Source organism: Streptococcus ilei, assembly GCF_000479335.1.
In the GTDB taxonomy this organism is placed as follows: Bacteria; Bacillota; Bacilli; order Lactobacillales; family Streptococcaceae; genus Streptococcus; species Streptococcus ilei.
Genome location: NC_022584.1, coordinates 1 through 56,504, shown reverse-complemented (window position 1 = coordinate 56,504; position 56,504 = coordinate 1). Strand labels below are relative to the sequence as shown.

At 42.8% G+C, this 56,504-nt stretch carries 59 protein-coding genes, 10 tRNA genes, 1 pseudogene and 2 other annotated features (1 of these 72 running past the window's edge); of the genes and pseudogenes, 14 read left to right on the top strand and 56 right to left on the bottom strand.

Annotated features, from left to right (window positions below; translation table 11 throughout):
• The 4 genes from N596_RS00365 to N596_RS00350 form a co-directional block, all read right to left on the bottom strand.
• Positions 1-264: the start of a LacI family DNA-binding transcriptional regulator gene (locus N596_RS00365; RefSeq protein ID WP_023026458.1), read on the bottom strand. The gene continues 729 nt to the left of window position 1, outside the view; the window shows 264 of its 993 coding nt (coding positions 1-264); it begins with the start codon at positions 262-264; the stop codon falls past the left edge of the window.
• Between the two features lie 27 nt (positions 265-291).
• On the bottom strand, positions 292-1,173 hold the full coding sequence (locus tag N596_RS00360; protein WP_023026456.1) for an NAD(P)H-hydrate dehydratase: 882 nt from the start codon (positions 1,171-1,173) through the stop codon (positions 292-294).
• 132 nt (positions 1,174-1,305) lie between these two features.
• Positions 1,306-2,160 carry a bifunctional methylenetetrahydrofolate dehydrogenase/methenyltetrahydrofolate cyclohydrolase gene (locus tag N596_RS00355; protein WP_023022489.1) on the bottom strand — a complete coding sequence of 285 codons (855 nt, stop codon included), beginning with the start codon at positions 2,158-2,160 and terminating at the stop codon, positions 1,306-1,308.
• Positions 2,161-2,470: 310 nt separating this feature from the next.
• Positions 2,471-2,701, bottom strand: a complete 231-nt coding sequence (locus N596_RS00350; protein ID WP_023026455.1) for a DUF1797 family protein — start codon at positions 2,699-2,701, stop codon at positions 2,471-2,473.
• A 229-nt stretch (positions 2,702-2,930) separates the two neighbouring features.
• Here N596_RS00350 and N596_RS00345 point away from each other — a divergent pair, with 229 nt between their 5' ends.
• The 3 genes from N596_RS00345 (at position 2,931) to N596_RS00335 (ending at position 6,278) form a co-directional block, all read left to right on the top strand.
• Positions 2,931-5,198: an ATP-dependent Clp protease ATP-binding subunit gene (locus N596_RS00345; protein ID WP_023022487.1), complete on the top strand. Its 2,268-nt coding sequence runs from the start codon at positions 2,931-2,933 to the stop codon at positions 5,196-5,198.
• 260 nt (positions 5,199-5,458) lie between these two features.
• Complete coding sequence (locus N596_RS00340; RefSeq protein WP_023022485.1) at positions 5,459-5,908, top strand: NUDIX hydrolase; 450 nt, start codon at positions 5,459-5,461, stop codon at positions 5,906-5,908.
• 67 nt (positions 5,909-5,975) lie between these two features.
• On the top strand, positions 5,976-6,278 hold the full coding sequence (locus tag N596_RS00335) for a DUF1827 family protein (protein WP_006596776.1): 303 nt from the start codon (positions 5,976-5,978) through the stop codon (positions 6,276-6,278).
• A gap of 84 nt (positions 6,279-6,362) precedes the next feature.
• Here N596_RS00335 and N596_RS00330 read toward each other — a convergent pair whose 3' ends face one another.
• From N596_RS00330 to typA, 14 genes are all read right to left on the bottom strand, one after another.
• Positions 6,363-6,797, bottom strand: coding sequence for a GNAT family N-acetyltransferase (locus N596_RS00330; protein ID WP_023022484.1), 435 nt, complete (start codon positions 6,795-6,797; stop codon positions 6,363-6,365).
• 215 nt (positions 6,798-7,012) lie between these two features.
• Entirely contained in the window at positions 7,013-9,805 is a 2,793-nt protein-coding gene (gene ileS, locus N596_RS00325; protein ID WP_023026454.1) for an isoleucine--tRNA ligase, read from the bottom strand.
• A 51-nt stretch (positions 9,806-9,856) separates the two neighbouring features.
• Positions 9,857-10,073: a binding site (T-box leader), on the bottom strand.
• Entirely contained in the window at positions 10,064-10,909 is an 846-nt protein-coding gene (locus N596_RS00320) for a DivIVA domain-containing protein (protein ID WP_023026453.1), read from the bottom strand. Its footprint overlaps the feature before it by 10 nt.
• A 9-nt stretch (positions 10,910-10,918) precedes the next feature.
• Complete coding sequence (locus tag N596_RS00315; protein ID WP_023026452.1) at positions 10,919-11,707, bottom strand: YlmH family RNA-binding protein; 789 nt, start codon at positions 11,705-11,707, stop codon at positions 10,919-10,921.
• The gene (locus tag N596_RS00310) at positions 11,704-11,964 is read right to left on the bottom strand and encodes a YggT family protein (RefSeq protein WP_006596781.1); all 261 of its coding nucleotides are present in this window, start codon (positions 11,962-11,964) and stop codon (positions 11,704-11,706) included. The genes N596_RS00315 and N596_RS00310 overlap by 4 nt, the downstream gene beginning before the upstream one ends.
• 1 nt (position 11,965) lies before the next feature.
• Positions 11,966-12,595 carry a cell division protein SepF gene (gene sepF, locus N596_RS00305; RefSeq protein ID WP_023026451.1) on the bottom strand — a complete coding sequence of 210 codons (630 nt, stop codon included), beginning with the start codon at positions 12,593-12,595 and terminating at the stop codon, positions 11,966-11,968.
• Between the two features lie 9 nt (positions 12,596-12,604).
• The gene (locus N596_RS00300; RefSeq protein ID WP_023026450.1) at positions 12,605-13,273 is read right to left on the bottom strand and encodes a YggS family pyridoxal phosphate-dependent enzyme; all 669 of its coding nucleotides are present in this window, start codon (positions 13,271-13,273) and stop codon (positions 12,605-12,607) included.
• A gap of 2 nt (positions 13,274-13,275) precedes the next feature.
• On the bottom strand, positions 13,276-14,553 hold the full coding sequence (gene ftsZ, locus N596_RS00295; protein WP_023022471.1) for a cell division protein FtsZ: 1,278 nt from the start codon (positions 14,551-14,553) through the stop codon (positions 13,276-13,278).
• A 15-nt stretch (positions 14,554-14,568) separates the two neighbouring features.
• A complete protein-coding gene (gene ftsA, locus N596_RS00290; protein ID WP_023026449.1) occupies positions 14,569-15,921 on the bottom strand; it encodes a cell division protein FtsA in 1,353 nt (450 codons plus the stop codon).
• A gap of 140 nt (positions 15,922-16,061) precedes the next feature.
• Positions 16,062-17,279, bottom strand: a complete 1,218-nt coding sequence (locus N596_RS00285; RefSeq protein WP_023026448.1) for a cell division protein FtsQ/DivIB — start codon at positions 17,277-17,279, stop codon at positions 16,062-16,064.
• On the bottom strand, positions 17,276-18,346 hold the full coding sequence (locus N596_RS00280) for a UDP-N-acetylglucosamine--N-acetylmuramyl-(pentapeptide) pyrophosphoryl-undecaprenol N-acetylglucosamine transferase (RefSeq protein WP_023022463.1): 1,071 nt from the start codon (positions 18,344-18,346) through the stop codon (positions 17,276-17,278). The genes N596_RS00285 and N596_RS00280 overlap by 4 nt, the downstream gene beginning before the upstream one ends.
• Position 18,347: 1 nt before the next feature.
• Entirely contained in the window at positions 18,348-19,700 is a 1,353-nt protein-coding gene (murD, locus tag N596_RS00275; RefSeq protein WP_023022461.1) for a UDP-N-acetylmuramoyl-L-alanine--D-glutamate ligase, read from the bottom strand.
• A gap of 178 nt (positions 19,701-19,878) precedes the next feature.
• A complete protein-coding gene (locus N596_RS00265) occupies positions 19,879-20,145 on the bottom strand; it encodes a DUF3165 family protein (protein WP_023026447.1) in 267 nt (88 codons plus the stop codon).
• A gap of 22 nt (positions 20,146-20,167) precedes the next feature.
• The gene (typA, locus tag N596_RS00260; RefSeq protein WP_023022455.1) at positions 20,168-22,015 is read right to left on the bottom strand and encodes a translational GTPase TypA; all 1,848 of its coding nucleotides are present in this window, start codon (positions 22,013-22,015) and stop codon (positions 20,168-20,170) included.
• Between the two features lie 238 nt (positions 22,016-22,253).
• Between typA and N596_RS00255 the strand changes: the two genes are divergently transcribed.
• The gene (locus N596_RS00255; RefSeq protein ID WP_023022453.1) at positions 22,254-22,979 is read left to right on the top strand and encodes a 16S rRNA pseudouridine(516) synthase; all 726 of its coding nucleotides are present in this window, start codon (positions 22,254-22,256) and stop codon (positions 22,977-22,979) included.
• 192 nt (positions 22,980-23,171) lie between these two features.
• On the opposite strand, the gene N596_RS00250 is transcribed toward N596_RS00255, so the two are convergent.
• The 4 genes from N596_RS00250 to N596_RS00235 form a co-directional block, all read right to left on the bottom strand.
• Positions 23,172-23,405: a hypothetical protein gene (locus N596_RS00250; RefSeq protein ID WP_023022451.1), complete on the bottom strand. Its 234-nt coding sequence runs from the start codon at positions 23,403-23,405 to the stop codon at positions 23,172-23,174.
• 75 nt (positions 23,406-23,480) lie between these two features.
• Positions 23,481-23,825, bottom strand: a complete 345-nt coding sequence (locus N596_RS00245) for a rhodanese-like domain-containing protein (RefSeq protein ID WP_042361384.1) — start codon at positions 23,823-23,825, stop codon at positions 23,481-23,483.
• Between the two features lie 38 nt (positions 23,826-23,863).
• Positions 23,864-24,082 (bottom strand): YqgQ family protein, encoded by a 219-nt coding sequence (locus N596_RS00240; protein ID WP_006596794.1) that lies wholly within the window; start codon positions 24,080-24,082, stop codon positions 23,864-23,866.
• A 123-nt stretch (positions 24,083-24,205) separates the two neighbouring features.
• On the bottom strand, positions 24,206-24,733 hold the full coding sequence (locus tag N596_RS00235) for a Dps family protein (RefSeq protein WP_006596795.1): 528 nt from the start codon (positions 24,731-24,733) through the stop codon (positions 24,206-24,208).
• Positions 24,734-24,886: 153 nt separating this feature from the next.
• Here N596_RS00235 and N596_RS00230 point away from each other — a divergent pair, with 153 nt between their 5' ends.
• Positions 24,887-25,546, top strand: coding sequence for a prepilin peptidase (locus N596_RS00230; RefSeq protein WP_023026445.1), 660 nt, complete (start codon positions 24,887-24,889; stop codon positions 25,544-25,546).
• A 6-nt stretch (positions 25,547-25,552) separates the two neighbouring features.
• On the opposite strand, the gene trpB is transcribed toward N596_RS00230, so the two are convergent.
• From trpB to rsmD, 13 genes are all read right to left on the bottom strand, one after another.
• Positions 25,553-26,740, bottom strand: a complete 1,188-nt coding sequence (trpB, locus tag N596_RS00225) for a tryptophan synthase subunit beta (RefSeq protein WP_023026444.1) — start codon at positions 26,738-26,740, stop codon at positions 25,553-25,555.
• A gap of 121 nt (positions 26,741-26,861) precedes the next feature.
• Positions 26,862-27,097 (bottom strand) — a binding site (T-box leader).
• Between the two features lie 77 nt (positions 27,098-27,174).
• Positions 27,175-27,708 (bottom strand): VanZ family protein, encoded by a 534-nt coding sequence (locus N596_RS00220; RefSeq protein ID WP_023026443.1) that lies wholly within the window; start codon positions 27,706-27,708, stop codon positions 27,175-27,177.
• The gene (gene rlmN / locus N596_RS00215; RefSeq protein ID WP_023022438.1) at positions 27,686-28,774 is read right to left on the bottom strand and encodes a dual-specificity RNA methyltransferase RlmN; all 1,089 of its coding nucleotides are present in this window, start codon (positions 28,772-28,774) and stop codon (positions 27,686-27,688) included. The genes N596_RS00220 and rlmN overlap by 23 nt, the downstream gene beginning before the upstream one ends.
• Positions 28,775-28,792: 18 nt before the next feature.
• Positions 28,793-29,371, bottom strand: coding sequence for a YutD family protein (locus tag N596_RS00210; protein WP_023026442.1), 579 nt, complete (start codon positions 29,369-29,371; stop codon positions 28,793-28,795).
• A gap of 208 nt (positions 29,372-29,579) precedes the next feature.
• Entirely contained in the window at positions 29,580-31,292 is a 1,713-nt protein-coding gene (locus N596_RS00205; RefSeq protein ID WP_023026441.1) for a cache domain-containing sensor histidine kinase, read from the bottom strand.
• Positions 31,289-32,023: a response regulator transcription factor gene (locus tag N596_RS00200; RefSeq protein WP_023026440.1), complete on the bottom strand. Its 735-nt coding sequence runs from the start codon at positions 32,021-32,023 to the stop codon at positions 31,289-31,291. The genes N596_RS00205 and N596_RS00200 overlap by 4 nt, the downstream gene beginning before the upstream one ends.
• 58 nt (positions 32,024-32,081) lie before the next feature.
• On the bottom strand, positions 32,082-33,203 hold the full coding sequence (gene msrB, locus N596_RS00195; protein WP_023026439.1) for a peptide-methionine (R)-S-oxide reductase MsrB: 1,122 nt from the start codon (positions 33,201-33,203) through the stop codon (positions 32,082-32,084).
• Positions 33,204-33,215: 12 nt separating this feature from the next.
• Positions 33,216-33,776, bottom strand: a complete 561-nt coding sequence (locus N596_RS00190; RefSeq protein WP_023026437.1) for a TlpA family protein disulfide reductase — start codon at positions 33,774-33,776, stop codon at positions 33,216-33,218.
• A gap of 65 nt (positions 33,777-33,841) precedes the next feature.
• Positions 33,842-34,147: a hypothetical protein gene (locus tag N596_RS00185; protein WP_023026435.1), complete on the bottom strand. Its 306-nt coding sequence runs from the start codon at positions 34,145-34,147 to the stop codon at positions 33,842-33,844.
• Between the two features lie 26 nt (positions 34,148-34,173).
• Positions 34,174-34,884: a thiol-disulfide oxidoreductase-associated membrane protein CcdA2 gene (gene ccdA2 / locus N596_RS00180; RefSeq protein WP_023026433.1), complete on the bottom strand. Its 711-nt coding sequence runs from the start codon at positions 34,882-34,884 to the stop codon at positions 34,174-34,176.
• Between the two features lie 313 nt (positions 34,885-35,197).
• Positions 35,198-36,304 (bottom strand): SepM family pheromone-processing serine protease, encoded by a 1,107-nt coding sequence (locus N596_RS00170; RefSeq protein ID WP_023026431.1) that lies wholly within the window; start codon positions 36,302-36,304, stop codon positions 35,198-35,200.
• A 5-nt stretch (positions 36,305-36,309) separates the two neighbouring features.
• Positions 36,310-36,783 (bottom strand): pantetheine-phosphate adenylyltransferase, encoded by a 474-nt coding sequence (coaD, locus tag N596_RS00165; RefSeq protein ID WP_023026429.1) that lies wholly within the window; start codon positions 36,781-36,783, stop codon positions 36,310-36,312.
• A complete protein-coding gene (rsmD, locus tag N596_RS00160; protein ID WP_042360992.1) occupies positions 36,773-37,312 on the bottom strand; it encodes a 16S rRNA (guanine(966)-N(2))-methyltransferase RsmD in 540 nt (179 codons plus the stop codon). Before rsmD ends, coaD begins: the two co-directional genes overlap by 11 nt.
• 182 nt (positions 37,313-37,494) lie before the next feature.
• Between rsmD and N596_RS00155 the strand changes: the two genes are divergently transcribed.
• The 6 genes from N596_RS00155 (at position 37,495) to N596_RS00130 (ending at position 41,206) form a co-directional block, all read left to right on the top strand.
• Positions 37,495-38,172 (top strand): helix-turn-helix domain-containing protein, encoded by a 678-nt coding sequence (locus tag N596_RS00155; protein WP_042360991.1) that lies wholly within the window; start codon positions 37,495-37,497, stop codon positions 38,170-38,172.
• Positions 38,173-38,174: 2 nt separating this feature from the next.
• Positions 38,175-39,587 carry a Y-family DNA polymerase gene (locus N596_RS00150; RefSeq protein WP_023026424.1) on the top strand — a complete coding sequence of 471 codons (1,413 nt, stop codon included), beginning with the start codon at positions 38,175-38,177 and terminating at the stop codon, positions 39,585-39,587.
• On the top strand, positions 39,584-39,955 hold the full coding sequence (locus N596_RS00145) for a hypothetical protein (RefSeq protein ID WP_023026422.1): 372 nt from the start codon (positions 39,584-39,586) through the stop codon (positions 39,953-39,955). The genes N596_RS00150 and N596_RS00145 overlap by 4 nt, the downstream gene beginning before the upstream one ends.
• Positions 39,936-40,241 carry a DUF5960 family protein gene (locus N596_RS00140; RefSeq protein ID WP_023026420.1) on the top strand — a complete coding sequence of 102 codons (306 nt, stop codon included), beginning with the start codon at positions 39,936-39,938 and terminating at the stop codon, positions 40,239-40,241. The genes N596_RS00145 and N596_RS00140 overlap by 20 nt, the downstream gene beginning before the upstream one ends.
• Positions 40,242-40,428: 187 nt before the next feature.
• Positions 40,429-40,821, top strand: coding sequence for a (deoxy)nucleoside triphosphate pyrophosphohydrolase (locus tag N596_RS00135; protein WP_023026418.1), 393 nt, complete (start codon positions 40,429-40,431; stop codon positions 40,819-40,821).
• Between the two features lie 79 nt (positions 40,822-40,900).
• A complete protein-coding gene (locus N596_RS00130) occupies positions 40,901-41,206 on the top strand; it encodes a (deoxy)nucleoside triphosphate pyrophosphohydrolase (RefSeq protein WP_023026416.1) in 306 nt (101 codons plus the stop codon).
• A 12-nt stretch (positions 41,207-41,218) separates the two neighbouring features.
• Here N596_RS00130 and N596_RS00125 read toward each other — a convergent pair whose 3' ends face one another.
• From N596_RS00125 to rlmD, 11 genes and pseudogenes are all read right to left on the bottom strand, one after another.
• Positions 41,219-44,083 carry a DEAD/DEAH box helicase gene (locus N596_RS00125; protein WP_023026414.1) on the bottom strand — a complete coding sequence of 955 codons (2,865 nt, stop codon included), beginning with the start codon at positions 44,081-44,083 and terminating at the stop codon, positions 41,219-41,221.
• Between the two features lie 76 nt (positions 44,084-44,159).
• Positions 44,160-46,811 carry a valine--tRNA ligase gene (locus N596_RS00120; RefSeq protein ID WP_023026412.1) on the bottom strand — a complete coding sequence of 884 codons (2,652 nt, stop codon included), beginning with the start codon at positions 46,809-46,811 and terminating at the stop codon, positions 44,160-44,162.
• Positions 46,804-47,637, bottom strand: a complete 834-nt coding sequence (locus N596_RS00115; protein ID WP_023026411.1) for a hypothetical protein — start codon at positions 47,635-47,637, stop codon at positions 46,804-46,806. The genes N596_RS00120 and N596_RS00115 overlap by 8 nt, the downstream gene beginning before the upstream one ends.
• Positions 47,638-47,760: 123 nt before the next feature.
• Entirely contained in the window at positions 47,761-48,330 is a 570-nt protein-coding gene (locus N596_RS10220; protein WP_042361381.1) for a GNAT family N-acetyltransferase, read from the bottom strand.
• Positions 48,331-48,894 (bottom strand): annotated as a pseudogene (locus N596_RS10215) (flavin reductase family protein); the annotation flags it as partial.
• Between the two features lie 267 nt (positions 48,895-49,161).
• Positions 49,162-49,509 (bottom strand): helix-hairpin-helix domain-containing protein, encoded by a 348-nt coding sequence (locus N596_RS00100; protein ID WP_023026407.1) that lies wholly within the window; start codon positions 49,507-49,509, stop codon positions 49,162-49,164.
• A 181-nt stretch (positions 49,510-49,690) separates the two neighbouring features.
• On the bottom strand, positions 49,691-49,945 hold the full coding sequence (locus N596_RS00095; protein ID WP_006596820.1) for a DUF1912 family protein: 255 nt from the start codon (positions 49,943-49,945) through the stop codon (positions 49,691-49,693).
• A gap of 2 nt (positions 49,946-49,947) precedes the next feature.
• Complete coding sequence (locus tag N596_RS00090; RefSeq protein WP_023026405.1) at positions 49,948-51,294, bottom strand: DUF438 domain-containing protein; 1,347 nt, start codon at positions 51,292-51,294, stop codon at positions 49,948-49,950.
• Positions 51,294-51,527, bottom strand: a complete 234-nt coding sequence (locus N596_RS00085) for a DUF1858 domain-containing protein (RefSeq protein WP_006596822.1) — start codon at positions 51,525-51,527, stop codon at positions 51,294-51,296. Before N596_RS00085 ends, N596_RS00090 begins: the two co-directional genes overlap by 1 nt.
• A gap of 43 nt (positions 51,528-51,570) precedes the next feature.
• Entirely contained in the window at positions 51,571-52,023 is a 453-nt protein-coding gene (locus N596_RS00080; protein ID WP_023026403.1) for a cytidine deaminase family protein, read from the bottom strand.
• Positions 52,024-52,040: 17 nt separating this feature from the next.
• Entirely contained in the window at positions 52,041-53,396 is a 1,356-nt protein-coding gene (gene rlmD / locus N596_RS00075) for a 23S rRNA (uracil(1939)-C(5))-methyltransferase RlmD (protein ID WP_023026401.1), read from the bottom strand.
• Positions 53,397-53,554: 158 nt separating this feature from the next.
• On the opposite strand from rlmD, the gene recX reads away from it, so the two are divergent.
• From recX to N596_RS00060, 3 genes are all read left to right on the top strand, one after another.
• The gene (recX, locus tag N596_RS00070) at positions 53,555-54,331 is read left to right on the top strand and encodes a recombination regulator RecX (RefSeq protein WP_023026399.1); all 777 of its coding nucleotides are present in this window, start codon (positions 53,555-53,557) and stop codon (positions 54,329-54,331) included.
• Positions 54,332-54,418: 87 nt separating this feature from the next.
• Positions 54,419-54,952, top strand: coding sequence for a nucleoside tri-diphosphate phosphatase (ntdP, locus tag N596_RS00065; RefSeq protein ID WP_006596828.1), 534 nt, complete (start codon positions 54,419-54,421; stop codon positions 54,950-54,952).
• A gap of 99 nt (positions 54,953-55,051) precedes the next feature.
• On the top strand, positions 55,052-55,369 hold the full coding sequence (locus N596_RS00060; RefSeq protein WP_023022377.1) for a DUF960 domain-containing protein: 318 nt from the start codon (positions 55,052-55,054) through the stop codon (positions 55,367-55,369).
• A gap of 68 nt (positions 55,370-55,437) precedes the next feature.
• Here the strand turns inward: N596_RS00060 and N596_RS00055 are convergent.
• The 10 genes from N596_RS00055 to N596_RS00010 form a co-directional block, all read right to left on the bottom strand.
• Positions 55,438-55,511 (bottom strand) — tRNA-Pro (locus N596_RS00055).
• A gap of 19 nt (positions 55,512-55,530) precedes the next feature.
• A tRNA-Arg gene (locus N596_RS00050) sits at positions 55,531-55,604 on the bottom strand.
• Between the two features lie 36 nt (positions 55,605-55,640).
• A tRNA-Arg gene (locus tag N596_RS00045) sits at positions 55,641-55,714 on the bottom strand.
• Positions 55,715-55,735: 21 nt separating this feature from the next.
• Positions 55,736-55,821 (bottom strand) — tRNA-Leu (locus N596_RS00040).
• Between the two features lie 7 nt (positions 55,822-55,828).
• Positions 55,829-55,900 (bottom strand) — tRNA-Gly (locus N596_RS00035).
• Between the two features lie 23 nt (positions 55,901-55,923).
• A tRNA-Thr gene (locus N596_RS00030) sits at positions 55,924-55,996 on the bottom strand.
• A gap of 17 nt (positions 55,997-56,013) precedes the next feature.
• Positions 56,014-56,095 (bottom strand) — tRNA-Leu (locus tag N596_RS00025).
• 5 nt (positions 56,096-56,100) lie between these two features.
• A tRNA-Lys gene (locus N596_RS00020) sits at positions 56,101-56,173 on the bottom strand.
• Positions 56,174-56,204: 31 nt separating this feature from the next.
• A tRNA-Asp gene (locus N596_RS00015) sits at positions 56,205-56,277 on the bottom strand.
• A gap of 2 nt (positions 56,278-56,279) precedes the next feature.
• Positions 56,280-56,352 (bottom strand) — tRNA-Val (locus N596_RS00010).
• Positions 56,353-56,504 lie beyond the last annotated feature (152 nt).

Sequence of the window (56,504 nt, the reverse complement as noted above, 5' to 3'; positions counted from 1 at the left end):
TTTTTCAACATGATAAGCAAATTCAGAAAAGAAAGGATGCCATATAGTTGGAATGAGTAAAGCAATAATATTACTACGATTCGTTTTTAATCCTCTCGCATATTCATCTGGGACATAAGAAAGTTTTTCAATTGCTTGTTGAACTTTTTTTAAGGTCACCTCTTTAATGCCTTTTTCATTATTGATGACACGAGAGACTGTCCCAACACTAACTCCAGCTTCTGCTGCAACATCCTTCATGGTAATCGACTTTTTTTTGCTCATTCATTTTTTCACCTCCTTTCATCCATACTACCATGAAAACGTTTCATTTTCAACATTTTCGTTTAAATTGTCACTCCACTTCTTCATCCATTTTGGGATTTCTTTGCTAATGCTTGTCGGTAAAACTATATAAGCCTCCTTGCTCAAGTCTTCAGCAATAGCTGAATGAAGGTAGGTCGCGACTGCCACGCGCTCATAGAGTCCAACCTGTGGAAATTGTCCCGCAAAGCCTGCAATCATCCCTGCCAAGGTATCGCCCATACCTCCAGTTGCCTGGTAAGGTCCCCCAACTGTTAGTTGGTAATAGTCTGGTTGTCCTTGTTGCCAAATCTTGGTCTGAGGTCCCTTTTGAACTAAGATAGATCCTTCTGGAAGTTTTCCCACAGCCATTTGTGTCCTATCTTCTCCTTGTTCCCCAATTGCTAGACCTGACATCGCCTCCCATTCTTTCTGATGAGGAGTGAAAACCAACTGAGCTTGAGGAAGAGGCAAAGCTAAGCGAGTATAGATACTAATTGCTCCGCCATCTAGAATCAACACTTGGTGAGACTGAGCCCTATCAAAAACTAGCTCTACAAGGTGTGTCCCTAGATCATTGTCCTTGAGGCCTGTCCCCAATAAAATAACGCCTGCTTTTGCAATTTGCTCAGCTAATAAATCTTGGTCAGTCACAGCAAATGCCATGGCTTCGGGTAGCTGACTATGAAGGGCAGAGATGTTCTCCTGATTTGTCGCAACCGTGACTAGACCCGCTCCACTTTGAACGGCCGCTAGAGCAGCCATCATAATCGCTCCCCCATAGGGATAAGTTCCCCCAATCAAGAGAAGACGACCATAGTCACCCTTGTAGGAGTCTGACTGACGACTAACAATAACTTGTTGTAGCAATTTTTTGTCAACTCTTAACATAAGCTTTCCTTCTTTCTCTCTTTATTTTATCACGTTTAGACTAAAAAAAGGCAGGAAAGCAAGTTCCAACCTTCAAAATTTTTCTAATCTGTCTATCGCTCCAAACACTGTCCCGACTTCATCCAAGCTGGTTTATTTTTTCAAAGCCCGAACAGCTGCTTCATAGGTCTGAGTCATAAGCATGGTAATGGTCATAGGACCCACTCCACCAGGAACAGGCGTAATATGGCTAGCAAGTGGTGCCACGGTATCGTAGTCGACATCTCCACAGAGCTTCCCATTTTCATCGCGATTCATACCAACATCAATGACGACAGCTCCCTCTTTGACAAAGTCAGCTGTGACAAATTTGGCACGGCCGATAGCCACCACCAGGATATCTGCCTTTCTTGCAATCTTTGCTAGATGATGGGTCCGTGAATGGGTCAAGGTTACCGTAGCATTCTTAGCTAATAGAAGCTGGGCCATGGGTTTTCCAACAATATTGGAGCGACCAATAACGACTGCACTTTTTCCCTCAACATCGATATCGTATTCCCGGAACATTTCCATAATCCCCGCAGGAGTTGAGGGAACCATGACTGGATTTCCCGCCCAAAGATGGCCCATATTAAGGGGGTGGAAGCCGTCGACATCCTTATTGGGATCAATGGCTAGCAAGACAGCCTCATCGTCGATATGTGCTGGTAGAGGCAACTGGACCAAAATTCCATGCCAGAGCGGTTCCTGATTGTAGCGGTCAATAAGTGCCAAGAGTTCCTCTTGTGTAGTAGCCTCTGGTAAGCGGACCACCTCGCTACGAAAACCAGCAGCAAGAGCAGAGCGTTCTTTATTTCGTACGTAGACCTGACTAGCTGGGTTTTCTCCCACTAAAATCACAACTAAACCAGGTACCTCCCCTGTTTCCTCTTTTAAACGTGCTGTCTTTTCAGCTAATTCTCCCTGTAATTTTACTGCCAAGGCCTTCCCATCAATCACATGTGTCATCTCAATCTCTTTTCTATTCAATATCTTCTCTATTATATCAGATTTGTGAACCTGCTCCTAACACTTCTTGATTAGACAAGGTTATAGGAAGAAACTATAACAGTTTTATTCCAACAAAAAAGAGAGTGGGACAGAAATCGGTCATTCGTTAGAATTCGATTTCGTCGTCCCACCTCCGCACAGTTGAGTAGGGCTATAAAAGCTGATGAAATTAGCGTAGTAGAGCCCACTCAACCACTGCGTCTTGCTCGACAATCCAAAGACAATTTAGAGGCTAGGACTTTTGTCCCAGCCTCTTGATTGATACTTCTTAGTACAACAATTCGTAGATTTCCATTGCGATTAAGTCAATGCTATCGAATGTATAGGTCTCAAGAGCTTCTACATCACGAAGAGTAAATACTGATCCATTTTCTTCATCATAGTTGTAAGCTACTTCAGCGACTACAACTCCTTCACGTTCAAAATTACGTTTTAAGTTTCCACCGTCTTTTGTCATTGCTTCCAAACGGCTGATAATTCGTACCAAATGTGATTCCATTTTGATTCTCCTATTTACTTTCTACTCTCCTATTCTATCATAAAAGAAGGAGGAAATTCCAATAAAAATCAACTTTTCCGCTTTTTTCCTCTTTATTCCATGCCTAAAACCGGACTTCATACTAAATTCTTGCAAACTTTTAGAATACTGATATAATGAAACTATAAAAGTTTGACTATTTCTGACCAATAGTTTCTACACTTTTTACCCTAGAGAAAGAGGTAAGAGAATGCTTTGTCAAAACTGTAAAATAAACGATTCAACCATTCATCTTTATACGAATGTGAATGGTCACCAACAACAAGTAGACCTTTGCCAGAACTGCTATCAAATTATGAAAACCGATCCTAACAATAGTCTCCTGGCAGGATTAAACCAACAAAATCGCGGAGGGCGGGATCCTTTTGAAGATTTCTTCAATCAACTGGGCAACTTCCAAGCTCCCCAAGAACCTCAAACGCCACCGACCCAATCAGGAGGAGGATATGGAGGTGGAAATGGCTACGGACAAAATGGGAACGGTCGAGCTACTGGACCAAATAGACCTCAAGCCAAACAACAACCAAAAGGACTCCTAGAAGAGTTTGGAATTAATGTTACTGAAATCGCTCGCCGTGGGGACATTGATCCAGTCATTGGCCGTGACGACGAAATTCTCCGAGTTATTGAAATTTTAAACCGCCGAACCAAAAACAACCCTGTTCTGATTGGAGAACCTGGTGTCGGAAAAACAGCTGTCGTAGAGGGCCTGGCCCAGAAGATTGTCGATGGCGATGTCCCTTATAAATTACAAGACAAGGAAGTTATTCGGTTAGACGTTGTTAGCCTGGTTCAAGGGACTGGGATTCGTGGACAATTTGAAGAACGGATGCAACAACTAATGGAAGAAATCCGTCGCCGTGAAGATGTCATTTTGTTTATCGATGAAATCCATGAAATTGTAGGAGCAGGATCTGCAGGTGATGGCAACATGGATGCAGGAAATATCCTCAAACCGGCTCTCGCTCGTGGTGAATTGCAATTAGTTGGTGCCACAACACTCAATGAGTATCGTATTATCGAAAAAGATGCTGCTCTTGAACGCCGGATGCAACCAGTCAAGGTGGATGAACCAACGGTTGAAGAAACCATTACCATCCTTAAAGGCATTCAAAAGAAATACGAAGACTACCACCACGTCCACTACACAGATGGTGCTATTGAGGCTGCAGCTCTCCTCTCCAATCGCTATATCCAAGACCGCTTCTTGCCCGACAAAGCCATTGACCTCTTGGACGAAGCAGGCTCTAAGATGAATTTGACCCTCAATTTTGTCGATCCCAAAGTCATTGACCAGCGCTTAATTGAAGCCGAAAATCTCAAGGCCCAAGCGACGCGGGATGAAGATTTTGAAAAAGCAGCCTACTTCCGTGACCAAATCGCTAAGTACAAAGAAATGCAAGGGCAACAGGTCACCGACCAAGATACGCCCGTCATTAGCGAAAAGACTATCGAACACATTGTTGAGCAAAAGACCAATATTCCAGTTGGAGATTTGAAAGAAAAAGAACAGTCTCAATTGATTAATTTGGCTGCTGATTTAAAAGCTCATGTCATCGGCCAAGATGAGGCTGTTGAAAAAATTGCTAAGGCTATCCGTCGTAATCGGGTAGGACTTGGAACGCCAAACCGTCCAATCGGTAGCTTCCTCTTTGTTGGACCAACTGGTGTCGGGAAGACCGAGTTGTCCAAGCAATTGGCCATCGAACTCTTCGGTTCTGCTGATAGTATGATTCGCTTTGACATGAGTGAATACATGGAGAAACATGCCGTTGCCAAATTGGTCGGTGCTCCTCCAGGTTATGTCGGCTATGAAGAAGCTGGCCAGCTGACTGAAAAAGTACGTCGCAACCCTTACTCTCTTATTCTTCTAGATGAGGTAGAAAAGGCCCATCCTGATGTCATGCATATGTTCCTTCAAGTCTTAGATGATGGTCGCTTGACAGATGGTCAAGGCCGTACCGTTAGCTTTAAAGATACGATTATCATCATGACCTCTAATGCTGGAACTGGCAAAGCGGAGGCCAATGTTGGCTTTGGAGCAGCTCGTGAAGGTCGCACCAACTCTGTACTTGGAGAACTCGGGAACTTCTTTAGCCCTGAATTCATGAACCGTTTTGATGGCATCATTGAATTCCAACCTCTCTCAAAAGAAAACCTGCTTCAAATCGTTACTCTCATGCTGGATGAAGTCAATCAACGTCTCGCACAAAATGAGATTCATCTGGATGTGACAGAGAAGGTGAAAGAAAAATTGGTCGATCTGGGATACGATCCAAAAATGGGGGCCCGCCCACTCCGTCGTACCATTCAAGACTATATTGAAGATGCGATTACCGATTACTACCTTGAAAATCCAAATGAAAAACAACTCAAGGCAGTCATGACCAGCAATGGAAATATTAGCATTAAAGGAAAGACCAAACCTGCAAACGAGGCAGAAAAAGTAACTGAATAATTGCATTTAAAAGAGGCTAGGACAAAAGTCCTAGCCTCTCAATTGTCTTTGGATTGTCGAGCAAGACGCAGTGGTTGAGTGGGCTCTACTACGCTGATTTCGTCAGCTTTTATAGCCCTACTCAACTGTGCGGAGGTGGGACGACGAAATCGAATTCTAACGAATGACCGATTTCTGTCCCTCTCTCTTATTTTTATCTCCTACTGCTTTTTATGTCTATCTATGTTATAATGATAAAAAAATAAGAAGCGAGTTTTAATATGACTGTTGCAACTTTTGGGACAAAAGAAGAAAATGTTGACTATGTCAATCGTTATGGAGTCTATGCGGTAATTCCAAATCCAACCAAGGATAAAATCATCCTAGTCCAAGCACCAAATGGAGCTTGGTTCCTACCAGGTGGTGAAATCGAGGAAGGAGAAGATCATTTCTTGGCACTCGAGCGCGAACTGATCGAAGAATTGGGCTTCACTGCGACCATCGGCGAGTATTATGGCCAAGCAGACGAGTACTTCTATTCTAGTCACCGCGACACCCACTACTATAATCCTGCCTATATCTATGAAGTAACTGACTTTGTAGAAGCTCAAAAACCGCTAGAGGATTTCAATAACATTGCTTGGTTCCCAATCGACGAAGCCATTGACAGATTAAAAAGAGGAAGTCATAAGTGGGGCATCAAAATGTGGAAATCTGCCCAAAAATTGTAAGCGACTTCTTTCACAAAATAAAAAAAAGTGTTATAATAAATGGAGAAAGAGCTTAGGAGGATCTCACATGAAGCTTATGAATACAACAAATAGTCATGCTACTCTGGTCAAAAGTCAATTAGAAAGTACCGATGCTACCCTTGTTGAGGTCTATTCAGCTGGTAACACCGACGTTATCTTTACCAAAGCTCCTACACATTACGAATTGCTGATTAGTAACAAACACCGTGCCATTCGTGAAACAGAAGTTGAAAAAATTCGTGAGTTCTTTTTAAAACGCAAGATTGATCTTCAAATTATTGACCAATCTGCTATAAAGACCCTCTACTCTGATAAACTGATCGAAATTTCTTTCCCAATTGCTAAGTAAGGTTCTTCTACCTTACTTTTTTCTTTGCTATCTTTTTTTTAAAAAAAACATCCGTTCACCTCGATAATGAGATGAACGGATGTTTTATTTCTGATAGATCATTTTTACGTGAGGGGTAGAAGCCAAGATAAAAGGCTCGCTCACCCTTTGAAAACCTAGCTTTTCATACAAGCCAACCACCTGTTCTTGGGCCTCAATTTCAATGGCCCGCCCAGGAAAGCTCTGTTCACACAGATCCAAAATCTGCTCCACCATAGCCCTTCCCAGTCCTTGGCCACGACTGTCTTTGGCTACAGCAACTCGGCCAAAATGAATCGTAGTCCCCGTCTCAAAGATCCGTGCATAGGCATCTACATTTCCCTTTTCGTCTTGATGAAAAAGGTGAAGAGCTCTAAGATCAATAGCATCAAGATCATTGTAGATTCTTGTCTGTTCCACGACAAAGGTTTCCAAACGCAATTGAACGATCTCGTAAAACTCTTTTAGTTCTAGTTCTTTAAATTCTTTCCGGTACCACATCAGTTCCTCTTTATTGAAAAGTCGAGGCTGGGACAAAAGTCCTAGCCTCTTTTTTGTCTTTGGATTGTCGAGCAAGACGCAGTGGTTGAGTGGGCTCTACTACGCTGATTACATCAGCTTTTATAGCCCTACTCAACTGTGCGGAGGTGGGACGACGAAATCGAATTCTAACGAATGACCGATTTCTGTCCCACTCTCGATTTTTTCACTTCTTATTATTTGGCTTCAAATCCTTCTGCTACTGCGTCTGCAAAGTTTTCTTCTACGATGCTTGCACAGTGGTCACAGATGGTTGCGTTGTAGCCACGTTCTGCTGTACTTGGATCGATACGACGGCAACGATCACAAACCTCACCAGCTGCACGTTCAACAGTGAAGGCAACATCTTCGAAGACCACCGCACCTTCTGGAGCTGGACCTTCTGCGATGGTCAATTCTGAGACAATCAAGAGTTGAGCAACATTGCTATCCACTGCCCCAAGAAGAGTCTTCACTACTTCGTTTGGATACACCGTCAAGTGAGCTTCAAGAGATTTACCGATCACTTTTTCATTCCGTGCTTCTTCTAAAGCTTTTTGAGCTTGGCCACGGAAGTCCATGAAGGCTGACCAGGCATCCAAGATTTCTTCTTGGTTAGCAAATGTTTGAGCTTCTGGTAATTCTGACAATTGAACGAAGTCTTCCGCTTCAAACTCAAGATAAGACCAGATTTCCTCTGCAGTGTGAGGAAGAATTGGGGTCAAGAGTTTGGTGATTTTCACAAGAATGTCATAGAAGACTGTTTGCATTTGACGGCGTTCGAGAGATTTTGCACCTTCGATGTAGACAACATCTTTGGCAAAATCTAGGTAGAAGGCAGACAAATCAACATTGATAAAGTTCACCAAAGCCTTGTAGATGGTCAAGAATTCGAAATCTGCATAAGCATCACGAATGGTCTTAACAAGCTGGTTAAAGCGAATGGTCATGTACTTATCGACAGAACGAAGCTCTTCATAAGCTACTGCATCCTCAGCTGGGTTAAAGTCAGATGTGTTCGCAATCAAGAAACGAAGGGTGTTACGGATCTTACGGTAAGTCTCAGAAACTTGGCTCAAGATATCCATAGAGATACGTACGTCGTTGCTTGAATCCACACTGGTTACCCAGAGACGCAAGATTTCAGCACCAAATTGTTTTTCAACATCACTTGGAGCAATCGTGTTTCCAAGAGATTTGGACATCTTCTCACCTTTACCATCCAAGGCAAAACCTTGTGACAAGATTTGTTTGTAAGGTGCTACGCCATGGTTTGCCACAGATGTAATGAGTGAGGAGTTGAACCAACCACGGTACTGGTCAGAACCTTCTAGGTAAAGATCAGCTGGGTATTTGAGTTCTGGACGGTTGACAACTACTCCATTCCATGATGAACCGGAGTCGAACCATACGTCCATGATATCTGTTTCTTTCTTGAACTCTCCATTTGGAGAACCTGGATGCGTAAATCCTTCTGGCAAGAGGTCTTTGGCATCACGTTCCCACCAGATGATGGAACCATGCTCTTCAAAGAGTTGAGCCACATGCTCGATGGTTTCAGCTGTCATGATTGGTGTGCCATCTTCAGCGTAGAAGATTGGAAGTGGGACACCCCAAGCACGTTGACGAGAGATAACCCAGTCACCACGGTCACGAATCATATTGTAAAGACGGACTTTACCCCACTCTGAATGGAATTTCACTTTTTCAATTTCATCCAAGATTTCTTGACGGAATTTTGAAACTGAGGCAAACCATTGTGGAACTGCACGCCAGATGATTGGCTTCTTCGTACGCCAGTCAAATGGGTAGGAGTGAGAGATTTCTTCTTGAGCAAGAAGCAAATCACCAAGTTTTTCAATAACCGTTGGCACAACCTTGTCATAGAATTGACCTTCAAACTCAGGACCAGCATTGGCCATCATGATCCCGCGTTCGTTAACAGTCACGGCAACTTCTAGACCATTAGCAACACCGACATTGTAGTCATCCTCACCAAAACCAGGGGCTGTATGGACGATACCAGTACCTGAGTCTGTTGTAACGTGATCACCAAGGATAACGAGTTCATCTACTGCTGTATCCCATGGGTGTTCTGTCACGATGTTGTTGAGGTCTTGTCCACGGTAAGTTGCCAAAACTTGAACATCAGCCCAACCAAACTTCTCAGACAAACTGTTCAACAATTCTGCAGCTACCACAAACTTACGAGTTTCGCCAGCTGGTTGCACCAAGACGTAATCAATATCCGCACCAACTGTCAATCCACGAGAAGCTGTAATGGTGAATGGTGTTGTTGTCCAAACAACGATGTAAGTGTCTGTATCAAGGACACCTTTTCCATCTTTAACCTTGTTGGCATAGTAAAGGGATGTTGAAACCAAGTCATGGTATTCAATTTCCGCTTCAGCAAGTGCTGACTCAGATGACCATGACCAGTAAACAGGCTTCGCCCCACGGTAGATATAGCCTTTGTTAGCCATTTCACCAAAGACACGGATTTGCGCTGCTTCATAGTCAGGAGTCAAGGTGACATATGGATTTTCCCAGTCACCTGAAACACCCAAACGCTTGAAGTCTTCGCGTTGTTTATCTACTTGAGAGAGGGCGTATTCACGGCAAAGCTTCAAGTACTCAACCAAGTCCATCTCTTTGCGTTTGACACCTTGTTTGGCCAAAACTTGCTCGATTGGCAAACCATGTGTATCCCAACCTGGGATGTATGGTGCGTAGAATCCTGACATAGATTTCGAACGAACAATGATATCTTTTGAAATCTTGTTCATGGCATGTCCTACGTGGATATTCCCGTTAGCATACGGAGGGCCATCATGCAAGGTGAAATGAGGTTTCCCTTGGTTCAATTCTTGACGGCGTTGATAAAGCTTTGCCTCATCCCATTCTTTTTGCCATACTGGTTCTTTTGTGGGAAGACCTGCCCGCATCGGGAACTCTGTCTTACCTAAATTTAGTGTCTCTTTGAGTTTCATGGAGTCTCCTATAAAAAATTATGATACAAAATAAAAGACCACGACCTCGCCAAAAAGGACGACAAGTCGTGGTACCACCTTCATTCAAGAAAGAGACTAGTCTCTTTCTCCTCTTTTGTCGCTAACGCTGACCAGCGTTAGTGGTTACTCAGTTCACCACTAAGATTTGTAAAAGGATCTACCTTAACAAAGGGAGTACAGGTCTTCCACCATCACCTGCTCGCTAAAACTATTTGATAAGGTCACTGTTTTTACAGATTATAAAATTGAAACAGTTTCCCGTTGTTCTTCCCCTTCTGGAGCGTCGATATCATCAACTTCAGGAGTTTCTACAACAATTTCCTCAATAGAATCTTGAACTACTTGATTTTTTTCTGCTTCTTCCAAAGCTTCTTGAACCTTTTCATTCAATCCTTCAAAAGCTTGAGTCGCAGACAATTCACGGTTTACAGCTTCAATATGTTTTTGCAATTCTTCAATTTCAGCACGTGAGAATTGACGAGTTAAATCAATTGCTTCATCATCGTAGTTATGATGAACCGTTTCTTCCAAAGCTTTTTCGACTACTTCACGGAAAGCCTCATCACTTGTTTGAATATACATAGCAGTTGGGCGAAGAATTTCATCCCATTCTGGTGTATCAATGATGCTCAATTGACTTTCAATAGTTGATTTCAAACGTTGGTGGAAGACACGTGTCTTATTCTTCAATTCTTCCGTTTCTACTGCAACTTTCTTGGCATTGTCTGTAGCATGACGGAGAATCTCATTCGCTTTCGCTTTTGCTTCTTCGACTAAGTGGTGAGCATCTTGCTCAGCTTGACGAATAATCGTTTCTGAACGCTCATTTGCCGCGTGCTTCACACGTTCCGCAGTATCTTGAGCGATCAATACTGATTGACTCAAAGAGTCTTTCATTTCATCAAAGTAATTCAAGCGTTCTTCCAACGCACTAATTTTTGTTTCCAATTCATGTTTTTCACGAACTAATTTTTCATAGTCTCGGTAGACCATGTCTTGAAACTCTTCAACTTCTTTAGCATCGTAGCCTCTAAATTTTACATAAAAGCGTTTATCTTTGATTTCTAAAGCTGTAAGTGCCATAGTTACTCCTTATTTTCTACTGGAAAATACTTCAACTGTTATTTTGTATTTCCCGCTTTTTGATTGGCCGTTTTCTGATAGAAATTTAAAGCGGCCATATTTTCGAACACTAATTAAATCTGCTACTTGAATCATCCGACTAGGATTATCAATTGGCGCATAGTTTACCTTTACTTGGCCAGACTGAATCAATTGAACAGCAACAGACCGAGCAAGCTTAAAAGTCGAGGCTACTAGCTTATCAAGTCGTACACTAGTAACCAATAGGTCTTTGATCTTGGATGGTTCTTCTACAAAAATCCTGTCTCGACAGTCGATCTCACGAATCTTCACAGAGGCTTTTGCAATTTTTCTAAGATTCTCTTTGAAGTAGGAAGAGAAACGTGCATCCACATAAATATGAATTTTCCCCTGCCCAACCACGATATCTCCAAAAGACTTTCTTTCCAAGCCTAGCTGATGGAGAAGCGAGCCCAAAACTTGAGAATGACTTAATCGATAGAATTTTTCCGGATAGAGAACTTCTAATAAGGAAATCTCAAAATCAGATGCATCCAACACATAGTAGCTAGGAGCAAGAATCACCCGTGCATATTCTGTGGGATAAATTTCTGAACTTGAGAATACCTGCAAACCGTGGTGGGCACCAATTTGTCGTAAAATATCAACCTGATGTGGATTTAAAAAAGAAGTCAGTTCAAAACTATACTGTTGCTCTACCCGAGCCACTAATTCTAGGACTCGATCGATAAATACGTGATCTTCTTGACTATAGTGTTGATAAAATCCCTTGGTCATATAAATTGTACCAAAAATTGAAGGACAAATCGTTCCACTACGGACAGAGCGAGCAAGGCAAACATGACCGTAAAGTCTAACCCACCAAATTGCAAAGGAATCTTTCTAAATAGGCTCAAAAATGGTTCGACGATCCGTTGAACCATTTTAGCTAAAGCCGATTCTGATGCATTTGGAAACCAACTAAGCAAAGCATAGATGATTAATACTAGCTCAAAAACCTGAAAGAAATTTCTAACTAATTGTAGGACAAACATATTAACGATTTCGTTTCATATCAAAGTCATATTCAGCAATTTCGACATCATTTGGAAGGCGAATATCTTCAATATTCACAACGACATTGATTGGTGTTAGTAAGTACATAGTACTTGCAACACGACGTAGATTCCCGGCTAATACATAGCGAGCACCATCCAAATAATCCAAACATCTTCTCGCCTGAACTTCAGTCATGTATTGGAAGTCAATGAGAATACTTTCGTTTGCCAACAACAAGTCAACAATTTCAGTTGCTTCTTCGTATTTACGAGGATAGCGGACATCAATTGTAATCTTTTCATCTGCAGCAGAACGATTTCTTGCCAACTCTTGTTGACGTTGATGAAGTCGAGTAATATTTTCAGAAGATGATTTTTGAGATGAAGCTGATTCAACCACTGCTGTAGAAGCTACTTGTGGACGACTTGCTGCAACAGGAGTAGGTTTCTGCTCCTTGGCAGCTACCACAGCTTTTGGACGTGGTTTTGATGATGGTTGTACTGGTTTAGGGGATGATACAGGTTGGCTAGCACCGACTGCTTGAGCAGGCGCTTCTTGCACATCGTACTCATCTCCATCTTCAGTAAAATAATCAATCAATCGATCAAATCTATCTTTAAATGACATAATTCTTTCCTATTTGAAAAATGAGGTCCCAATTCGCACAAAAGTCGCACCGTTAGCAATTGCTACATCATAATCACGACTCATTCCCATGCTTAACTCTGTAAAGGGCATATTTTTCAACTGTTTCTTTTGTAATTCTTTTTGAAGTTGGTGAGTTGCTGCAAATATGGCTTGCAACTCGTCCTGACTTGCCTCAAAAGGAGCCATCGTCATTAAGCCAACAATTTGTAAATTATCCAAGTTTTCCATTTCTGGAAGAAGAGCATCGAGCTCTTCCGGAGCAAATCCATGCTTGCTTTCTTCTCCAGAGATATTAACTTGTATAAAACATTTAATTGGGTGACTCGCCCTTTTTTGAATTTCTTGGGCAAGCTTCATAGAATCTAAAGCATGGAAGTAATCTACATAATTGATAACTTCTTTTACTTTACGACGTTGGAGACTACCGATCAAATGCCAGGTAAGTCCCTCATCTTTTAGAGCTTGGTATTTTTCTAGAAATTTATCAACACGGTTTTCACCGATATGACGGACTCCTGTATCTACCAGAACCTTAGCTTGGTCGATACCGACATACTTAGTAACAGCAATTACATTCACCTGATCAGTGCGGTTTGCTGTTTCCATTGCTTGTGCAACCTGCGAGAATATACGCTCTTTATTTTCAATCAGATTCATTCTTAACGATTACGGAAAAATGGTGGTGTTTCCAACTCATCATCTTCTGAAGAAGAATCCACATAGCGCTCAACTTGACGACCAGTGCTAGTATCAGACTGACGTACAATGTTTTCACGACGAATGTCCCAATCTCCAAACGCAGATCCACGAGGTTTTTCTTGTTTAGCACGTGATTGAGGAGTAGGCATGTCGATTTCTTCCTTCAAATCGAATTCGCGATCAAATTGTGGAGTTTGTGGACGTTGTTCACGTGGTCCAGTTTGATAATAACGTGCTGAACTTGGTGCATGAGATGCAATTCCACTAACTCTTTCAACTTTGTCCTGACGAACACCAGTTGCGACAACCGTTACGCGAATCTCATCTTTCATTGATTCATCAATAGATGTACCGAGCCAAATGTTTACGCCATGACCAGCTGCTTGGTTAACAATTTCAGAAGCTTCTTCTGCTTCAATCAAGGTCATATCCAAACCACCAGTAACGTTGACGATCACATCTTCCGCACCGTCAATGGTTGTTTCAAGGAGTGGTGAGTAGATGGCTTTACGAGCAGCTTCAATCACACGCTCTTCACCATTACCAACACCGATACCCATCAAGGCATTTCCTTTGTTTTCCATAACAGTCTTCACGTCAGCGAAGTCAAGGTTAATCAATCCTGGGCTTGTAATCAAGTCAGTGATCCCTTGAACCCCTTGGCGAAGGACATTATCTGCTTCACTCAATGCTTCAAGAAGTGGTGTTTTCTTATCTACAATTTCTAACAAGTTGTTGTTAGAAATAATCAACAAAGTATCCACATGCTCGCGAAGCTCATTGATTCCTTCGATCGCATAGTTGCTACGTTTGGTTCCTTCAAATCCGAAAGGACGAGTCACAACGGCTACTGTCAAAGCACCAACGGCTTTAGCAATACGAGCGATAACTGGTGCAGCACCTGTACCAGATCCTCCACCCATTCCTGCTGTGATGAAGACCATGTCTGCACCTTGCAAAGCCTCGGTCAATACTTCTTCACTTTCTTCTGCGGCTTTACGACCAACCTCAGGTTGACCTCCAGCACCCAAACCACGAGTCAACTTAGGACCCAATTGGATAACTGTTTCTGCTTTTGCACTTGAAAGTGCTTGTACGTCTGTGTTTGCTGCGATGAATTCTACACCAGCAACTCCTTCGTCAATCATACGGTTGATGGCATTACCGCCACCGCCACCGACACCGATTACTTTAATAACTGCACCTTGTGCCGCTGCTGTGTCAAATGAAAATGTCATAAATACTTACACTCCTTAATCAAACATATTACCGATTAAATTCTTCATTCGGTCTGTAAAGGTAGTTTTTTCTTCTTGTTTTTGTTCTTCAACTGGATGTTGTTGCTCGACGTTTACTACAGGTTCAATTTCGTCCGGTACATAAGCTGGAACTACTGGTTGCTGTGTTGGGCGTTCGAACTGAATTGGTTGCTGACGAAGACGTTGGTCCCCATGTACAGCAGCCTGAGCAAGAATATCTACATCTGTTAGATTTCCTGCATATTCAGACAAGCTAATCACGTGGGCAAAAGCTGGATTGCGGATACCAATTTGATTTGGAACGTACAATTTCACATTTACACCAAAGACTTCTTGTGCCAACTCTTCAATACCAGGGAGAATAGCGCCACCACCGATGATGACAATTCCTCCAGGCAAATCAAGCAAATGTCTTCTTTCAAGATCTTGTTTGATTTGGTCGAAGATGTGTTTAATCCGAGCTGAAATAATTTCTGCCAAATATTTTTCAGATACTTGAACAGGTTCTACTTCACCAATCACTTCAACATGGAAGACTTCATCACCAACTGCAGGAACATAAGCTGCTCCATAGTTGAACTTCAAACTTTCTGCTAATTTTTGAGAAGTTTTCAATACTTTAGAAATATCCTTAGTAACGTAGTCGCCACCTTCTTGATAGATATTTGTAAATTGAAGTTCTTGATTACGAACAGAAGCTACTGTCGTTTGTCCTCCACCTAAATCAATGACAGTCGCACCAAACTCACGTTCTCCTTCGTTTAATACAGACTTAATCATTGCAAGCGGTGAAATAATGATGTTTTCAACTTGTAAACCAGCACGTTCAACTGTTTTCCGTAAATTATGGAGGACAGTTCTTGGACCAGTATACAAGAGTCCACGCATTTCCAAACGAATCCCCATCATACCACGTGGGTCACGAATTCCTTGGAAACCATCGACTGTGAATTCTTCTGGAATAAAGGTAATGACTTCACGGTCAGGCGTCATACTCTTCGTCAAAGCAGACCTTACAACATTTTCCACGTCTGCATCCGTAATTTCTTTTGAATCACTGGTTACAGGAATCATTCCTTGAGTTGCTTCAATTTGAAGAAGGTTCGCTGGCAATCCAACGTTGACAAGATTGATTGAAATTCCTGCTTTTTCTTCTGCCTGACTTACTGCATTTTTAATCGCATTCGAAGCAGCCTCAATATCAACAATAATTCCATCTTTGACGCCAGCACTTTTCGCATTGCTGACTCCAATTACATTCATTTCTCCATTGACATGTTCTGCCACCAATACTTTTATTGAACTAGTACCGATATCTAAACCTGTAAAAAAGCCGTTTCTAGCCATTACACCAGTCCTCTCTCTTTTGTTTTCCTATACGTCAGTTAATAGCTCCATTTAGTTAGAACTATCCAAATTTTATTATAACACAAATATGCCCATAGTGGGCATATTTTCTTCATTTATTTCAGATAATTTATGAGGGCTTACTCAGCGGGAACTTCTTCGTGTTGCTCGGTTACGACTGCACTCTCATCAGAATCTGTCGAGTTGGCGTCCGCTTCCTCCGTTTTGTTCCCTTCCCCTTGCTCTTCTTCTTTCTTTTCCTGAGCTAAAGTAGCCATTGTTTCTGCATTATAACTGTATATACCCGCTTCCATGTCAATGACACTGTCATCTTCAATCAGTTTACGAATCTTATCGTAATAAGGCAATTTACGCTTGATCTGAGATACAGGCACTAAAACCTTGGTGCCATCCTTCATGGTTAGCGTCACCAAATCCTTAGTCACCTTGCTCGGTGTCAAGTCCACTGACTCAATTTTATCTCGTACAGTAGATGGTATTTTCCCCAGTTGTTTGACAAATTGTCGGACCAATTCTCGATCAGAAAAACGAACGCTTAGGTAAGACTTGGGAAGCTGATCCGTAGCAACCGGTGTCTCCACGACTTCTCCATTCTCTAAAATGGGATAGTGGTCTTCCTCATTCACATAGTAACCAAAAACCTGGTATTCCTCAACCTGAACCTTAAAAGTCGTAGGGAAAGCATAGGTCATTGATATATCCTTGACCCAGGGACTCGCCGCCTTCATATTAGCAAGATAACGATCCCGATTTAAGAAAGTTGTCAAGGTATAATCCCGATCTTGGATACGACTTTTTTCGAACAACAGGGTCTGATCCGTATTTTTATTCCCTGAAAATTCGATCACTTTTTGCTTCGCTAGGGGCGTTAAAAGATAGGTAGAAAAGAGAGCAATCAGGGTACTGATAACCAAAACTGGAATAGCTCTGTAGATGTGACGTCTCGCAATTTGGCCTTCCTTTTTAGCCTCCTTCGCTAGTACCTCTTCTTCGAACATAGCTTCTGAAGCTTCTGTTAGGTAGATGATTTTTTCTTCTTCAGACTCTTCTTCTATTTCTTCAGGAAGAGTTTCTTGCAATTCCTCCTCAGCTACATTGGCCACATTCTCATCTTCCTCTTCATCTATAGTCTCGGCATCTTGCTCTACGGCATCTAGATCTTCAGAGGGAGTTTTTTGATTCAGAAGTTCCTGTCTTTCCTTCTCTTCTTGTGCTTTCTTTTCTTTTTCTTCTTGCTCTTCTAATTGTTTTTTCTTTTGATACTCCTGGTTTCGTCTCTGCCACTCAGAGAGCTTAGTGACTTCCTTAGGAGTTTTTTGGTTCTTCTTATCCGTCATTTTTTCCTTTTATTAATTTCTTGATGGACCAGACTGTAAAATTCATCCAAGGAAAGCAGCTCATTCGAAGACTTCATCGCTTGATGATAGCTTTCTGCCCCTTGGAACATTTTATCCATCGTATTTTGCAAACGATCCATGCTCAATTCTGGTTCAGCGATGGTTTCTGCATAACCTTTCTCAACGAAATATTGAGCGTTTTCGATCTGATCTCCCCGACTAGCTTCTTTTCCTAGAGGAACGATGATATGTAGCTTATTCATGGCTAAGAGTTCAAAAATCGTATTGGCACCGCCACGAGTCACCACTAGGTCTGCCTTTTGGAGCAATGGAAGATAGTGATCCGTCACGTAATCCACGCGATAAAGATGAGGAGCTTGCTCATTTAAAGAGGAGTCCCCTGTCAAATTAATGACATTGTAGCTTGCCAACAAGGCTTCTCGATTATTTGTAACAAACTCATTGAACACTCGTGCACCAGCAGAGCCCCCCACAAAGAGAAGGGTTGGCAACTGTGGATCAAATTGAGCAAATACTGCTTCTAATTCTACTGGGGTTGGAACTTGCCCCTGATGAACCTTGGTCACAGCTCCTACATGTTGGGCTTTGACTAGGCTTTTCGGTTGCTCAAAGGTCGTGAACATTTTCGTCGCAAACTTATAAGCAATTTTATTGGCCAAGCCCATGGAACGGTCTGATTCGTGTACCAATACAGGAACGAAACAAAGTCGTGCAGCCACTACCGGAGGAACCGAAACGAAGCCTCCTTTAGAAAACAAGACCTGTGGCCGTACACACAGCATGATCCAAATCGATTGGAGAATCCCCCAGAAGACCTTGAAGATATCCAACATGTTTTGCCAAGAGAAATAACGGCGTAGCTTACCCGTCGCAATCGAGTGGAATTGAATGTCCAAGCCAGATTTCAAAATCTCTTGGTGTTCAATCCCTTTCTTGTCTCCAATATAATGAACTTCCCAACCGTCCTCGATAAAGCGAGGGATAAGGAGAAGGTTCAAGGTGACGTGGCCAACTGTACCTCCCCCTGTGAATACTATTTTTTTCATATTATTTTTTCAACTCTTCTACTGTTTTAAGGAATTCATCGCCCCGCACTTCAAAATTCGCATACATGTCCCAGCTGGCATTGGCTGGACTAAGCAAGACAATATCGCCTGCATCAGCGAATTCAAAGGCTTTGCGCGTTGCGTCTGCCACATCCGTCGCATCTAGATAGGCCACACCTGCTTGATCCGCTGCCCGTTTCACCCGTTCAGCAGACTCTCCAAGGATGACCATTTTTTTAAGACCGGTAATATCTGGCACCAATTCATCAAATTCATTGCCTCGGTCCAAGCCACCAGCGATTAAGATGACATGAGCGTTATCAAATCCAGACAAGGCTTTTTGGGTTGCTAAGATATTGGTAGACTTACTATCATTGTAGAATTTCACCCCTTCAATTTCAGCCACATACTGCAAGCGGTGCTTCACCCCGCCAAAGGCTGATAAGGTTTCTTGGATCGTTTGATTGTCAATGCCACGAAGTTTGGCCACTGCAATGGTAGCTAAAGCATTTTCTACATTGTGACTACCTGGTACTCCGATTTGATCTGCTCGCATAACGGCTTCACCTCGGAAGTAAAGGACACCATCCTCTAAATAAGCTCCGTCCACCTTTTTTTGAGTTGAAAATGGCACCACAGTAGCCTGCGTTTGCTTAGCCAAATCTTTAGCGAGATCTTGGTTAAAGTTCAGTACCACAAAATCCTTGGCAGTCATATTCTTTTGAATAGCCCATTTTGCAGCTACATAACCTTCGAAGGATCCATGATAATCCAAGTGGGTTGGCATGAGATTAGTAATCACTGCGATTTCTGGATGGAAGGCTTCAATTCCCATCAATTGGAAAGAAGATAATTCCATCACCAATGTGTCTTTAGCTGTCGCTGTTTGAGCGACTTGACTAGCTGGAAAACCAATATTCCCAGACAAAAGACCATTTTGTCCAGCGGCAGTTAACACTTCCCCAATCATGGTAGTGGTGGTTGTCTTTCCATTTGAACCAGTGATGCCGATGATCGGCGCTTCTGAAATGAGGTAAGCCAATTCAACCTCAGTCAAAACAGGGATGCCTTTTTCAAGGGCCCGTTGGACCATGGGATTCGTGTATGGAATTCCAGGATTCTTCACCATCACCGCAAAGTCTTCATCCAAGAGTTCCAGAGGATGTCCTCCTGTCACGACTTTGATTCCTTCTTCCAGCAAACTCTGGGCTGCAGGATTTTCTTCAAAGGCTTTTCCATCATTCACCGTTACGATGGCTCCTAAGCGATCTAGTAAACGTGCTGCAGATTCTCCGGATTTCGCCAATCCTAAAACAAGGACTTTTTTATTTTTAAATGTTTCAATGATGTTCATAGCTTTTTTACTCCAATTTGTTCACCTTCTATTTTACCCTTTTTTAGACAATTTAAAAAGCCTTAAGACAGCAAAAGAAGCAACACCTTACAAAAATGACCTCTTCCCCTTCTTTCATAAAAAAGTCGCCATGATTTTACATCACAACGACTCTATTTCTGGAGTAAAAATCTCCAGTTTATTCTGATTTATCCAAGCGTTTAGAAGACTTGGTTGGCAACCGCGAGATATCAACAAGGGCCAGGTAGCCTACAAAAGCAAGGAAGGCACCAACAAAAAATTCTGAAGGTAATTGGAAGATTTGGAAAATTGCTAAGCAAAGCAGAATCACCAAAGAGACCAATAATACGACCAGGGTTACTACATTCAGAGTTCCTCTAATACTCTTTGGAGCTGCAAAAAGATAAAAAAGGAGGATCAAAATACCTATAATTAAATAAACCATTTTGTCACTCCTTTCTTATTTCTTATTCAGCTGCAGCTGATTTTTTCTTTTTGTTTGCTTTTTCGCGCTCTGCTTTGTTGAGGATTTGCTTACGCAAACGAATAGATTCTGGCGTTACTTCCATGTACTCATCGTCATTCAAGAACTCAAGTGATTCTTCAAGAGTCAAGATACGAGGAGTCTTGATAACCGCTGTTTGGTCCTTAGTAGCTGAACGGACATTGGTCATTTGTTTAGCCTTGGTGATGTTAACGGTCAAGTCATTTTCACGAGAGTTTTCACCGATAATCATTCCTTCGTAAACCTCAGTACCTGGGTTGACAAAGATCGTACCACGTTCTTCGATAGACATGATTGCGTAGGTTGTTGCCTTACCAGCATCGATAGAAACGAGGGCCCCACGGTGACGGCCACCAATTTCACCTGGAATCATTGGCAAGTATTGGTCAAAGGTATGGTTCATGATTCCATATCCACGTGTCATTGACAAGAACTCAGTTGAGTATCCAATCAAACCACGCGCAGGAACAAGGAAGACCAAACGAGTTTGCCCGTTTCCAGTTGCAACCATGTCCAACATTTCACCCTTACGCTCAGAAAGGCTTTGGATAACAGATCCTTGGTATTCTTCAGGTGTATCGATTTGTACGCGTTCAAACGGCTCACACTTGACACCATCAATTTCTTTGATGATCACTTCTGGACGAGATACTTGAAGTTCATAACCTTCACGGCGCATGGTTTCAATCAAGATAGACAAGTGCAATTCACCACGTCCTGAAACTGTCCATTTATCTGGTGAATCCGTTGGGTCTACACGAAGTGAAACGTCTGTTTGCAACTCAGCTTGAAGGCGCTCTTCAACCTTACGAGAAGTGACCCATTTCCCTTCACGACCGGCAAATGGTGAATTGTTAACCAAGAAGGTCATTTGAAGAGTCGGTTCGTCGATGTGAAGAACTGGCAATGCCTCAACTGCGTCTGTAGGAGTAATCGTTTCCCCAACGAAGATATCTTCCATACCTGAAACGGCAATCAAGTCACCCGCTTTGGCTTCTTGGATTTCACGACGTTCCAAACCAAAGAAACCGAAGAGTTTGGTCACACGGAAGTTCTTGGTTGTACCGTCCAATTTAGAAAGGGTAACTTGGTCACCAACTTTTACTGTCCCACGGAAGACGCGACCAATACCAATACGACCAACGAAGTCATTATAGTCCAAGAGTGACACTTGGAATTGAAGAGGCTCATCTGAGTTATCAACCGGAGCAGGGATGTGGTCAATAATGGTGTCAAAGATTGGCGCCATAGTCTTTTCTTGATCTGCTGGATCATCAGATAATGAAGATGTTCCGTTGATAGCTGACGCATAAACGACTGGGAAGTCAAGCTGGTCATCATCCGCACCAAGCTCGATGAAGAGTTCCAAGACTTCATCTACAACTTCTGCTGGACGAGCTGATGGTTTGTCGATTTTGTTAACGACAACGATCGGCACAAGGTCTTGTTCCAAGGCTTTTTTCAATACGAAACGAGTCTGTGGCATAGTCCCTTCGTAAGCATCTACGACCAAAACAACACCGTCAACCATTTTCATGATCCGCTCAACTTCTCCACCGAAGTCCGCGTGTCCTGGCGTGTCCATGATATTAATACGAGTTCCGTTGTAGGCAACTGCTGTATTCTTCGCAAGGATGGTGATTCCACGCTCTTTTTCGATATCGTTTGAGTCCATAGCACGCTCTGCCAACTCTGTACGCGCGTCAAGAGTTTCAGATTGTTTCAATAATTCGTCAACGAGGGTTGTTTTTCCGTGGTCGACGTGGGCGATAATCGCGATATTACGGATATCTTCTCTTAATTTTGTCATGATTTCCTCTACAGTATTCAAAAATTTATTTTCTAACTGAGCAATTATACCACAATTTTAAGCAAATGGCATAACTCAGACAAGTGTAAATGTTTTCATGCTTTCTTTTGAAAATCTTCTTTCTCATTCCCACTCCTAACCACTCTATTCATGAAAATCTTTCAAGTCTTCAATCTCTTTTCTTCACCCTTTTTCCGAATACTTGTGATTCTCTTCATTTCATGCTATCCTGTTTTTTATGAGATTAGATCAATTACTGGCCCACTACCAAATTCCTCGTAAGGAAATCAAACAGAGCCTGGCTAAAAGGCAGATTCTAGTCGACGGGCTTGCTGCAACAAAATTATCCCAAAATGTCGATACAGGTCTCCAAGAGGTTCGCTGGAAAAATCGGGTCCTTACCGACTGTTCCCATCATTATTTTCTTCTCCACAAGCCCCAAGGGCTGGTGACGGCTACCAAGGATGCCCAGCATCCTACAGTGCTGGACCTCCTTCGAGCAGAAGATCGAACACCCAATACCTATCCTATCGGCCGGCTAGATCGGGATACCACCGGTCTGCTCTTACTCACAGACAATGGACCGCTAGGTTTCCAACTCCTTCACCCTCGATACCATATTGAAAAAGAATACGCAGTAACAGTTAACGGCCCTCTCGAACCCGCTCATATCGATCGTTTTCAAGAAGGGATCACTTTTTTAGATGGGACCAGGTGTAAGCCTGCCAAACTAAAAATCCTTACCTCCAGTCCCAAAGAAAGCCGAGCACTAGTCACCCTGTCTGAAGGGAAATTCCATCAGGTAAAAAAAATGTTCCTCTCAGTCGGTGTCAAGGTCACTGCTCTAAAACGAGTTCAGTTTGGGGATTTTACATTAGATTCAGAGCTAGAAGAGGGTCAATATCGCCCTTTGAACCAAGATGAATTACAGATTATTAAAAACTACTTAGAAAACAGTTGCTAAAACAAAAAAGAGGCTGGGACAAAAGTCCTAGCCTCTCAATTGTCTTTGGATTGTCGAGCAAGACGCAATGGTTGAGTGGGCTCTACTACGCTGATTTCATCAGCTTTTACAGTCCTACTCAACTGTGCGGAGGTGGGACGACGAAATCGAATTCTAACGAATGACCGATTTCTGTCCCACTCTCTTTTTTTTTTAATTAATCCCCGAAAGTTGTGAGATAAACACGAGACAGAAAATTACAGAAAGCACAATCCCTACAATAGAGAGCATTATTTCTGTCGTATAGTCTAGTCCAGACTCTTTTTGATTTAAAATAGCCGAGCCCAAACCAAAAACACCAAAAATAATACTGATCAATGGAAATATAAAGGCAACTATGATAGATATGATACCCAAAACAAATGAGGCATTGTTCTTTTCTTGCAATTTCTAGAAACTCCTTAAAATTAATATCATTTTATTATGATACATCAAGCATCTTTAGCAACATTTTCCTTGATCTTAACTAGTCTTTACCTTTCCATCCCATGAATCCAAACCGTAGGACAAGATATAGATATCTTTATAGCCTTGTTTTTTCAAGAAGAGAGCCGCATTGGTCACACGGGACCCACGACTGTTCTCATAGAGCAAGACTGGTTTATCTTTGCGAAGAGCAGACAGACTCACTTTTAACTGGTTGGAAGGAATATTCCGAGCTCCCAAAATATGCTTAGCGTGGAACTCATTTGGATCACGCAAGTCCACTAATTGGCCTTTGCGGATCAATTCTTCAAACTCTGCATTGTCCACAATTTTTGCAGCACGACGGATACGGAAGTAATTGTAGCCCATCCAGCCAAACATCCCTAAAACAATCAACCATACTAAAATATTTGTTAAACTCACTTTTCTTTTTCCTCTTCTAAATAGCGTAATTCCTGTGCGTGTTCTCTACGTAAGACGGCTTCTGCTTCTAGATAATCCAATTTTTCCATCAGCCCAGCGTCATAGATCCTTTTCAATTCAATCTTCATTAATTCGATGTCGTAAAGTCGTTTTCCGACATAAATAATGATTCCAAATTTTTTCAGAAATTGTTGAACATCGTACAGGGTTTTCATGTGCTTATTCTATCAAATCTTTCAAGTATTTTCAAGATGGCCCCTATTTTATTTACAGGAAACATCTCATCCAAACAAAAATGAGCCTCCCAAGCAAGGAAGGCTCGTTTGTTTATTTTCAGATTACAAACCTGGTGCTTGACCTAATTCAGCAGCAATCATCCAGATATGTTTTTCCAATTCAGCTTTTGCACCAACAAAGATATCGTTGGTCACGTCATCTCCTTCAGCATCTGTGATATCCAAAGCTTTTTGATAAAGACTTACCAAGTAGCGGAAGATAGAAAGGACACGTCCCAAATTTTCTTCCATAGAGCGTTCGAATGAACCTTTTTCTTCTTGGATGTTGCTGTGTTCCAAGAACTCAACCATGCTAGCGTATGGGGCACCACCCAAGGTAATCAAGCGTTCACTCACTTCATCAAGAGTCGCATCCAAGCTTTCCATGTACTCATCCATTTTTGGATGCCATACGAGGAAACCACGGCCACGCATATACCAGTGCACTTGGTGCAAGGCAATATGAGCGACATAAAGATCTGCCACTACTTGGTTGAGAACTGCTTTTGTATCAGTTAAACTCTTGCTTACTTCACTGATTGTTGCAAATGTTGCTACGTCTTTTGCTGCTTCTTTTTTAATTGTTGTCATAACTAAATTCTCCTTTTTTAGAATTATTCTAATTTAGTTATATTATAATCCTTCTAATTAAGAAATGCAAGAGAAAATGCTTAAATAAGAAAAGTTAGAAAATTGTTTCAGTTCTAATCGTTATTCGTCATCTTTTTTACGAATTATATAAGTATGATCAACTTTTATTTTTTTACAGTCGGTTCCTGTATTGCCTCCTTTTTAGGTCTCGTCATCGACCGCTTTCCAGAAAGCTCCATCATTCGTCCAAGAAGCCATTGCGACCATTGCCAACAGACCTTGAGACCTCTGGACCTGATTCCTATCCTCTCACAAGTCCTCTTTCGATTCCGTTGTCGCTACTGCCAGAGTCCGCTTCCTTATTGGTATGCTCTCTTTGAAGTCTGGTCTGGCCTCCTTTTTTTGCTGTGCTATCAGGGCCTTCTTCCTATTTCTCATCTTTTCGTTCTACTTGGTAGTTGTGTTTTGGCCATCTATGATTTGCGCTCCATGGAGTATCCACTCCTCCTCTGGCTGGTGCTCCACGCTCTTTGCCTGTTTTTCACCAGCCCTACCCTCTTGATGGGAGTCTTTCTCTTCTTAGGAGTCCTGTCAGCTGTTTACTCCATCGGCATTGGCGCAGGGGACTTTCTCTTACTGGCTACTTTTTCTTTGACCCTCTCAGCTGTCCAAGTCCTCCTCGTCATGCAAGGGGCTTCTCTCATTGGTCTCCTTGTCTTCCTCTTAAAAAAAGAAAAAGACCGGATTCCTTTTGTTCCCTGTCTTTTTCTGAGTTATCAGGCTTTACTGTTTTTTACAATTTTTAGCAGATAAGCTTTCTTATTTTGTAGCTTTTGCTTCTAGATAATCGGCAATCGCAGCTACGTCCTTATCCCCACGTCCAGAAACATTGATAATAATAATCTTATCTTTGTCCAGTTGTGGAGCACGTTTAACAGCTTCTGCAATGGCATGTGAACTTTCAATAGCTGGGAGGATTCCCTCTGTCTTACTGAGAAGAAGAAGAGCTTGAACGGCTTCATCATCTGTCGCTGCCACATATTCGACACGACCAGAATCTTTAAAGAAGGCATGTTCCGGTCCAACCCCTGGGTAGTCCAAACCGGCAGAGATCGAGTAAACTGGTGCTACTTTTCCATCTTCACCAAAAACAGCATAGGTCTTCATCCCATCGACAACACCAACAGTCCCCTTGGTCATGGTTGCTGCGTGCTGGTCTGTATCCAAGCCATGTCCAGCAGCTTCAACACCGACCAATTTGACTTCCTCATCGCTCACATATTGGGAGAAGGCACCAATAGCATTGGATCCACCACCGACACAGGCAATAACATAGTCTGGCAAACGACCTTCTTTTTCTAAGATTTGGCGCTTCGATTCTTCACTGATGACTTTTTGGAATTCATGCACAATGGTTGGGTAAGGGTGAGGGCCAACAGCAGAACCTAAGACATAAAAAGCATCCAGATCCGCCATCCATGCTCCAAAAGCAGCATCAACGGCATCTTTCAAGGTCTTGGTTCCTGTTTCAACCGCATGAACGGTTGCCCCCATCATCTCCATGCGGAAGACATTGAGACGTTGACGCTCCACGTCTTCTGCCCCCATGTAGACATCACAGGCCATACCAAACTTAGCTGCCGCAGCTGCTGTAGCCACACCATGTTGACCGGCTCCTGTTTCAGCAATCACGCGGGTTTTGCCCATGCGCTTAGCCAAGAGGATTTGCCCCAAGACGTTATTCAATTTATGCGAACCTAGGTGATTCAGGTCTTCACGTTTCAAATAAATTTTCGCCCCACCTAAATGCTCTGTCAAACTTTCCGCAAAGTAGAGCGGTGTTTCGCGTCCAGAATAATCTTTCAAATAATGTTTGTATTCTGCGATAAATTCTGGGTCATTTTTGTACTGTTCAAAGGTTTTCTCTAATTGATCGAGCAAGTTTTGAATAGGTTCTGGTACGAAAGACCCACCAAATTGTCCGAAATAGCCTTTTGTTTCTGTCATGATTGTGTCCTCTTTTCTATATCTTCAATTCTGTTTATGATCTTTTTCTCTCTCTGGTCCTTTGAGCTGCAGTCTCACAGGGTCCTTTTGAGATACAAAAAACCTCACACAGAAAAATCTGTGTGAGGACGATTCGATACCGCGGTGCCACCTCAATTGTAGGAAAACATACTTTCTCCTACATCTCTGACCTGTCTAGCAACAGGCTGCACGATAAGGTGTGCTCACCGAATTTTTATTGTTTCAAATTCATCATCATAAACGCATCAGCCCATTTCAAGATCCACCACTGCTTGTTCACAATGACCACAAGCTCCCTGGAAGTGAGAAAAATCTCTACTTTTCTGATGTCTTGAAGCTATTATAGCTTCCTACCTATCGTTTGTCAACCCAAAATTTGAAATCGTCTTCAATCGTTCGGATTTTGGACCAAACTAAGATGGCTTGTCCTTACTCATAGAAGCTTGTAGCCATTTAAAACACAGATAGGCTAGGTAGCCTCCCAGGGTATTGGTCCACAGATCATCTATCTCAAATACCCGATTGAAATCAAACAAGAGGTCTAGGACAATCTGACTGAGCTCGATCCATAAACTCATCCCTAGACTAAAGCAAAGGACGCGTTTCCGAGTGCCTAGCCAAGGCCAGAGCCAAAGCAGCTGAAAGACCAAAGGGAATAAGAGAAAGATGTTGGCTATATTTTGTACAAACACCTTGATCAGCTGGACCAGGCTGGTCACTTGAGCTAGGTTGATGAGGGAATTAAAGGGAACCAGCAATACGACTACTCGCCCAAAATGTTGGATACCAGGTGTTTCCATTCCTGGTTCAGGCCGTTGGGGGAGAAAACACATGAGACAGAGCAAGACAAAATAGAAGAAACTGCCACCTAGTAGCAGTCGTCTTCCTTTATTTGTTAATTGACCTTGTTCTATCAGCCCGTTGTTACGGTTGAACTTGTTCAACAATGGCTTTCTCCCGGTCTCTCTTCATCGTATTGGAACGCAATTGGCCACAAGCAGCATCAATATCCGTACCATGCTCTTGACGAACCACGCAGTTGACTCCGTTTTTCTTCAAGGTGTCATAAAAGGCCATCACGCGCTCTCTTGGACTCCGACTATACTGATCATGCTCACTAACTGGGTTGTAAGGAATCAAGTTTACATAAGATAACTTCTTGATCTTTTTAAGGAGTTCTGCCAATTCTAAGGCTTGTTCGACACCATCATTGACTTCATTAAGCATGATGTACTCGAAGGTTACCCGGCGGTTGGTCGTTTCAATATAGTACTCAATAGCCGCAAATAATTTCTCGATTGGGAAAGCGCGGTTGATTTTCATGATGCTGGAACGCAAGTCATTATTTGGAGCATGAAGTGATACCGCCAAGTTGACCTGAACCCCTTCATTAGCAAAATCACGAATCTTATGAGCCAAGCCAGAAGTTGAAACGGTAATGTGGCGGGCACCGATGGCCAGTCCCTTGTCATCATTGACCGTACGGACAAAGCTCAAGACATTCTTGTAGTTATCAAACGGCTCACCAATGCCCATCACAACGATGTGGCTGACGCGTTCATCTTGACCACGCTCGTCAAAGTACTTTTGAACTAGCATGATTTGGGCAACGATTTCCCCACTGTTCAAGTCGCGTTGCTTCTTGATTAAACCAGATGCACAGAAGGTACAGCCGATGTTGCACCCTACCTGAGTGGTGACACAGACTGACAAGCCATAATGTTGGCGCATCAAAACTGTCTCGATCAACATGCCATCTGGCAATTCAAAAAGGTATTTGACAGTCCCATCTGCTGATTCTTGCACGATCCGTTGTTTCAAAGGATTGATCACGAACTGATCATTCAAGGTTTCGATCAAGCTCTTAGATAGGTTGGTCATTTCTTCAAATGACTGGACGCGTTTCCGATAGAGCCATTCCCATATTTGGGTTGCTCGGAATTTCTTTTCACCATGTTCTTCTGCCCACTCAATCAGTTCTTGTCGAGTCAGGCCATAAATTGAAGGTTTCATCTTATCTCTTTTCTCTCTTTACTTTTGACGGATGACAAAGTGGCGTTCTTGCTCACCCTGTGCATCTTTTTTTCTAGACCGCTGACGGTTCTTTTTCTTTGGTTGAGAAGCCTTTTGTTTTTGCTCTTGTTCACGTTCCCGTGGCTGATTTTTGGAACGATTTCGGCGATTTTGACGACCGCCACGCTTAGCAGAACGGTTGCCCTCTTCCTGTTGTTTTGGAGAAGATTTCTTGTCAAAGGATGCTCGACGGGGTTCTGCATTTTCTAGGACAAAATAAGCACAGCCATAGCTACAGTATTCTAGTAAATAATCTTCTAGACGACTGATTTTCTCTGCATCTGTAACCGGACGATCGTCCTTATAGAAGCCACGCAGACGCAACTGTTCATTGCTCCAATCACCGACAATATAATCAAACTTGGTTAAAACCTCTGAAAAACGCTGACCAAAGACCGTCGCATCAAAGGCATCATTTTGGTTCTCAACCAGCTCAAATGTCAATTGTTCTGCTAGCACTTGATTGCCGACCAGACGAAATTCCGGTCCAGGATATTTATTATAATTAAATAATTCAGGGGATATTTCTTTGCGCATAGCCTTCCTTTATTCATACCTTTAGTTGTAACACTTTATTTTATCATAAATCCCTAGCTTTAGATAGAATTTCAACGGAAAAGAGAGATTCTGTAAAAAGTCTGACGATTTAATTTACCTCTTCTTCCTATCTCATCAGAAAAAATAGGCTTTTTCAAAGCTTACTCAAACGGAAAATAAAAAGAGACAAAGAGGGTGACCTTTGTCTCTAGGAATGTTCATCTCGTGATGTGAGGGGTAAATAAAGAGTGATTTTCGTATAGCTATTAGCCTTAGAATCAATCTCCATATGATAGCTAGCCCCAAACTGTAACCGCAAGCGTTGATCCACATTTTTCAAACCAACGCCTCCTAGTCGAAGAAGAGTTTGGTCTGTCGACTCAGACAAAGCAAAGCCTCGTCCATTATCGTAAATCGTCAGGACCACTTGTTCTTCTCTAATTTCCGAAGTGACTCGTATCACGCCCGGCCGATCCATCTCCTTGATGCCGTGATAGATGGCATTTTCCACTAAGGGTTGTAGGACCAGTTTAGGAAGCTGATAATCTCCCAACGTCCCCTCTTCTAAAATTTCATAATTCAACTTATCCCCATAGCGTTGTTTCTGAATGAAGAGATACTGGCGCACATGGTCTATTTCATCCTGAAGCCTAATTTGTTCTTGTCCTTGATTGAGAGCAAGTCGAAAATATTTGGCTAGGGACTTGGTCAGGTCAACCACCCGCTGACCATCATTAAACTCAGCCATCCAGACAATGGTATCCAAGGTGTTATAGAGGAAATGAGGATTAATTTGGGCTGCAAGAGCTCGCAGTTCATAGCGTCGTGCATTTTGTTCCTCTTCTTTAACCAATTGCATAAGGTTTTCAATTTGATCCAACATACGGTTGAAGGCTTGAGCAAGATCTACCAATTCAGGCGATCCTTTGGTAGTCGCCCGCAAGTGGGAATCACCAGCTCCTATTTTCAGAATGACGGCCTGTAAATCTTGTAGGGGTTTGATCCACAAGCGCAGAATGAACCAGATTCCCACCCAGCACATGATGAGGACGAGAGCTCCTAAACCTATAAAGGAATAGAGCATTTGCGACTGAAGCATCTGGAGACCTTCCAGAGAGGCCACTCCAATTAAGGTCCAATCACTCTCTGGTATAGCAATTTGATAGACAAAGTTCTGTCCCTTTTGGGCATAGCCATCCTTGACAGCAATATAGGGTTGCATGGCCTGCATTTCCTGACTAGAAGAATAGACTGTCTTTTTAGGATGGTAGACAAATTCATGCTTCTGATTGATGATGAAACTAAAGCCTTTTTTGCCCAGTTGGAGATGATCCAGATAAGCTTCTAGGCTCTGATAGCCAATATCTAGGCGCAAAACTCCTAGATTTTGACCAGAAGCATCCACCACTTCCTGGGTGATAGAAATCACCCACTTGTCCTTCTCTGAAGACAAAGATTCCTTCCGGGCTGGCGTCAAGACAGGAATGGCCCTCTTCTTGATAGCCTCCTGATACCAGCTTTCGTTCATCATATCCGATGAGGTCTGCATGCTAATTTGAGAATCCGTAGCAACAAGGCGTCCATCCTTAGTTACTAAGACAGCCGAAACCAGATCTGGGTCTGTCTCAATAATGGTTCGCATCAGACTTTGAACGGCTTCTGGGCTCTCCTCCTTGTCTTGAGCAAACTGACGAACGGTCTCTTCTTTACTGAGGATCGAGGTGGTCTGCTTCAATTTTTTCAGATAGGAGGTGATAAACTGACTACTCTGGTCGATACTATTGCGGGTTGTTCGCTCTGTCAGTTGGCCAATGGTTGCTGAGCTAGTTTGATAGTATAGACTACCGACTAAACCCAAGAGCAAGAGAATGAAGACAAATACATAGACAATCAGCTGAATCAGCAAAGGGTATCGTTTCATTCATACTCTCCTTTTTTGTATTGTCTTGGGGTTACACCGACTACTTGTTTAAAGCGTTGAGAAAAATAGTTCATATCTTCAAAGCCAACCTGATCTGCAATCTCATAAATCTTGAGATCGGTCGTCAAGAGTAAAAGTTTGGCCTTCTTCATCCGTTCTTGGATCAAGTATTCTTGAAAAGGGAGGCCCAATTTTTTCTTGATTAGGACACTCAGATAAGAGGGACTAAAACCCAGTTGAAGAGCCAAGTCCTTAAGGGTTAATTGGGAATCCGCTAAGCGGGAATGAATAGCCTCTTCCAACTCTGTCGAATGCCCCTGATCCACCAAGGTTTCAACCTGGGCTTTCTTTCCTTCCTCGTCTAGCTTGTTCTTGACTTTCTCCAGCATCTCTTCAATATCCGCTTTTGAAAAGGGCTTGAGGAGATAGTCATCTGCTCCGAGTCGAATGGCTTTCTGAGCAAACTCAAAATCATCATAGCCTGTTAGAAAGATGATATGGCAGGACGGAGCTTTCTCTCGGACCAGTTGGGCCAAATCTAAGCCATTCAACTGTGGCATATTAATATCAGTTAAGAGAAGATCAGCCGGTTGTACTTGAAATTTTTCCCAAGCTATTCGCCCATTCTCCGCTTGGTCAATGACCTTCATCCCAAACTGTTCATAATTCACTAGAGAAGTAAGTCCCTGCCGAACCAGCTCTTCGTCTTCTACAATCATGATTGAATACATGTGTTTCACCTACTTATCCTTGTTGTACTCATTATATCAAAGTAGGTCGCAAAAAGTCTCAGACATAGTCCAACAAATAGCCGTAGCCCTTTTCTGCCATCTCTGCTTTAGGAATGAATTTAATTGACAAACTATTGATACAGTAGCGAAGGCCACCTTTTTCCTTAGGTCCATCCGTAAAGACGTGGCCTAGATGGGAATTTCCTACTCGACTCCGAACCTCTGTCCGAGTCATATTGAAACTCTTATCTTCCTTGTAGGTTGCCACATCGGGACTGATCGGCCGGCTAAAACTTGGCCAACCACAACCGGAATCAAATTTATCTTTTGAGGAAAAGAGGGGCTCTCCTGTTACGACATCCACATAGATGCCCGCTTCAAACTTATCCCAATAGCGGTTAGAAAAAGCACGCTCTGTATCATTCTCTTGCGTCACTGCATATTCTTCGGGCGATAACTTCTTCTTGATCTCTTCATCATTTGGTTTTGGATAACGACTAGCGTCAATAACCGGATAAGAAGCTTGATTCACATCAATGTGACAATAGCCATTCGGGTGTTTCTGTAGATAGTCCTGATGGTAGTCTTCCGCCTTGATATAATTAGCAAGTTCTTCTTTTTCTACAGCCAAAGGCTTATCATATTTCTTTGCCACTTCTTCAAATACTTGGTTTATGGTTGGCAAATCTGCTTGATCGGTGTAATAAACTCCTGTCCGATATTGACTGCCCTGATCATTTCCCTGACGGTTTTTTGATGTTGGATCAATAATCCGGAAATAGTGTAGAAGCAGTTCTTTCAAGGAAACCTTCTTGACATTATAGGTGATGTGTACCGTTTCGGCATGCCCTGTTTGGTTGACCAGTTCATACTTGGTAGTATCCCCTTTTCCATTGGCATAACCTGATTCGGCATCAATGACGCCTGGAACACGGGAAAAATACTCTTCCACACCCCAGAAGCAGCCACCAGCTAGATAGATTTCTCGTTGGTCTTCTGGATTGACTTTTTCTTCCTTCTTTTTGTTTGCTACTGGTGTCTGACTCATGGACGCTTTTTTGATCTGCTCAGTCGTCGCATCTGATGTATCCAAGGCCATGGATCCTTTGATAAGGAAAAAGAGTCCAAAACAAAGCAGGCCCACTAAAAGAACGGAAATGAGTTTCCATTTTGTTTCCATTTTATGTCCTCCTTACTTCATTTCTTTTAGAGTCTGGACGATGTCTTCCTTACTCATATAGCCGATATGGGTCTTGGCGAGAGTTCCATCGCTCGCAATAAAGAGAGCAGATGGATAAGAGCGAATCCCGTACTCTTTGAGCAAGTCGCCCTTACTATCCATCAAGACTGGGAAATCTTTGTAGTCCAAAGCCTGGTACCAATTTTTAAAGTCATCGGCTGATTTTTCCCCATTAAATGTCGGAGCGACAACAGTTAGAACTACATAATCTTTCCCCTCCTCTGCCTTTGCTAAATCATTTGTGTCACCTAATGTTGAAAGACAGATTGAGCACCAGGAAGCCCAAAACTTGAGATAGACTTTCTTCCCTTTGTAATCTGATAAGCGGTAGGTCTTGCCGTCTACTCCTTGCAGGCTAAAATCCAGAACCTTCTTGCCAGCTTGCTCTGAATCTCCCGTTTTGGCTGTCTGCTTAGTCTCGCTTTTATTGGATGACTCCATCCCCTGGGCGGAGCAGGCCCCTAACAATCCAACACAGAAAAGTCCTGTCGCTATTAAGGCTATTTTTTTCATGTCTTCCTCCTCTCTAAATTGGGAGAAAGTCGCCCAAGCAGACGACCTCCTCTTCCTATTGTCCTTTATTGGTCTGATTTCATGTCAGATGAGTCACTCATGTCGTCCTTCATCTCTGAATCGCTCGATTTCATCTTATCTTCTTTCATGTCGTCTTTCATTTCAGAACTGCTGTCAGACATCATAGATGAATCTTTCATATCGTCTTTTTTCATTTTATCATCGGACATGGACGAATCCTTCATATCGTCCTTCTTCATCATACTACTATCGTCCGTTTTTTTCATATCTGAATCAGATTTTTTTCCAGAACAAGCTGCTAAAGTGACGATGCTAAGGGTAGCAATAGTAAGTGCAAGAATTTTTTTCATGATTTTTCTCCTTTAATCATTCAAGATTAGTGAAACAGGGATGCTAGGCTGTTGAGATTACCCAGCATGAGCAAGATGCCCATCAAGACGATGAGAGCACCACCGATTTTTTTCAAGGTCCCCATATGAGGCTTGAGTTTGGCAAAGCGTTGCAAGACCCAGCCTGAAGCCAGGGCCAAGAGTAGGAAGGGAAGAGCTAAGCCCAAGGTGTAAACCAGCATTAAGAGCGCTCCTTGTAGAGCACCATTTCCTCCAGAAGCCGCAATCGCTAAAACGGAGCTCAATACAGGTCCGACACAAGGAGTCCACCCAAAACTAAAGGTCACTCCAATTAGAAAGGCATTGAAGAATTCGTTGCGTTTTTCGTCCTTCTTCAGTTGGATACTCTTTTGCTTTTGCAGTTGATGAAGATTGATGAGGCCCATCTGATGGATTCCCAATAAGATGACAATCCCTCCTAGTAGGTAACGGAACCAGGGAGCATAAAGTACCTGACCCAGGGCACCCGCCCCATAACCTAGGATGAGAAATACGGTTGATAGACCAGCAATAAAACAGAGGGTCTTGACCAAACCATACCAAGAAATATCTCTTCCAAAAATACGCACCGTTTTCTCATGCTCAGAATCCAATAAGATCCCTACATAGACTGGCATCAACGGTAAAATACACGGAGAGAAAAAAGATAGAACCCCCGCTAAGAACACTGAAATGGAAAACAAACTAGTTTCAATCATTTCAACTACCTCCCTTACTTTCTGACACTAGTATAAAGAAAAAATCTCTCTAAAAATAGAGAGATTGATATGCAAAAACTTGAATTTGATTGGGAGATGGATATCCCTATCTACCAATATCGAGGCTGGGACAAAAATCCTAGCCTCGATATTGTCTTTGGATTGTCGAGTAAGACGCAGTGGTTGAGTGGGCTCTACTACGCTGATTTCATCAGCTTTTACAGCCCTACTCAACTGTGCGGAGGTGGGACGACGAAATCGAATTCTAACGAATGACCGATTTCTGTCCCACTCTCTTTTCGAGCAAGCTACTTTAATTCTTTTTCAAATAATCAATAGCATCCTGCAAGGTTTTGACAGGGACAATTTTCATCTTGGTCTTAATTTTTTTAGCTGTTTCTACCGCTTCGTCGTAGTTGCTCTTAGCATTAGGATTGTTCTTTTTAACTTCCTCTGTTACCGGATTATCAGGGGCAAAGAAGATTTCAGCCCCAGCCCGATCTGCCGCCACGACTTTCTTATCCACTCCACCTATATCTCCGACAGTCCCATCATGGTTAATGGTCCCTGTCCCTGCGATATGGCGTCCCTGACGAAGGTCTGGATCCGCTACCTGGGTATAGATGGACAAACTAAACATCATCCCGGCACTTGGGCCACCGATGCCAGCTGTCGCAAACTCAATTGGCACGTCACTCTTCACCTCTGTCCGGTCAATCAAGCTAATCCCAATTCCATTCTTACCATTGACCAACTTAATAATCTTTCCTTCAGCTGTCTTGGTCTGGCCATCTTCTGTGTAGGTCACTGTGACCTTGTCCCCAATTTTTTGGGAACCAACATACTCGATGAGTTCTTTTGAGCTCTTGAAGGTTTTGTCATTCACAGCCGTAACCGTGTCTGCAATATTTAGAACGCCCTTGAAAGTAGAGTCTTCTGCTACTTGCATGACATAAACACCTAAGAATTCCATCTCTGTCTCTTTACCAGCAGTTTTTAATCCTTGGTATTTGGCAGTATTTTGAGAGGTTTCCATATAAAATTGATTAATCCGGAAAAATTCCTCACTGGAACTGCCACCAGTCATTTCTTGTTCAGAGTGGATATCTGTAAAAGGAGTCACCCAGGCATAGACTATATCCGAGAAGGTCGCTTGCTTGACGGCAACAGTGACAAAATCATACGAACCAGATGCTTCATCATTTTTCTGGTTGACGCGCATCACTTGGCGAATATCTTCTGAACTCCCGGGCATTTCCAGATAATAGGGCAGGGGAACAAAGAAAGCTAGCAAGGCCAGAATCAGAAGCAAAGTCCCAATAATCGGCCAGCGATAGGTTCTCCACACACTATCTTTTTTGCGTACAGGTTCAAATGGGCTTTCTGGTAACTGATCCCTTTGTTTCTCAAATTCATTCATTCCTTTTATTTCATCTCCTTTATAACACTCTCTGGGACATAGGCACTGACATCTTGCTGGAAGGTCAGCAACTCGCGAATTCTCGTCGAGCTCAAGGCCTGGTACTGGGGTTGGGTACAGAGATAGATGGTCTCAAGCTCTGGAGCCAGCTGGTGATTGAAGTAGTCCATGTTGCTTTCATAGAGGAAGTCTTGGCTATTTCGCAGGCCTCGAACCAAGCTCGTCACTCCATACCGTCTAGCCACTTCTACTGCCAACTCTGCCTCTGAGATGATGACTCTTACATTGGACAAATGAGCTACTGCCTCTGTCACCATGGCCTCTCTTTGCTCAATGGTAAAATAGCCCTTCTTCTCATGATTAAAGAAGATGCCTACATACAAGCAATCAAACAAGCGACTAGCTCGCTCTATCAAATCCAAGTGTCCCAAGGTCATTGGGTCAAATGAACCTGTAAATAACCCTATTTTATCTGACATAAACCGTTACCTTACTAATTCCGTAGATTTTTTCTTTCCAGATTCCTAGACAAGCAATCTCCTCAGGCAAGTCTACTGCCTTGTCCGTCTCACAGACGACCATGACCTCTTCTCCCAGCAAGTCTCGTTCAGCCAAGGTTTCAATATCGGCTACGATCTGCTCCTTGGCATAGGGAGGATCTAAGAAAACAAGGTCAAAGGTCCCCTGCAATTGACTGAGTGCTTGGTGAGCCTCCATCTTCAGCAATTGAAATTTGTGGCTTTCCTTGGTCATTTGGATATTGCTGGCAATGATCCCTTGGGCTCTGCGGTCTTTCTCGACCAAGACAGCCTGCTCCATCCCCCGAGATATCGCTTCGATGGACAAGCCACCTGAGCCAGCATATAGATCCAAGACCCGCCCCCCATCAAAATAAGGACCGATCATATTAAACATAGCCCCTCTCACCTTATCTGAAGTGGGCCTCGTTGTCTTTCCTTCGAGCGTCTTAAGAGGACGCCCTCCATAGGTACCTGATACAATCTTCATAGAGATTATTATATCAAAATTTGGATAAAAGATACAAAAACACCCACCCTCTCCAATCTGAGAGTTACTCAACCACATCCCTTTCACTGCTAAAGAAAAATCCTCTCACTTTTCTCTTGAAGTCCGAATTTATTTTTGCTATACTATATGTAACTTTTAAAACGTTACATAGGAGAATGCAGATGTTTGATGCAAAAAAATTAAAAGACCGGCGACTGGAGCTGGGCCTAACCCAAGCCCAGGTCTACGAATCCTTAGAGATTAGTCGCAAGACCTACTCTAGTTGGGAGAATGGCTTAGCAGAGCCACACGATAAAAATCTCAGGAGGTTGGCCAAGCGCCTCTCCGTTAAAGAGGACTACTTTGTCGACAAGAGCTCAGCGCTTTTCACCTACCCTTTATTAACCCCACCCCATCAGAAAAAGGTCGATCTCTTGGCTAGCCAACTCTTAGCAGAGCAAGAAAAGGTGGTCTCTTTGGTCCCTTACCGTGTCCTCTCTATCGACTTGGCAGCTGGACATGGTCATACCTTTTATGACAATGAGACCGACTACGAGACCGTTTATTTTGACCAAGAGATCCAACACGACTTTGCCTCTTGGGTCTCTGGAGATTCTATGGAACCAAGCTATCCAAACGGTTCCGTTGCCTTGATGAAACAGACAGGATTTGACTATGATGGAGCGGTCTACGCCCTTATGTGGAACGGGAAGACCTATATCAAAAAAGTCTATCGGGAAGAGGAGAGCCTCCGCCTAGAGTCTATCAACCCAGCCTATGATGACCTCTTTGCTCCCTACGAAGATGAACCAAAAATTGTCGGTATCGTGGTCGGCCACTTCCTCCCTCTGGAGGTCTAGACATGCTTTTTGATTATTCACGTGAGCCAAGGTCTGATATTGCTTTTGTGGATATGAAAAGTTTCTATGCCAGTTGTGAATGCGTCCGCCTCGGCCTCAATCCCTTGACGACTTCTCTTTGTGTCATGAGTCGGAGCGACAATTCTGCTGGCCTCATCTTAGCCAGTTCCCCCGTTTTTAAGCAGGTCTTTGGAAAGAAAAATGTCGGGCGTAGCTACGATCTGCCCTTTGATCTCAAGACTAGGAAATTCAATTACTACCTGGCCCGTAAGCAAGGTCTACCTACAGATCCAGCCTTTGTCCACTATATCGAAAGTTGGGCCAAGCGCACCTTTATCGTGCCCCCTCGCATGAATGCCTATATCCATGTCAACATGGAAATCCAGCAAGTCTTTCAAGAATTTGCTGCTCCAGATGATATCTACCCCTATTCTATCGATGAGGGATTTATCGATTTGACCAGCTCTCTCAACTACTTTATTCCTGATCCTCAGCTAGACCGACGCTCCAAGCTAGATCTCCTTTCTGCTCGGATCCAAAAGCGCATTTGGCAGCAAACTGGGATCTATGCTACTGTCGGGATGAGCAATGCCAATCCGCTCCTGGCCAAACTGGCTCTAGACAACGAAGCCAAGCACCAGAAAACCATGCGAGCTAACTGGTCTTACGAAGACGTCCCCAGTCGAGTCTGGCAGATAAAAAAACTAACTGATTTCTGGGGGATTGGCCATCGAACAGAAAAACGCCTGAACAGGCTCGGCATTCACTCCATCTATGAGCTGGCCCAGGCCAATCCAGACCAGCTCAAAAAAGAATTTGGAATCATGGGCGTCCAGCTCTGGTTTCATACCCATGGGATTGACGAAAGCAATGTCCATCGCCCCTATCGACCAAAGTCTCACGGTCTAGGAAATTCGCAAATCCTTCCCCGTGACTACCACCGCCAAAGCGATATTGAATTGGTCTTTCGGGAGATGGCCGAGCAGGTTGCTATCCGCTTGCGTCGGGAAAAGAAAAAAACCCAATTGGTCTCCATCCACGCCAGCTACTCCAAACAGGAACAGCTCCCTTCCATCCACTGCCAGCGAAAGATTGAACCGACCAACTCTACCGCTCAATTAGCTAATGAAGTCATCCAGCTCTTTCGTTCCCACTACCAGGGAGGAGCTATCCGGCAGATTGGAGTCTTTTATGGGAAGCTCGTAGAGGAGAGATTCCAGCTGATCTCCTTATTTGATGACCCTGAGCAAACCCAAAAAGAAGAGGCCCTCCAAGAGACCATTGACCACATCCGTGACCGCTTTGGCTTTGCTTCTCTACAGAAGGGATCTGCCCTATTAGAAAATTCACGCGCTCTGGCTCGAAGCAAGCTGACCGGAGGCCACTCTGCAGGAGGTTTAGATGGCTTAGCATGATTGATCGTTCTTATCTCCCCTATCAGTCGGCACGTGACTTCCAAGATCGGGGCATGGCTAAGTGGGCTGGCTTCTTCCTCTCTGAACATTCGACGGCCTTACAAACAAACCACCTCTCCCTAGAAGAGCTTCGCCTCCTCTCAAGTGAAGACATCCGTTGCCTTCTCGAGCAGGCTTATCAGCAAAAGACTCCCCTCTCCCTCTCTACCCTCCAGGACGATCAAATCGCCGTCTACTACGGCCAGGTCTATGCCTTAAGCCCTACCGAAGTCCTCATTAAAAATGGCCAGCACTACCACTCTCTCCTTCTTTCGACTATTTTTTCTATTGAACCAGGAGATTCTAGCTATGAAACCAGCACTGAATAAACACGAACTCCAATTCGATTATTTTTCAGACAATTACCAGCAGTTCGAGCATGATTTTTACCGCTTGGCAACGACTGCGACCCCTTTGGTCTTTTTAGAAGATGACCTGCTGAGATCCATGTCAACGGGCCAGCGCAACTATTTCAGACTCCACCATACCCAGAGTCGCGACCATCGTGACCACTACTTTCACTTTCGCGTCTCTACCCATCCCCAATCCCCACTGACACGGATTTATACCTACCTAGGCCACAGCCTGACCACAGAATACAAAGCAACCTCCTAGAAAACTAGGAGGTTCTTTTATCATGTTGATGAAGAGGTTTTCGCAACCCAACCAATCGCGTCTACAGGAGGATTGTCCACATCAATCCAGATGAAGTCAATGCCGATTTCACCGTTTTTGAATTTGGGTTTATTCTTTAATTGCTTCTTCCAAACTATTTCTGATACAATGAAAGAGGAGGAAAATCATGTCAAAAAAAATCATTCACGTTGTTGCAGCTGCCATTGAAAAAGACGGAAAAATCTTTTGTGCTCAAAGACCCGAAGGAAAAAGCTTGGGAGGTTTTTGGGAATTCCCTGGTGGAAAATTAGAGGCAGGAGAATCCCCTGAACAAGCGCTCGTTCGTGAGATTAGGGAAGAATTAAATTCTGAAATTGAAATTATCTCCTATATCAACGAAGCCTCCTACGACTATGACTTTGGAACCGTCGTAATGAAAACCTATCACGCCAAGCTTGTCTCAGGAAATCTAGAGTTATTAGAACACCAAAATTCCACTTGGCTAGCTCCACATGAATTAAAAACCATTAACTGGGCACCTGTGGATCGTCCAGCTGTAGAATTATTAACAAAAAAATAAGAGGTATACCTCTTATTTTTTTGTTAAATAATCATAAAGTGTTGTAGGAACTTGTGCTCAAAGACCCGAAGGAAAAAGCTTGGGAGGTTTTTGGGAATTCCCTGGTGGAAAATTAGAGGCAGGAGAATCCCCTGAACAAGCGCTCGTTCGTGAGATTAGGGAAGAATTAAATTCTGAAATTGAAATTATCTCCTATATCAACGAAGCCTCCTACGACTATGACTTTGGAACCGTCGTAATGAAAACCTATCACGCCAAGCTTGTCTCAGGAAATCTAGAGTTATTAGAACACCAAAATTCCACTTGGCTAGCTCCACATGAATTAAAAACCATTAACTGGGCACCTGTGGATCGTCCAGCTGTAGAATTATTAACAAAAAAATAAGAGGTATACCTCTTATTTTTTTGTTAAATAATCATAAAGTGTTGTAGGAACTTCATTGATCAATTCAAAATTCATGGTCACTACAGGGGTTTTACCATCTGGCATTATAGTTTCAAGAGCACTATTCTCAATATAATGAACCGGTCCAAGATAATAGAAATCACTTCCTTCACCATCTTCTTTTTTTACAAACAGGTGAAGGGTCAATCCAGTATCATTAGACTGCATAATCTCAGCTACCTCTTTTGAATTGAAACTCCTGTTGCTTCTAGAATACCAGTGAAAGACTTTGTTTGATAAAAAACCATCTTGATACTGAGTTGTTTCAGTGATATCATCCTCTTTGTGATAAGTGACAAAAATCGGACAAGTGCCATGTTTAACCTTATAGCCATAAACAGTAGAGCTCTCATCCTTATCCCAATTGAGTAGTCTCACAGCGTCTTTACGAGAATACTTCTCCCCGATCGTCAAAGGATTCTGTGGATACTTTTCAGAACGATAAAGACCCGTCTGAATGATATCTAATATAAAATCTTTATACTCCTCTGTCAGAAATTGAGCAAAATATGGTGAAAGTTGATAACTATTATTCTTGATAGCCAAAGCTGATACACCATACTTTTCCTGATCTCTTTTAACAAAAAAGCTATAGGTCAAGAAATTCTCAATAGACTTCAACAACTCATTAGAGGCTTCTAGCTTTTCTTCTTTTAGGAATTTTTCCAAATCAGAACGCGAAATCTTTTCTTTCTCCAGCAAGATTTTTAAAAGATAAAGATCTGCTTTCCTCTTTCCATTTGATAACTCTTTACAAAGAAAAGTTAGAAATCCATTTAGCTCAGGAATTTTAACAAAAGAATCATCCTTGTCAAAAGAATCGATAACTTCTCCATAATGATTAAAGCTATCAAAAAAGATGTATGGATCCAAAGTATCTAATTTCCAAAAATCACTTAATTTTGGAATACGACCTAGCCGGTTCTTCGTCTCCATATAAGCTTCTTTCAACAAAACTTTATTCGATAAATTAGTATTAGTGATGGACTTAAAGATTTGTTCCTTAGCTACTTCTTCAAAATTGATGGTCGTCAATCCTTTTAGAATATTTGGTTCTCGAAGCTCTCGACGATAATTATCTTTATTCATCGATTTATCACCAAACAAAGCAATAGGAATTAGATAGTTATTCTTATAATTTCCGATAAAATCGATAATGGTCACATATTCTTTACTCTCATGCTTCCGTAGCCCTCGACCTAACTGTTGTACGAAAACAATGCTCGATTGAGTATTCCGCAACATCACAACCTGATTGACCGATGGAATATCAATTCCTTCGTTAAAGATATCTACTGTTAGAATGTAGTCTAGCTCTCCCTTTTCTAGTTGGGCAACAACTTCATTCCGGGTCTCCATGTTATCTTCACCTGTTAAGGCTCGACAACGTTTCCCCTTTTGGTTTAGTTTGGATGCTAATTCATGGGCTTCTTGCTTGGAAGAACAGAACATCAAGCCCTTCACCGTATCTCCACTAACTCCATAAAAATCAATCTTTTTTATAATATGCTTCACGCGCTCTTCAGATGTTAAGTTCGCAATCGTAGTCTTCTCATTGATTAACTGTCCTTCAACTTCGATGTCCTTCACTCCAAAATAAATGAAGGGACAAAGCATATCATTATCAAGGGCATTTTGTAGACGAATCTCATAAGCGATATTGTAGTCAAACAATTCGTAAATATTTTGACCATCTGTCCGCTCTGGAGTAGCCGTCATCCCTAAAAAGAATTCTGGTTGAAAATGCGCCATCACTTTTTTATAAGAATCTGCACCAGCCTTATGAACCTCATCAATCAGAATATAGTCAAAATAGTCTCTTGAAAATAGGCCTAAATGCTGTTCCCGTGATAGAGTTTGAATAGTGGCAAAGACATATTTTTTGCCCGTCAAATCAGCTCCAGAGTGATAAATAAGACCTTCTGCATCAGAAAACTGCAAGACTTTTTGAAAATCCTTTAACGACTTCTGTAAAATCTGCTCTCGGTGAACAATGAAAAGCATTCTTTCTGGTTTAAACTGTTGAACATCAAAAGCTGATAGAAAAGTTTTCCCTGTCCCAGTTGCACTGATGACCAAAGCCTTCTTTTTTCCAGAATCACGAATCGCCTGCAAGCCTTTTAAGGCATCCTTTTGCATTTCATTAGGACTAATCGTTTCACTCTGATATTGAGCCGTCTTCTCTTCGCGAATCTGATCCACTCGAATAACATTCTGACGTTTACGCGCATAAGAAGCAATCTTGTCATCTGTCAAAAGATCAGACTTCTCCCAAATCTTGTCAAATTCAGCTTTAGTAGCTCGAATAAGTTCTCCATTATGGGTAGATGTCAATTTAATATTCCACTCATAATTGATCTTGAGAGCATTGTGGGTCAGATTCGAACTACCCGAAATCAATACCTGCCTTCCCTCATGTTCAAAGAGATAAAATTTGGCGTGCATCTGCAAACTCTCAGGGGTCAAACGAACTTCTACATTCTCTAACTTGAGTAGTTCTTGCATAGCCACTGGATCATTAAAATCAAGATAAGGAGAAATCAGAATTTTACCTTTGATTCCTTTATCCATCAAATCAGACAATTGCGACTTAATCAAGGAAATCCCAGACTGTGTAATAAAGGCCACTGATATGTAAAAGGCCTTACACTTGCTCAACTCCTCTTGTAAATCCGTTAAAACATATCGCTTCATCTCATGATCGTTGATCAAAATCTGTGGTGAATACCCACCCTCTTGATACTGGATATTATCCACAAAACCATATTTTAATGATTTAATAAGAGTGTCTTGAAATAAAGTTACGCCTTCTGGCATAGATTGTCTCTTTTCTACCGTTATTTAATAGTTTCATTATACCAAAAAAACACGGCATTCCGCCGTGTTTCTGTGTTTATCCCACCAACTTCTTCATCTCATCAATACGTGCTACGGTCGCGTCGTATTTTGCTTGGTAGTCGGCTTGTTTGTCGCGTTCTTTTTGGACGACTTCTGGTTTGGCATTGGCTACGAAGCGTTCGTTAGAGAGCTTCTTGCCGACCATATCCAGTTCTTTTTGCCATTTAGCGAGTTCCTTGTCGAGGCGAGCCAGTTCTTCTTCGACGTTGAGGAGGTCTGCCAGTGGCAAGTAGATTTCTGCTCCTGTGATGACGCTTGACATTGCGAGTTCAGGTGCAGGGATGGTTGATGCGATTTCCAAGTGTTCTGGATTTGTAAAGCGTTTGATGTAGTTGACATTGCTGTTAAAGAAGGCTTCCAAGTCGCTATCGCTAGTCTTAACAAGAATGGTGATAGGCTTGCTTGGAGCAACGTTTACTTCTGCACGCGCATTACGAACAGCACGGATCAAGTCTTTGAGGCTTTCGACACCTGTATGAGCCGCCAGGTCTTCAAAGGCTGGGTTGACAGTTGGGTATTCCGCTGTGACGATAGAGCCTTCTGAGATTTGTCCAAAGATTTCCTCTGTCACGAATGGCATGATTGGGTGAAGGAGACGAAGGATCTTGTCCAAAGTGTAAAGGAGAACGGAACGTGTGATGACTTTCTCTTCTTCGTTATCGCTATAAAGGACTTCCTTGGTCAACTCAACGTACCAGTCCGCAAACTCATCCCAGATGAAGTTGTAGAGAATGTGTCCAGCGACACCAAACTCAAACTTGTCAAAGTTGGCCGTTGCTTTTCCGATGGTTTCATTGAGGTTGTGGAGAATCCAGCGGTCTGTGACATTTCCAGCTTCCTTGTTGACCACTTTTTCGACATTGGCAGTTGCTTGCTCAAGGGTCAAACCTTCATTGTTCATGAGGATGTAGCGAGAGATGTTCCAAATTTTGTTAATGAAGTTCCAAGAAGCATCCATTTTCTCGTAAGAGAAGCGCACGTCTTGCCCTGGTGCAGAACCGTTTGAAAGGAACCAACGAAGGGCATCGGCACCGTATTTCTCGATCACATCCATTGGGTCAATCCCGTTTCCGAGTGATTTAGACATCTTGCGTCCTTGCTCGTCACGAATGAGACCGTGGATCAGAACGTTTTGGAATGGCTGACGGCCCGTGAATTCCAAAGATTGGAAGATCATACGAGACACCCAGAAGAAGATGATATCGTAACCTGTAACCAAGGTTGAAGTTGGGAAATAGCGCTTGAAGTCTTCTGAGTCCACATCCGGCCAGCCCATAGTAGAGAATGGCCAAAGGGCAGAACTGAACCACGTATCCAAGACGTCTTCGTCCTGAGTCCATCCGTCACCTTCTGGAGCTTCTTCGCCGACGTACATTTCACCCTCAGCATTGTACCAAGCAGGGATTTGGTGACCCCACCAGAGCTGACGAGAGATAACCCAGTCGTGGACATTTTCCATCCATTGGAGGAAGGTATCGTTGAAACGAGGTGGGTAGAATTCTACCTTGTCCTCTGTGTCTTGGTTGGCAATAGCGTTCTTAGCCAATTGGTCCATCTTGACGAACCATTGCGTAGACAAGCGTGGCTCAACCACAACCCCTGTACGCTCTGAGTGACCAACACTGTGGACACGTTTTTCGATTTTAACAAGGGCACCGATTTCTTCCAACTTGGCAATGACTGCCTTACGAGCTTCAAAACGGTCCATGCCTGCAAATTCGAAGGCCAAGTCATTCATGGTTCCGTCGTCGTTCATGACGTTGACTTGTGGCAAGTTGTGGCGCTGACCAACCAAGAAGTCGTTTGGATCGTGGGCAGGTGTGATTTTCACGACACCTGTACCAAACTCAGGATCAGCGTGCTCATCCCCAACGATTGGAATTAATTTATTAGCGATTGGAAGAACGACGTGTTTACCGATCAAGTCCTTGTAGCGTGGGTCTTCTGGATTGACTGCAACGGCAACGTCCCCAAACATGGTCTCAGGACGAGTTGTCGCTACTTCAAGGGCGCGTGAACCGTCTTCCAGCATGTAGTTCATGTGGTAGAAGGCACCTTCGACATCCTTGTGGATCACCTCGATATCAGAAAGAGCTGTGCGAGCTGCTGGGTCCCAGTTGATGATAAATTCACCACGATAGATCCAGCCTTTCTTGTAAAGATCCACGAAGACCTTGCGAACTGCTTTTGACAAACCTTCGTCAAGAGTGAAACGCTCACGAGAGTAGTCTACAGAGAGCCCCATCTTGCCCCATTGTTCCTTGATAGTAGTGGCATATTCGTCTTTCCATTCCCAGACTTTCTCAAGGAATTTTTCACGCCCCAGGTCGTAACGACTGATACCCTCACCACGCAAGCGCTCCTCAACCTTAGCTTGAGTCGCAATCCCCGCGTGGTCCATCCCTGGAAGCCAAAGGGTATCGAAACCTTGCATGCGTTTTTGACGGATGATGATATCTTGCAAAGTCGTATCCCAAGCATGACCAAGGTGAAGTTTACCAGTTACGTTTGGTGGTGGAATCACGATCGAATAAGGCTTCGCCTTTTGATCGCCTGAAGGCTTGAAAACATCTTCGTCAAGCCATTTTTGGTAACGACCAGCCTCAACCTCGGCTGGATTGTATTTCGGTGAAAGTTCTTTAGACATGTGTGTTCTCCTTTAATTTTTTGATTTTATTTATATATGATTGTGCATTACTATCTATTCTACTAAAAGTTGTTATATAGGAATAAAACCATAAAATTAGAATAATAAGTGCGACTACCATTTGCATTCCGAATGATAAAAATAGTTCTATTTTCCAAAATATAACCCTAGAAATAATGGAAATCATAGGGAATGTGTAGAACACATTAAATAGTACCTTTATCGTTTTATCACTGGGATTGTCAACCAAGTTAAATATGTATATCATTATTTCAGATATCGCAATGAACATAATTCCAATTAGATAAAGAAAGCCCGCTATTTCATTAGTATCTATTGATACAGCAAGATATATTGCTACTATAATAGGTATAACTTTACATAGTAATGAAAAAAACAATGTGATATTCCAATTTACCTTTTTCTGAACTATAGACTCTTCATATTCTAGTAACAATCTCAAATATTTACGTAACAATTTATTAGAATTTAAGGAATAGTTAAAAGTATTTATTAACTGCCAAATATGTGCATCCTTCAAATAATATTGCTTTCCTATCTTATCTATTTCCTTTTGAGTCTTATCAAGTAAACTTGTATCTTCTGGAGATAAAAACATTCTAAGTTTTTCAATTGCTTGTTCAGTTCTTTTTATTTCATAGGATGCCAACTCATTTGAAATACCGATTATCTCTTTTCTCCTATTCTGATAGTTTTCTACTTCAAATTCAACTAAATTATTTTTACTGTTTGACAAAAAAGATAAAAAGCCACTTAAAAATGTTCCTATACCAAAAGCAGCGATTAATTTTAGTATCTCGTCCACTTTAAACTCCTTATATATTTCTTGTTTTTTAAATTGTTAAAAATATGAACTTATAAACAGATGATATTTTCTATAAACTTCCCTGCAAGCATCTTACTGAACTGTTCGAAATCCTCGAACAGTTCAACTAACAACGTTTCCCTCCCGCTCACTCTTCAGCAAGCCATACCTCAAATCATCACAACGATTGCCTTGAGCATCTTTGCGGTCTCGGATACGAGCTTCAAGAGTGAAACCAAGCTTCTCAGCAACTCGTTGACTTTGGACATTGTAGCCAAAGCAAGACAATTCTATCTTGTGTAGGTTTAGTTCTTTAAAAGCTAAGTCAATCAAGGCACTCGCTGCTTCTGGAACATATCCTCGACCCCAATAGTCTGGGTGCAAGGTATAGCCAATCTCCAGCACATCGTCTGCGTGGCGATGGTTGAAATCAACAGAGCCGATGAGCTTATCCGTCCCTTTGACCACAATTCCGTAACCCGCTGGGAGATTATCTTTTTGATTGCGCTCGGGAAGGATATGTTCTAGGTAATAAATCTCATCTTCCAAGGTCTTGACGGCTGGAAAGCCTGCTGGATAGGAAACTTCTGGCAGACTAGCGTAGGCATGGATATCCTCAGCATCCGCCACTGTACGGACTCGCAGGACCAGACGTTCCGTCTCGATTCGTTCAGGTAGTTCTGCTCTGGTCATCTTTTTTCTCGCTTTCTTGATAAAGCTTCCCATGGGGTCGACTCGGTCATCTAAATAACGGTAAACACGCTGATGACCATCCCCCATAAAGCAAGTCGGGGCAAAACGGTCATTTTTAAAATGTCCTTTATCGTCCAAGAGTTCTGGATCAGCTAGTCGGTCTAGAATCTTAGCAAAGATATGGCAGATGCCATCTTCCTCGACGATCCGATCTACCTGACAGTCCAATACGACTGGACAAGCCTCTAAAATCGGTGCCTGGGTCCGTTTAGAAATTTCATAGTCTAATCCTAAGTGTTCCAATTTTTCCCGATGGCTGATAAAACCAGCCTGCTCCATCTCCAGCATGAAACTTTCACCAGGAATGTTCACAGTAAACTGTTGATAATGCTTAATCTGGTCAGCCGCATTTTCCTCAGCACCAACACCGATGACCAACCAATCTCCCAGACTATAAGAGGAACTGCAGGTCGTGATGTTGTGCCCAAAGTTCTGATCCTGATAGCCCAAGATGAAGATAGGAAAACCATAGTAGAGCTTACTTGTTTTAAAAGATTGTTTCATAACAACCTCCTTTGGCTAGGGGAATAAAAGAAAAAACGTCCCTGCCATCAATCTGACAGGGACGAATGTGTTTATCCGCGGTACCACCCAATTTCGGGCCCTTGCCCGCAACTTTGTTTATTTCATTTTCATCCATTAGCAACTAGTTTTGACACATTTGTGGACTTCTCAGCACCGCCACTTTCTGTAAAATGTGGAATTCAAAACACCTCTAACAGGTTCATTTTATCAAGTTTTCCCGGAAATAGCAAGAAATCACAAAAGCGATTATTTAAACTTGACACCAAGTTCTTGCAATTTTTTGATGGTTGCTGGGCCGATTCCTTTAAGGGCCAACAACTCTTTCTCTGTCCAGTTTGCGAAGTCCGCAACAGAGCGAATACCTTCATCATAGAATGTTTGCGCACGATCAAGGGCTACACCTTCCAAGCTTGCAGCAAATTCTTCTACTGAAGAAGCTACTTGTTTCACTTCTTTCGCTGCTGCTTTTGCTGCTTTCTCAACCTTTTTAGGTGCCTCTTTAACAGCTGCTCCTACAGTTGCGACAGCTTTTTTCAAAAGATGTCTATTTTGATGTTTGTATTGTTTCGCACGGTTAACGTTCTTCTTTGCCATTTTTCCTCCTACGTATCCAGTGATCAATCCCTAAGGCAACAAGGTTTCATCACCAATATTACTTTCAATAATTCGTTGATGTCTGTTCAACTTTTTTATTGTAACACAATCCCTCGAAAAATCAAGTCATTGCACTATTTTCAGCCAAATCCAGCTAGTCAAAATCCTTTACAGAGAGCCTTTAATAGGTTCTCTCTCCAAACAAGCCATCTGGAAGATCGTGAAAACCTTTCCCTTCGTGGTAGTTAGCAAACTTCCCTTGAAGGAATTGATAAGCATCCAAGCGACTCTCATAGCGGATCATAGCTTCCTTGGCCCGCTCGTCCTGATCCTCTTCATAGACCTTCTTGCTTTCTGTCAGGGCCATTTCATTGATCATGACCTGGGTCTTGATCCAAGCCTCAAATTCTTTCATAAATTCTTTTTCGTAGCTCATTCTTACTCCAATCCTCTATAAAATTCACTATCGATCTCCCGATAGGGTTGGATATCCTGGACATATTCCAAGACACCTTGAAATTCTCCCGCTTCATCGCGCACTGCTGCATAGGTAACATGGACAAATTTCCTACGTGATTCTGATTTGAACCACATTTCGTACTTGTCTTTTTTCCCTTCTCGAAGCCCCTGCATGATTGTTTTGACCTTCTCCAAGTATTTTGGCGGGTGACACAGTTCGACATTGCGTCCTACCTGCGACGGTGTCCGTTTGAAAATCATCTCCTCAAAAGGCGCTGCATCATTGTAATATTGGAAAATATCATCCTTATTAACAAAGGTGATCTCCATCGGTAGATGGTTTAAGATCAAGTTAGCCTGCTCCACAGAGAGGAAGCCATGGCCAAAAGCCTGTGGTTGCTGGCGATCGAAGCTTTCTTCTTTTTTCTTAGGCCTGAAGGTAATGGTCAGTTGTCCCTCAGGAGTCTCAATGACCTGTCGCTGCTCGCTTCCATTTGAAGAAGGAAGGACTTCACCTGAACCTTCGGTCTCAATTGCTCCTTCTTCCTTAAAGTCCACACGTTTCGGCACCCATTTCTCACTCGGAATGATGATGGCATAACCATAAGCATCACTTTCTTCCGCGATAGAGAGCCAATCGTCTTGGCTAAAGGCCTCTAATAAAATCATCAAGAGGATGGACTCTTCCTTGAAGATCATAGCCTCAAACTCTTGCGCAAAGGCTTCAAAGCGTTCCTTGACTTCTGAGATAGGAGAATCAGGCAGCCCTTTAGCCGCATCTAGGGCTTTTGCAAAGAGTTCTCGAATCTGGTCATCTACTCCCCACATGACTTTGGGAGGGGAATCATGCCCATAGCGCTCCATAATGGGAAACATCAACTCTTCCTTCCGGCGGTAATGGCGATCAAATTGACCCACCAAGCCCAACTGACGCAACAAACCTTTGTGAATTTCCTGGATCATCTCAGGATCCTCTGTCGTCTCATAATTATCCAGCAAACGACGGACCCGCATCATAGCCGCCCGAAGGGCCAGGTTCTCCTGTTTAAAGATCTGAACCGGATGGCCTGGATGGTCAGTATCTGCTACTTCGACTCCTTGGACAGCGTTCTTAAAGAGATTGGCATGGACATCGCAAAGCTCCATGACATCCTCAAAGGTAATGCCTGCATCAGAGTTCATTAGCTCATGCTCCATGAGGGAAATCTCAATCGCAGACACCCCGCTAAAGGTCGCATCAAAGCGCTCTTGGACCGACTCAGGAGAGGCTCCATGATGAAGATCTAATAAGATGTCTCTCAAGACATGAATTCGTTCATCGCTCATTAGTCTAGCCCCACTACTTCATAGCCATTGGCCTCTAATGTTCGCACAATTTTCTCCATGGGCGTACCTTCTAATTTTGATCCTTGTTTCAAAGAAACCTTGCGCCCAACTGTATTGCGCATGATCGGATTGGCTAAGGGTTTAAAGCCCAATTCCACCAACAAGTCTAATACTTCCGGATGTTGATCAATGACTTGAGCAACTGGAATCGATACATCAATTTTATTGTCCATCTCTCACTCTCACATTTCTTCTCTCATCTTAGCTCCTGGGAAACTAAGACTCCTCCTGGGGAAGCTCCTCAGCCCTCTGATTGGCCCGTTCTTCTCCCCACCAAAAGGGCATCAATTCTCCCAGAGTAATAGTCTTTCGACTCTCATAATCGACCATAAACTCCAACTGGCTATTGGCTGGATCAAGTTCCATTAAGAACTCTCGACAAGCCCCACAAGGCATTCCAGAGCCGCCGCCATAAGGTGGTCGATCTCGGAAGGCTAAAATTCGTTTCACCTTGGTTTGACCAGATGCTTGGTACATATTAAAGAGAGCCGTTCGTTCTGCACACAAATGGAAGACTCCACAGGTCCCTTCCATACAAAAGCCTGTATAGATTTGCCCATCCTCTGCCTCAATAGCCGCAACTACGTGTTGCGCATAGACAAAATCAGATACTTCATGGGGACGATAGAGGGCCTTGGCCTTTTCATACATGATTTCCCAAATATCCATTGTTGATTCCTGTTCTATTAAGCTTTCTTGACTAACTTCACCACAGCCTCTGTCCGAGCTGTATGGGGAAACATATCTACTGACTGGATGTAGACAACATCATACACCTTGGTCAAGTCTACAAGGTCTCGCGCCAAGGTCGAAACATTACAAGAGACATAGACCATCTTTTGAGGGGCATAGCGCAACAAGGTATCAATCAATTGCACTCCCAGTCCTGTCCGTGGTGGATCCACAATGACTGCATCCGCCCGATAGCCTTCTTTGTACCAGCGAGGGATGATTTCCTCAGCCGTCCCAGCTTCATAGTGGGTATTCTCAAACCCCATCTGCTTAGCATTGTACTTAGCATCCTCAATCGCTTCAGGGATAATGTCCATCCCTCGTACACTCTTGACCTTGTCCGCAAAGGCGAAACCAATGGTCCCAACACCACAGTAGGCATCAATCAAATGATCCTCTGGTGATACATCTAAGGCCTTGACAGCCTCACTATAGAGGACTTCGGTTTGCTCAGGATTTAACTGGTAAAAGGCCCGAGGAGACAAGGAAAATTCATAATCCAAGACCCCTTCTCGGATGGTCTCCTGTCCCCATATAATCTGCGTCTTCTCCCCATAAATCTCGCTTGATTTAGAAGTGTTCAGATTGACTGCCACCGTTACAATTTCAGGGTATTTTTCTACTAGGTCTGCGACCAAGTTTGTTAAATTAATTTGTCGACTCGTCACCACGATCATTTGGACCTGACCAGACTTGCGAGCCCGGCGTACCATGATGGTTCGAACTCCCAATTGTTTCCGATCATCTGAAATCGGAATCTGGTAGTAGGTCAATAGCTCAGCTACGTGATTAGCGATTTCCTGAATGACCGGATCCTGGACCAGACAGTCCCTTAATTCCACCAAATAATGGGAATTTTGAGCGTATAAACCAGCCTTAACCTGCCCCTTAAATTTACGCGTCTGAAATTGGAGCTTGGCCCGATAATACTGAGGTTTTTTCATCCCAAGCGTCGGATGAATCAGATAATTTTCATAGCCTTTAGGAGCATATTTCTTCAAGGCCTGCTGCAATAAGTCTGTTTTGAACTCCAACTGCTTGCTGTACTTCAGATGCATGATTTGGCAGCCCCCACAGGTCTCGTAAATATCACAGGTTGGCGTTACCCGATACTTGGAAGCCTTGTTGACGGACAAGAGCTTGGCTTCTGCAAAATTCTTCCGAATCGCCGTAATTTGGCAAAAGACATCTTCACCCTTTAAAGCCCCAGGCACAAAGACCAAGGTCTTCTTGTAAAAGCCAATCCCTTCACCATTAATTCCCATTCGCTTGATTTTCAAGGGAATTCTTTGTTTAACTTTTAGATTCATATGTCTATTATACCATGTAGTTTCTCATTCGTTTAGAATATGATAGAATTGAGAAGAAAAACAAGGAATCAGGGACCATTTCTCAAAAGGACTACGAATAATATAAAGAGAAAGACTGATCATTTACCGCAATAAAACACAAACGAAACAGGAAACCTATGAAAATTACCAAATTAGAAAAGAAAAAACGTCTCTACCTTCTAGAGCTGGATCAAGCCGAATCCCTCTACATTACAGAAGACACCATCGTCCGCTTCATGCTCTCACGAGACAAAGAGATTAGCCAGGAAGAACTCAAGGAAATTCAAACCTATGCCCAGCTTTCCCATGCTAAAAACTTGGCCCTCTATCACCTTTCCTTTAAGGCACGAACTGCTCGCGAGGTTAGAGACTACTTAATCAAGCACGAAATCGACGAATCTACCATCGAAACCGTCATTAACACCCTAAAAGAAGACAAATGGATCGATGACCTGGCCTATACTCGGGCTATCTTTCAATCCAATCACCTCTCAGGAGACAAGGGCCCCTATCTCCTCAAGCAAAAGCTCATTCAAAAAGGTGTCTCTTCCCACTATATCGACAAAATCACCTCAGAATTTGATTTCTCCGAAGTGGCTCAACGAACTGCTCAGAAACTGGCTAAGCAATACGTTAAGAAACTTCCACCAAGAGCCTTAAAAGATAAAATCACACAAACTCTTATCAATAAAGGCTTTAGTTATGAAGTTGTCAAGCAAGCCTATCACCAATTAGATATCGAACCAAACGAGGAACAAACTCTTGACCTGATTATGAAGGAACTAGAAAAACAGCACCAGAAATACTCCCGAAAATACGAGGGCTACGAGCTTAAACAACGCCTCACTCAAGCCCTTGCGCGCAAGGGATACGACTACTCAGACATTTCTACAGCACTTCGCGAATTCCTTTAAATAAAAAATCACATGAAAATCCCTTATTTTCATGAAAATATGATACAATATAGAGGATGTACTTAGATTGTAGAAAGTTGGTAAGTTATGAAACTACCTAAAGAAGGCGACTTTATTACAATTCAAAGTTATAAACATGATGGAAGTCTCCACCGAACCTGGCGGGACACCATGGTACTAAAAACTACGGAAAACGCACTTATCGGCGTCAATGATCATACTCTCGTTACAGAGAGCGATGGTAGAAGATGGATTACACGAGAGCCAGCAATCGTCTACTTTCATAAGAAGTACTGGTTTAATATCATTGCTATGATCCGAGATAATGAAGTATCCTATTATTGTAATCTTGCCAGTCCTTATTATATGGACCAAGAGGCACTAAAGTATATTGATTATGATCTTGATGTCAAAGTCTTTCCGGATGGTGATAAAAAACTGCTGGACGTAGAAGAATACGAACAGCACAAACGCAAAATGAACTATTCAGATGACATTGACTTTATCCTAAAAGAAAATGTCAAAATCCTTGTAGACTGGATTAACAACCAGTTAGGTCCGTTCTCTGAGGAATACATTAAAATTTGGTACAACCGTTATGTTGAACTGCGAAATAAATAAAGTTGAAAAGAGCGAAAGCTCTTTTTTTCGAACTTAATACTTGCAATATCCAAGTAAAACAAGTACTATGTACTTAATAAAAACAGGAAGGGAGACACTATGGCGTTTACAAATACAAGAGGCCGCTATGCAAGTTTTGGGGTCGTAACCAGCTTACCGGATGATATCATCGATAGTTTCTGGTTTGTCATTGACAACTACCTCAAACATGTCTATCCCTTGAACCCCGTTTTAAAATTTGAACTCATCAATCGGAAAGGAAAAACAACCCTGCGCTTCAGTCAAAAAGACTTTCCTTTAGAAATCGCAGTTGATTTCCTGATTCCTTTCGACCCCTATTATCCAAGACAAGTCAGAATTGTTGATAACAAAGGACGAGAAACAATCATGCTGATTGACGAATACCAACTCTTATAAAAGAAAAAGGCCTCACGGCCTTTTTTCTTTCAAAAAAATAAAAAAGGTCATATGACCTTTCTACAGTATCGGGAAGACAGGATTCGAACCTGCGACACCTTGGTCCCAAACCAAGTACTCTACCAAGCTGAGCTACTTCCCGAACTAAAGCTTACGCTTTATGCACCCTAGAGGAGTCGAACCTCTAACCGCCTGATTCGTAGTCAGGTACTCTATCCAGTTGAGCTAAGGGTGCTCGTTCTTATTCAATTCTTACATAGTCTTGCGACCATGCACCCTAGAGGAGTCGAACCTCTAACCGCCTGATTCGTAGTCAGGTACTCTATCCAGTTGAGCTAAGGGTGCTTCTTCTCCAACCTAAGTCTATGCCGAGGACCGGAATCGAACCGGTACGATCGTTACCAATCGCAGGATTTTAAGTCCTGTGCGTCTGCCAGTTCCGCCACCCCGGCCTCCTCAAGCGAACGACGGGATTCGAACCCGCGACCCCCACCTTGGCAAGGTGGTGTTCTACCACTGAACTACGTTCGCATCTGTTTCTTTATATAAAAAAATGCCGGCTACATGACTTGAACACGCGACCCTCTGATTACAAATCAGATGCTCTACCAACTGAGCTAAGCCGGCTCATTATTATTCCTTTATGCGGGTTAAGGGACTTGAACCCCCACGCCGTAAAGCGCCAGATCCTAAATCTGGTGCGTCTGCCAATTCCGCCAAACCCGCTATAATGACCCGTACTGGGCTCGAACCAGTGACCCATTGATTAAAAGTCAATTGCTCTACCAACTGAGCTAACGAGTCGTATCATTATCTTCTAGAAACTGCGTTTCTACGGTCCCGACGGGAATCGAACCCGCGATCTTCGCCGTGACAGGGCGACGTGATAACCGCTACACTACGGGACCTATGGGAGTTAACGGGATCGAACCGCTGACCCTCTGCTTGTAAGGCAGATGCTCTCCCAGCTGAGCTAAACTCCCAAATGGTCGTCTAGCTCAGCCAACGGTGAGAAACTGCGTTTCTCTTATCCGCCGATTGGAATCTCGATTTCCTCTCAATTCCAACTAAGCTAAACTCCCAAAAAAGGAAGCGTCTAACTTCCTATCTTGCTAAGCGACTACCATATCTCACA

What these genes read in the sequence shown, in the direction of transcription:
- N596_RS00360 (WP_023026456.1), bottom strand. Translation starts at nt 1,173, where the DNA reads ATGTTAAGAGTTGACAAAAAATTGCTACAACAAGTTATTGTTAGTCGT.
- N596_RS00355 (WP_023022489.1), bottom strand. Translation starts at nt 2,160, where the DNA reads ATGACACATGTGATTGATGGGAAGGCCTTGGCAGTAAAATTACAGGGA.
- N596_RS00350 (WP_023026455.1), bottom strand. Translation starts at nt 2,701, where the DNA reads ATGGAATCACATTTGGTACGAATTATCAGCCGTTTGGAAGCAATGACA.
- N596_RS00345 (WP_023022487.1), top strand. Translation starts at nt 2,931, where the DNA reads ATGCTTTGTCAAAACTGTAAAATAAACGATTCAACCATTCATCTTTAT.
- N596_RS00340 (WP_023022485.1), top strand. Translation starts at nt 5,459, where the DNA reads ATGACTGTTGCAACTTTTGGGACAAAAGAAGAAAATGTTGACTATGTC.
- N596_RS00335 (WP_006596776.1), top strand. Translation starts at nt 5,976, where the DNA reads ATGAAGCTTATGAATACAACAAATAGTCATGCTACTCTGGTCAAAAGT.
- N596_RS00330 (WP_023022484.1), bottom strand. Translation starts at nt 6,797, where the DNA reads ATGTGGTACCGGAAAGAATTTAAAGAACTAGAACTAAAAGAGTTTTAC.
- ileS (WP_023026454.1), bottom strand. Translation starts at nt 9,805, where the DNA reads ATGAAACTCAAAGAGACACTAAATTTAGGTAAGACAGAGTTCCCGATG.
- N596_RS00320 (WP_023026453.1), bottom strand. Translation starts at nt 10,909, where the DNA reads ATGGCACTTACAGCTTTAGAAATCAAAGATAAACGCTTTTATGTAAAA.
- N596_RS00315 (WP_023026452.1), bottom strand. Translation starts at nt 11,707, where the DNA reads ATGACCAAGGGATTTTATCAACACTATAGTCAAGAAGATCACGTATTT.
- N596_RS00310 (WP_006596781.1), bottom strand. Translation starts at nt 11,964, where the DNA reads ATGTTTGTCCTACAATTAGTTAGAAATTTCTTTCAGGTTTTTGAGCTA.
- sepF (WP_023026451.1), bottom strand. Translation starts at nt 12,595, where the DNA reads ATGTCATTTAAAGATAGATTTGATCGATTGATTGATTATTTTACTGAA.
- N596_RS00300 (WP_023026450.1), bottom strand. Translation starts at nt 13,273, where the DNA reads ATGAATCTGATTGAAAATAAAGAGCGTATATTCTCGCAGGTTGCACAA.
- ftsZ (WP_023022471.1), bottom strand. Translation starts at nt 14,553, where the DNA reads ATGACATTTTCATTTGACACAGCAGCGGCACAAGGTGCAGTTATTAAA.
- ftsA (WP_023026449.1), bottom strand. Translation starts at nt 15,921, where the DNA reads ATGGCTAGAAACGGCTTTTTTACAGGTTTAGATATCGGTACTAGTTCA.
- N596_RS00285 (WP_023026448.1), bottom strand. Translation starts at nt 17,279, where the DNA reads ATGACGGATAAGAAGAACCAAAAAACTCCTAAGGAAGTCACTAAGCTC.
- N596_RS00280 (WP_023022463.1), bottom strand. Translation starts at nt 18,346, where the DNA reads ATGAAAAAAATAGTATTCACAGGGGGAGGTACAGTTGGCCACGTCACC.
- murD (WP_023022461.1), bottom strand. Translation starts at nt 19,700, where the DNA reads ATGAACATCATTGAAACATTTAAAAATAAAAAAGTCCTTGTTTTAGGA.
- N596_RS00265 (WP_023026447.1), bottom strand. Translation starts at nt 20,145, where the DNA reads ATGGTTTATTTAATTATAGGTATTTTGATCCTCCTTTTTTATCTTTTT.
- typA (WP_023022455.1), bottom strand. Translation starts at nt 22,015, where the DNA reads ATGACAAAATTAAGAGAAGATATCCGTAATATCGCGATTATCGCCCAC.
- N596_RS00255 (WP_023022453.1), top strand. Translation starts at nt 22,254, where the DNA reads ATGAGATTAGATCAATTACTGGCCCACTACCAAATTCCTCGTAAGGAA.
- N596_RS00245 (WP_042361384.1), bottom strand. Translation starts at nt 23,825, where the DNA reads ATGTTTGGCTGGATGGGCTACAATTACTTCCGTATCCGTCGTGCTGCA.
- N596_RS00240 (WP_006596794.1), bottom strand. Translation starts at nt 24,082, where the DNA reads ATGAAAACCCTGTACGATGTTCAACAATTTCTGAAAAAATTTGGAATC.
- N596_RS00235 (WP_006596795.1), bottom strand. Translation starts at nt 24,733, where the DNA reads ATGACAACAATTAAAAAAGAAGCAGCAAAAGACGTAGCAACATTTGCA.
- N596_RS00230 (WP_023026445.1), top strand. Translation starts at nt 24,887, where the DNA reads ATGATCAACTTTTATTTTTTTACAGTCGGTTCCTGTATTGCCTCCTTT.
- trpB (WP_023026444.1), bottom strand. Translation starts at nt 26,740, where the DNA reads ATGACAGAAACAAAAGGCTATTTCGGACAATTTGGTGGGTCTTTCGTA.
- rlmN (WP_023022438.1), bottom strand. Translation starts at nt 28,774, where the DNA reads ATGAAACCTTCAATTTATGGCCTGACTCGACAAGAACTGATTGAGTGG.
- N596_RS00210 (WP_023026442.1), bottom strand. Translation starts at nt 29,371, where the DNA reads ATGCGCAAAGAAATATCCCCTGAATTATTTAATTATAATAAATATCCT.
- N596_RS00205 (WP_023026441.1), bottom strand. Translation starts at nt 31,292, where the DNA reads ATGAAACGATACCCTTTGCTGATTCAGCTGATTGTCTATGTATTTGTC.
- N596_RS00200 (WP_023026440.1), bottom strand. Translation starts at nt 32,023, where the DNA reads ATGTATTCAATCATGATTGTAGAAGACGAAGAGCTGGTTCGGCAGGGA.
- msrB (WP_023026439.1), bottom strand. Translation starts at nt 33,203, where the DNA reads ATGGAAACAAAATGGAAACTCATTTCCGTTCTTTTAGTGGGCCTGCTT.
- N596_RS00190 (WP_023026437.1), bottom strand. Translation starts at nt 33,776, where the DNA reads ATGAAAAAAATAGCCTTAATAGCGACAGGACTTTTCTGTGTTGGATTG.
- N596_RS00185 (WP_023026435.1), bottom strand. Translation starts at nt 34,147, where the DNA reads ATGAAAAAAATTCTTGCACTTACTATTGCTACCCTTAGCATCGTCACT.
- ccdA2 (WP_023026433.1), bottom strand. Translation starts at nt 34,884, where the DNA reads ATGATTGAAACTAGTTTGTTTTCCATTTCAGTGTTCTTAGCGGGGGTT.
- N596_RS00170 (WP_023026431.1), bottom strand. Translation starts at nt 36,304, where the DNA reads ATGAATGAATTTGAGAAACAAAGGGATCAGTTACCAGAAAGCCCATTT.
- coaD (WP_023026429.1), bottom strand. Translation starts at nt 36,783, where the DNA reads ATGTCAGATAAAATAGGGTTATTTACAGGTTCATTTGACCCAATGACC.
- rsmD (WP_042360992.1), bottom strand. Translation starts at nt 37,312, where the DNA reads ATGAAGATTGTATCAGGTACCTATGGAGGGCGTCCTCTTAAGACGCTC.
- N596_RS00155 (WP_042360991.1), top strand. Translation starts at nt 37,495, where the DNA reads ATGTTTGATGCAAAAAAATTAAAAGACCGGCGACTGGAGCTGGGCCTA.
- N596_RS00150 (WP_023026424.1), top strand. Translation starts at nt 38,175, where the DNA reads ATGCTTTTTGATTATTCACGTGAGCCAAGGTCTGATATTGCTTTTGTG.
- N596_RS00145 (WP_023026422.1), top strand. Translation starts at nt 39,584, where the DNA reads ATGATTGATCGTTCTTATCTCCCCTATCAGTCGGCACGTGACTTCCAA.
- N596_RS00140 (WP_023026420.1), top strand. Translation starts at nt 39,936, where the DNA reads ATGAAACCAGCACTGAATAAACACGAACTCCAATTCGATTATTTTTCA.
- N596_RS00135 (WP_023026418.1), top strand. Translation starts at nt 40,429, where the DNA reads ATGTCAAAAAAAATCATTCACGTTGTTGCAGCTGCCATTGAAAAAGAC.
- N596_RS00125 (WP_023026414.1), bottom strand. Translation starts at nt 44,083, where the DNA reads ATGCCAGAAGGCGTAACTTTATTTCAAGACACTCTTATTAAATCATTA.
- N596_RS00120 (WP_023026412.1), bottom strand. Translation starts at nt 46,811, where the DNA reads ATGTCTAAAGAACTTTCACCGAAATACAATCCAGCCGAGGTTGAGGCT.
- N596_RS10220 (WP_042361381.1), bottom strand. Translation starts at nt 48,330, where the DNA reads ATGACCAGAGCAGAACTACCTGAACGAATCGAGACGGAACGTCTGGTC.
- N596_RS00100 (WP_023026407.1), bottom strand. Translation starts at nt 49,509, where the DNA reads ATGGCAAAGAAGAACGTTAACCGTGCGAAACAATACAAACATCAAAAT.
- N596_RS00095 (WP_006596820.1), bottom strand. Translation starts at nt 49,945, where the DNA reads ATGAGCTACGAAAAAGAATTTATGAAAGAATTTGAGGCTTGGATCAAG.
- N596_RS00090 (WP_023026405.1), bottom strand. Translation starts at nt 51,294, where the DNA reads ATGAGCGATGAACGAATTCATGTCTTGAGAGACATCTTATTAGATCTT.
- N596_RS00085 (WP_006596822.1), bottom strand. Translation starts at nt 51,527, where the DNA reads ATGGACAATAAAATTGATGTATCGATTCCAGTTGCTCAAGTCATTGAT.
- N596_RS00080 (WP_023026403.1), bottom strand. Translation starts at nt 52,023, where the DNA reads ATGGATATTTGGGAAATCATGTATGAAAAGGCCAAGGCCCTCTATCGT.
- rlmD (WP_023026401.1), bottom strand. Translation starts at nt 53,396, where the DNA reads ATGAATCTAAAAGTTAAACAAAGAATTCCCTTGAAAATCAAGCGAATG.
- recX (WP_023026399.1), top strand. Translation starts at nt 53,555, where the DNA reads ATGAAAATTACCAAATTAGAAAAGAAAAAACGTCTCTACCTTCTAGAG.
- ntdP (WP_006596828.1), top strand. Translation starts at nt 54,419, where the DNA reads ATGAAACTACCTAAAGAAGGCGACTTTATTACAATTCAAAGTTATAAA.
- N596_RS00060 (WP_023022377.1), top strand. Translation starts at nt 55,052, where the DNA reads ATGGCGTTTACAAATACAAGAGGCCGCTATGCAAGTTTTGGGGTCGTA.